The 55348-nt window shown below is 73.7% G+C and carries 53 protein-coding genes, 1 tRNA gene and 1 pseudogene (2 of these 55 running past the window's edge); 27 read left to right on the top strand and 28 right to left on the bottom strand.

Going from position 1 to position 55348, the window contains the following annotated elements:
• Positions 1 to 1093 carry the 5' portion of a type 2 lanthipeptide synthetase LanM family protein gene (locus ABH931_RS12865; protein WP_370112548.1) on the bottom strand. It extends 1739 nt beyond the left edge of the window, so only the first 1093 of its 2832 coding nucleotides appear in the window; its start codon is at positions 1091 to 1093; its stop codon lies beyond the left edge, outside the window.
• A 95-nt stretch (positions 1094 to 1188) separates the two neighbouring features.
• A complete protein-coding gene (locus ABH931_RS12860; protein ID WP_370112546.1) occupies positions 1189 to 1392 on the bottom strand; it encodes a DUF6229 family protein in 204 nt (67 codons plus the stop codon).
• A gap of 309 nt (positions 1393 to 1701) precedes the next feature.
• Here ABH931_RS12860 and ABH931_RS12855 point away from each other — a divergent pair, with 309 nt between their 5' ends.
• On the top strand, positions 1702 to 2910 hold the full coding sequence (locus ABH931_RS12855; protein ID WP_370112544.1) for a peptidase S8: 1209 nt from the start codon (positions 1702 to 1704) through the stop codon (positions 2908 to 2910).
• 69 nt (positions 2911 to 2979) lie between these two features.
• Here ABH931_RS12855 and ABH931_RS12850 read toward each other — a convergent pair whose 3' ends face one another.
• From ABH931_RS12850 to ABH931_RS12840, 3 genes are all read right to left on the bottom strand, one after another.
• Positions 2980 to 4683 carry a hypothetical protein gene (locus tag ABH931_RS12850; protein WP_370112542.1) on the bottom strand — a complete coding sequence of 568 codons (1704 nt, stop codon included), beginning with the start codon at positions 4681 to 4683 and terminating at the stop codon, positions 2980 to 2982.
• 174 nt (positions 4684 to 4857) lie between these two features.
• The gene (locus tag ABH931_RS12845) at positions 4858 to 5103 is read right to left on the bottom strand and encodes a hypothetical protein (RefSeq protein WP_370112540.1); all 246 of its coding nucleotides are present in this window, start codon (positions 5101 to 5103) and stop codon (positions 4858 to 4860) included.
• 291 nt (positions 5104 to 5394) lie between these two features.
• Positions 5395 to 5826: an SsgA family sporulation/cell division regulator gene (locus tag ABH931_RS12840; RefSeq protein WP_370112538.1), complete on the bottom strand. Its 432-nt coding sequence runs from the start codon at positions 5824 to 5826 to the stop codon at positions 5395 to 5397.
• A gap of 108 nt (positions 5827 to 5934) precedes the next feature.
• On the opposite strand from ABH931_RS12840, the gene ABH931_RS12835 reads away from it, so the two are divergent.
• Together ABH931_RS12835 and ABH931_RS12830 are read left to right on the top strand one after the other, a co-directional pair.
• Positions 5935 to 6387, top strand: a complete 453-nt coding sequence (locus tag ABH931_RS12835) for a DUF2804 family protein (protein ID WP_370112536.1) — start codon at positions 5935 to 5937, stop codon at positions 6385 to 6387.
• Positions 6388 to 6502: 115 nt separating this feature from the next.
• On the top strand, positions 6503 to 7195 hold the full coding sequence (locus ABH931_RS12830) for a DUF998 domain-containing protein (protein ID WP_370112534.1): 693 nt from the start codon (positions 6503 to 6505) through the stop codon (positions 7193 to 7195).
• A gap of 143 nt (positions 7196 to 7338) precedes the next feature.
• Here the strand turns inward: ABH931_RS12830 and ABH931_RS12825 are convergent, their stop codons facing one another.
• The 3 genes from ABH931_RS12825 to ABH931_RS12815 form a co-directional block, all read right to left on the bottom strand.
• Positions 7339 to 8322: a threonine/serine dehydratase gene (locus tag ABH931_RS12825; protein WP_370112532.1), complete on the bottom strand. Its 984-nt coding sequence runs from the start codon at positions 8320 to 8322 to the stop codon at positions 7339 to 7341.
• Positions 8323 to 8385: 63 nt separating this feature from the next.
• Entirely contained in the window at positions 8386 to 9576 is a 1191-nt protein-coding gene (locus ABH931_RS12820) for a hypothetical protein (protein ID WP_370112530.1), read from the bottom strand.
• Between the two features lie 123 nt (positions 9577 to 9699).
• Complete coding sequence (locus tag ABH931_RS12815) at positions 9700 to 10335, bottom strand: TetR/AcrR family transcriptional regulator (protein WP_370112528.1); 636 nt, start codon at positions 10333 to 10335, stop codon at positions 9700 to 9702.
• An 88-nt stretch (positions 10336 to 10423) separates the two neighbouring features.
• On the opposite strand from ABH931_RS12815, the gene ABH931_RS12810 reads away from it, so the two are divergent.
• Positions 10424 to 11254, top strand: coding sequence for a trans-aconitate 2-methyltransferase (locus tag ABH931_RS12810; protein ID WP_370112526.1), 831 nt, complete (start codon positions 10424 to 10426; stop codon positions 11252 to 11254).
• Between the two features lie 7 nt (positions 11255 to 11261).
• Here ABH931_RS12810 and ABH931_RS12805 read toward each other — a convergent pair whose 3' ends face one another.
• A complete protein-coding gene (locus tag ABH931_RS12805) occupies positions 11262 to 12068 on the bottom strand; it encodes an exodeoxyribonuclease III (protein ID WP_370112608.1) in 807 nt (268 codons plus the stop codon).
• Positions 12069 to 12207: 139 nt separating this feature from the next.
• Between ABH931_RS12805 and ABH931_RS12800 the strand changes: the two genes are divergently transcribed.
• Together ABH931_RS12800 and ABH931_RS12795 are read left to right on the top strand one after the other, a co-directional pair.
• Positions 12208 to 12399 (top strand): hypothetical protein, encoded by a 192-nt coding sequence (locus tag ABH931_RS12800; protein ID WP_370112524.1) that lies wholly within the window; start codon positions 12208 to 12210, stop codon positions 12397 to 12399.
• A gap of 243 nt (positions 12400 to 12642) precedes the next feature.
• Positions 12643 to 13302 (top strand): hypothetical protein, encoded by a 660-nt coding sequence (locus ABH931_RS12795; protein WP_370112522.1) that lies wholly within the window; start codon positions 12643 to 12645, stop codon positions 13300 to 13302.
• On the opposite strand, the gene ABH931_RS12790 is transcribed toward ABH931_RS12795, so the two are convergent.
• Complete coding sequence (locus tag ABH931_RS12790; RefSeq protein WP_370112520.1) at positions 13286 to 14074, bottom strand: thioesterase family protein; 789 nt, start codon at positions 14072 to 14074, stop codon at positions 13286 to 13288. The two genes, ABH931_RS12795 and ABH931_RS12790, sit on opposite strands and share 17 nt — an antisense overlap.
• A gap of 200 nt (positions 14075 to 14274) precedes the next feature.
• Here ABH931_RS12790 and ABH931_RS12785 point away from each other — a divergent pair, with 200 nt between their 5' ends.
• Positions 14275 to 14553, top strand: a complete 279-nt coding sequence (locus ABH931_RS12785; RefSeq protein WP_370112518.1) for an isoamylase early set domain-containing protein — start codon at positions 14275 to 14277, stop codon at positions 14551 to 14553.
• A 229-nt stretch (positions 14554 to 14782) separates the two neighbouring features.
• On the opposite strand, the gene ABH931_RS12780 is transcribed toward ABH931_RS12785, so the two are convergent.
• Positions 14783 to 16462 (bottom strand): MFS transporter, encoded by a 1680-nt coding sequence (locus ABH931_RS12780; RefSeq protein WP_370112516.1) that lies wholly within the window; start codon positions 16460 to 16462, stop codon positions 14783 to 14785.
• Positions 16463 to 16735: 273 nt separating this feature from the next.
• Here ABH931_RS12780 and ABH931_RS12775 point away from each other — a divergent pair, with 273 nt between their 5' ends.
• The gene (locus ABH931_RS12775; RefSeq protein ID WP_370112514.1) at positions 16736 to 17308 is read left to right on the top strand and encodes a winged helix-turn-helix domain-containing protein; all 573 of its coding nucleotides are present in this window, start codon (positions 16736 to 16738) and stop codon (positions 17306 to 17308) included.
• A gap of 21 nt (positions 17309 to 17329) precedes the next feature.
• Here ABH931_RS12775 and ABH931_RS12770 read toward each other — a convergent pair whose 3' ends face one another.
• From ABH931_RS12770 to ABH931_RS12760, 3 genes are all read right to left on the bottom strand, one after another.
• Positions 17330 to 18967: an ABC-F family ATP-binding cassette domain-containing protein gene (locus tag ABH931_RS12770; RefSeq protein ID WP_370112512.1), complete on the bottom strand. Its 1638-nt coding sequence runs from the start codon at positions 18965 to 18967 to the stop codon at positions 17330 to 17332.
• Positions 18968 to 18994: 27 nt separating this feature from the next.
• A complete protein-coding gene (locus ABH931_RS12765; protein WP_370112511.1) occupies positions 18995 to 19585 on the bottom strand; it encodes a Uma2 family endonuclease in 591 nt (196 codons plus the stop codon).
• 98 nt (positions 19586 to 19683) lie between these two features.
• The gene (locus ABH931_RS12760; RefSeq protein ID WP_370112510.1) at positions 19684 to 22062 is read right to left on the bottom strand and encodes a pyruvate dehydrogenase; all 2379 of its coding nucleotides are present in this window, start codon (positions 22060 to 22062) and stop codon (positions 19684 to 19686) included.
• 221 nt (positions 22063 to 22283) lie between these two features.
• Here ABH931_RS12760 and ABH931_RS12755 point away from each other — a divergent pair, with 221 nt between their 5' ends.
• Positions 22284 to 23405, top strand: coding sequence for an MBL fold metallo-hydrolase (locus ABH931_RS12755; protein WP_370112509.1), 1122 nt, complete (start codon positions 22284 to 22286; stop codon positions 23403 to 23405).
• Positions 23406 to 23464: 59 nt separating this feature from the next.
• Here ABH931_RS12755 and ABH931_RS12750 read toward each other — a convergent pair whose 3' ends face one another.
• Positions 23465 to 23986 carry an ATP-binding protein gene (locus tag ABH931_RS12750; RefSeq protein WP_370112508.1) on the bottom strand — a complete coding sequence of 174 codons (522 nt, stop codon included), beginning with the start codon at positions 23984 to 23986 and terminating at the stop codon, positions 23465 to 23467.
• Positions 23987 to 24210: 224 nt separating this feature from the next.
• Between ABH931_RS12750 and ABH931_RS12745 the strand changes: the two genes are divergently transcribed.
• Positions 24211 to 24293: transfer RNA gene (locus ABH931_RS12745), tRNA-Leu, on the top strand.
• 60 nt (positions 24294 to 24353) lie between these two features.
• On the opposite strand, the gene ABH931_RS12740 is transcribed toward ABH931_RS12745, so the two are convergent.
• The 3 genes from ABH931_RS12740 to ABH931_RS12730 form a co-directional block, all read right to left on the bottom strand.
• Complete coding sequence (locus ABH931_RS12740) at positions 24354 to 24695, bottom strand: hypothetical protein (protein ID WP_370112507.1); 342 nt, start codon at positions 24693 to 24695, stop codon at positions 24354 to 24356.
• A 108-nt stretch (positions 24696 to 24803) separates the two neighbouring features.
• Positions 24804 to 25064: a hypothetical protein gene (locus ABH931_RS12735; RefSeq protein ID WP_370112506.1), complete on the bottom strand. Its 261-nt coding sequence runs from the start codon at positions 25062 to 25064 to the stop codon at positions 24804 to 24806.
• Positions 25065 to 25249: 185 nt separating this feature from the next.
• A complete protein-coding gene (locus ABH931_RS12730) occupies positions 25250 to 25666 on the bottom strand; it encodes a helix-turn-helix domain-containing protein (protein ID WP_370112505.1) in 417 nt (138 codons plus the stop codon).
• A 263-nt stretch (positions 25667 to 25929) separates the two neighbouring features.
• On the opposite strand from ABH931_RS12730, the gene ABH931_RS12725 reads away from it, so the two are divergent.
• The 4 genes from ABH931_RS12725 (at position 25930) to ABH931_RS12710 (ending at position 29167) form a co-directional block, all read left to right on the top strand.
• A complete protein-coding gene (locus ABH931_RS12725; protein ID WP_370112504.1) occupies positions 25930 to 26148 on the top strand; it encodes a hypothetical protein in 219 nt (72 codons plus the stop codon).
• Positions 26149 to 26200: 52 nt separating this feature from the next.
• Positions 26201 to 26419 carry a hypothetical protein gene (locus ABH931_RS12720; RefSeq protein ID WP_370112503.1) on the top strand — a complete coding sequence of 73 codons (219 nt, stop codon included), beginning with the start codon at positions 26201 to 26203 and terminating at the stop codon, positions 26417 to 26419.
• Positions 26420 to 26550: 131 nt separating this feature from the next.
• Positions 26551 to 28398, top strand: coding sequence for a hypothetical protein (locus tag ABH931_RS12715; RefSeq protein ID WP_370112502.1), 1848 nt, complete (start codon positions 26551 to 26553; stop codon positions 28396 to 28398).
• 70 nt (positions 28399 to 28468) lie between these two features.
• A complete protein-coding gene (locus ABH931_RS12710) occupies positions 28469 to 29167 on the top strand; it encodes a hypothetical protein (protein ID WP_370112501.1) in 699 nt (232 codons plus the stop codon).
• Between the two features lie 11 nt (positions 29168 to 29178).
• On the opposite strand, the gene ABH931_RS12705 is transcribed toward ABH931_RS12710, so the two are convergent.
• From ABH931_RS12705 to ABH931_RS12695, 3 genes are read right to left on the bottom strand one after another with little or no spacing between them, the layout of a single operon-like run.
• Entirely contained in the window at positions 29179 to 30156 is a 978-nt protein-coding gene (locus ABH931_RS12705; protein WP_370112500.1) for an ABC transporter ATP-binding protein, read from the bottom strand.
• The gene (locus tag ABH931_RS12700; protein ID WP_370112499.1) at positions 30153 to 32852 is read right to left on the bottom strand and encodes a hypothetical protein; all 2700 of its coding nucleotides are present in this window, start codon (positions 32850 to 32852) and stop codon (positions 30153 to 30155) included. Before ABH931_RS12700 ends, ABH931_RS12705 begins: the two co-directional genes overlap by 4 nt.
• Positions 32849 to 36148, bottom strand: a complete 3300-nt coding sequence (locus tag ABH931_RS12695) for an FtsX-like permease family protein (RefSeq protein ID WP_370112498.1) — start codon at positions 36146 to 36148, stop codon at positions 32849 to 32851. Before ABH931_RS12695 ends, ABH931_RS12700 begins: the two co-directional genes overlap by 4 nt.
• A gap of 167 nt (positions 36149 to 36315) precedes the next feature.
• Here ABH931_RS12695 and ABH931_RS12690 point away from each other — a divergent pair, with 167 nt between their 5' ends.
• Positions 36316 to 37020 carry an ABC transporter ATP-binding protein gene (locus ABH931_RS12690; RefSeq protein ID WP_370112497.1) on the top strand — a complete coding sequence of 235 codons (705 nt, stop codon included), beginning with the start codon at positions 36316 to 36318 and terminating at the stop codon, positions 37018 to 37020.
• A gap of 114 nt (positions 37021 to 37134) precedes the next feature.
• Here ABH931_RS12690 and ABH931_RS12685 read toward each other — a convergent pair whose 3' ends face one another.
• The gene (locus ABH931_RS12685; protein ID WP_370112496.1) at positions 37135 to 38373 is read right to left on the bottom strand and encodes a styrene monooxygenase/indole monooxygenase family protein; all 1239 of its coding nucleotides are present in this window, start codon (positions 38371 to 38373) and stop codon (positions 37135 to 37137) included.
• 101 nt (positions 38374 to 38474) lie between these two features.
• On the opposite strand from ABH931_RS12685, the gene ABH931_RS12680 reads away from it, so the two are divergent.
• The 7 genes from ABH931_RS12680 to ABH931_RS12650 all read left to right on the top strand — a co-directional run bounded on the left by ABH931_RS12680 (position 38475) and on the right by ABH931_RS12650 (position 44362).
• Complete coding sequence (locus ABH931_RS12680) at positions 38475 to 38912, top strand: hypothetical protein (protein ID WP_370112495.1); 438 nt, start codon at positions 38475 to 38477, stop codon at positions 38910 to 38912.
• A 32-nt stretch (positions 38913 to 38944) separates the two neighbouring features.
• Positions 38945 to 39181 carry a hypothetical protein gene (locus tag ABH931_RS12675; protein WP_042451548.1) on the top strand — a complete coding sequence of 79 codons (237 nt, stop codon included), beginning with the start codon at positions 38945 to 38947 and terminating at the stop codon, positions 39179 to 39181.
• A gap of 1 nt (position 39182) precedes the next feature.
• Positions 39183 to 39749, top strand: a complete 567-nt coding sequence (locus ABH931_RS12670) for a Clp protease N-terminal domain-containing protein (RefSeq protein ID WP_370112494.1) — start codon at positions 39183 to 39185, stop codon at positions 39747 to 39749.
• Between the two features lie 271 nt (positions 39750 to 40020).
• Positions 40021 to 41448, top strand: a complete 1428-nt coding sequence (locus ABH931_RS12665) for an acyclic terpene utilization AtuA family protein (RefSeq protein ID WP_370112493.1) — start codon at positions 40021 to 40023, stop codon at positions 41446 to 41448.
• Positions 41445 to 41813, top strand: a complete 369-nt coding sequence (locus ABH931_RS12660) for a DUF4387 domain-containing protein (RefSeq protein WP_370112492.1) — start codon at positions 41445 to 41447, stop codon at positions 41811 to 41813. The genes ABH931_RS12665 and ABH931_RS12660 overlap by 4 nt, the downstream gene beginning before the upstream one ends.
• 55 nt (positions 41814 to 41868) lie before the next feature.
• Positions 41869 to 42804 carry an SGNH/GDSL hydrolase family protein gene (locus ABH931_RS12655; RefSeq protein WP_370112491.1) on the top strand — a complete coding sequence of 312 codons (936 nt, stop codon included), beginning with the start codon at positions 41869 to 41871 and terminating at the stop codon, positions 42802 to 42804.
• A gap of 298 nt (positions 42805 to 43102) precedes the next feature.
• Positions 43103 to 44362 (top strand): peptidase S8, encoded by a 1260-nt coding sequence (locus ABH931_RS12650; RefSeq protein ID WP_370112490.1) that lies wholly within the window; start codon positions 43103 to 43105, stop codon positions 44360 to 44362.
• A gap of 74 nt (positions 44363 to 44436) precedes the next feature.
• On the opposite strand, the gene ABH931_RS12645 is transcribed toward ABH931_RS12650, so the two are convergent.
• Positions 44437 to 45429 carry an ArsR/SmtB family transcription factor gene (locus ABH931_RS12645; protein ID WP_370112489.1) on the bottom strand — a complete coding sequence of 331 codons (993 nt, stop codon included), beginning with the start codon at positions 45427 to 45429 and terminating at the stop codon, positions 44437 to 44439.
• Positions 45430 to 45544: 115 nt separating this feature from the next.
• Between ABH931_RS12645 and ABH931_RS12640 the strand changes: the two genes are divergently transcribed.
• Genes ABH931_RS12640 through ABH931_RS12630 form a run of 3 tightly spaced genes read left to right on the top strand, consistent with a single transcriptional unit; the run spans position 45545 to position 47323 of the window.
• Entirely contained in the window at positions 45545 to 46336 is a 792-nt protein-coding gene (locus tag ABH931_RS12640) for an alpha/beta hydrolase (RefSeq protein WP_370112488.1), read from the top strand.
• On the top strand, positions 46333 to 47124 hold the full coding sequence (locus tag ABH931_RS12635; RefSeq protein WP_370112487.1) for a hypothetical protein: 792 nt from the start codon (positions 46333 to 46335) through the stop codon (positions 47122 to 47124). Before ABH931_RS12640 ends, ABH931_RS12635 begins: the two co-directional genes overlap by 4 nt.
• Before the next feature lies 1 nt (position 47125).
• A complete protein-coding gene (locus ABH931_RS12630; protein WP_370112486.1) occupies positions 47126 to 47323 on the top strand; it encodes a hypothetical protein in 198 nt (65 codons plus the stop codon).
• Between the two features lie 13 nt (positions 47324 to 47336).
• Here ABH931_RS12630 and ABH931_RS12625 read toward each other — a convergent pair whose 3' ends face one another.
• Positions 47337 to 48323: a DUF5937 family protein gene (locus tag ABH931_RS12625; protein WP_370112485.1), complete on the bottom strand. Its 987-nt coding sequence runs from the start codon at positions 48321 to 48323 to the stop codon at positions 47337 to 47339.
• Positions 48324 to 48454: 131 nt separating this feature from the next.
• Here ABH931_RS12625 and ABH931_RS12620 point away from each other — a divergent pair, with 131 nt between their 5' ends.
• A complete protein-coding gene (locus ABH931_RS12620; protein ID WP_370112484.1) occupies positions 48455 to 49738 on the top strand; it encodes an MFS transporter in 1284 nt (427 codons plus the stop codon).
• A gap of 32 nt (positions 49739 to 49770) precedes the next feature.
• Positions 49771 to 50337: a hypothetical protein gene (locus ABH931_RS12615; protein ID WP_370112483.1), complete on the top strand. Its 567-nt coding sequence runs from the start codon at positions 49771 to 49773 to the stop codon at positions 50335 to 50337.
• On the opposite strand, the gene ABH931_RS12610 is transcribed toward ABH931_RS12615, so the two are convergent.
• From ABH931_RS12610 to ABH931_RS12595, 4 genes and pseudogenes are all read right to left on the bottom strand, one after another.
• Positions 50324 to 52111, bottom strand: a complete 1788-nt coding sequence (locus tag ABH931_RS12610) for an IucA/IucC family siderophore biosynthesis protein (RefSeq protein ID WP_370112606.1) — start codon at positions 52109 to 52111, stop codon at positions 50324 to 50326. The genes ABH931_RS12615 and ABH931_RS12610 overlap by 14 nt on opposite strands.
• Before the next feature lie 36 nt (positions 52112 to 52147).
• A pseudogene (locus ABH931_RS12605) lies at positions 52148 to 52606 on the bottom strand (GNAT family N-acetyltransferase); the annotation flags it as partial.
• Positions 52603 to 53883, bottom strand: a complete 1281-nt coding sequence (locus ABH931_RS12600; RefSeq protein ID WP_370112482.1) for a lysine N(6)-hydroxylase/L-ornithine N(5)-oxygenase family protein — start codon at positions 53881 to 53883, stop codon at positions 52603 to 52605. The gene ABH931_RS12600 and the pseudogene ABH931_RS12605, both read right to left, overlap by 4 nt.
• 20 nt (positions 53884 to 53903) lie before the next feature.
• A protein-coding gene (locus ABH931_RS12595; protein ID WP_370112481.1) for an aspartate aminotransferase family protein crosses the window boundary here: on the bottom strand, positions 53904 to 55348 show its 3' portion. Its footprint extends 19 nt past the window's final position; only the last 1445 of its 1464 coding nucleotides appear in the window; the start codon falls outside the window, past its right edge; its stop codon occupies positions 53904 to 53906.

Below are 55348 nucleotides of genomic sequence, written 5' to 3'. Positions count from 1 at the left end.
CGGGGTCCGGGCTCGGGTGGTTGCCGGTGCGCGGCAGGTCGACGACGTCCACCGCGAGGCGTGCGGCGTCCGTTCCGGCGTCGGCGATGACGGGGACGCGGATGCGTGGGTTCTGGCCGGGCAGGGAGCCGGCGGCGGAGATGTCCACCCCGGCGAGCGTGTAGCCGTCGGCGCGCAGCGGCAGGATGCCGGTGCGCAGCACCGTCCCGCGGATCAGCCGGTAGGCCAGGTCGACGGCCTCGCCGCGTCCGCTCGGGTCGGTCGGCGGGTCCGGAGTGAACAGCGTCTCGGCGTCGACGACGACCGGTTCGGGGCCGCAGGCGATCAGGTTCTCGGCGTGCAGGTCGGTGCCGCCGAGCAGCCGCATCACCGCCAGCCAGCCGCCCAGGGATCGGTAGAAGGAGGCGAGTTCGGCGTCGCCCTGGCAGTAGCGGTGGGCGACGAAGGCGGCCCAGCCGTAACCGTCGCGCACGAGGGTCCGCGGCACGCGCAGCGCCGGGCCGGCCTCGTGCGGGCCGCACTCCCGCAAGAAGCCTGCGAGCGCGGCGTCGACCTCGGTCGGGCGCGGCTTGTAGACGATCCGGCCGTGCGCGAAGTCCAGCAGCGCGACCGCGTGCCCGCCCCGGTGAGGGTCCCCGGCGCCGAGGCTCAGCCCCCGCAGGGCCCCGGGGTCCCGGCTCTCCAGGAGGTCGGCGAGCGCGGGCCGGTCGGCCGTGAGGCGGCCGGCCAGGTCCAGGACGGCGTCGAGGTGGCGGGCGGCGACGGCGTCCGTACGCTCGTGCAGGACCGGATAGCGGCCGGCCAGTTCGGCCAGGTAGGCGGGCGTGCGCGCGAGTTCCAGATACGCCTGCCAGCGCTCGCGCGGGTCGCCGGCGCCGAGACGTCCCTCCATCGAGGCGGCCTGCAGCTCCAGCAGGAACACCCGGTTGAGCTTCACCTGGAGCAGCGCGAGCACCGAGCGCTCGGCCGCTTCGCGCACGACCGCCAGTTCCGGCGCGTCGTGCCCCGCGACGGCGTCGAGCTCCATCGCGAAGCGGTCCAGCAGCGGTGCGGCCAGGGCCGCCACCGGCGCGGCGAACCAGTCCTCCTCCATGGGTCCTCTCCCGGGGCTGTCCAACGTGGTTCCGGTGCGGAGCGGTCGTCCACCTGCGGGGGCCGCGCGCCCGAGGACGCGCGGCCGGAGCCGGCTCAGCAGCAGTAGCTGTGGAACGAGCCGGTGGGGCTGGAACAGAACGCCATCAGGGCGTCGGTGCTGTCGGTCAACGCGGCCTCGGCCGCGCCCCCGCCCACGAAGAGCGGGCCGGCCGGGTTGTCCTTGCCGAACGCGGACTCCGCGCCCGCGAGCCAGGCGTCGACGATCCGGCCCGGGTGGGCGGCGGCGGCACTGGGCATGAGCAACCTCCTTGTGAGGGAAAGGTGTTGGACTGGCTCAGCATCCCCGCAACTGGAGCGCCCGGCGCAGGCGCGAACCGGCCATGTTCCCCTCAAGTGCGACATGCCGCCCCGGGGGTGGTACCCGGCCGTCCTGTTGCGCGCGAGTAAACGTCGGTTTCATCTCCTGCACATCCCTTGTCAGTCCGCCGACACCGCCGCTACGGTTCTCGCCGTTGACACCACTTCAGAGGGTGTTCAGAAGTTCCACCGCTCTTCTCTGCTTTCCTCCGCTACGTCAAGGCCCGACTCCCCACAGGAGGCAGTACGTTGCGCACCTCGTCGATATCCGCCGTTGCCACCGCCGTCGCACTCGGCGTCTCGGCCCTCGTGGCCGCCGCGCCGGCCCAGGCCGCGTCCCCCCACGGCGCGTCCTGGGCCCGGTCGTGCGCCGTGGATCTGACACCCGGTCACGTCTTCTGTAACGCCCTGCACGTCACCAGCATCGCCGAGCACGTCCACGCCACCGGTATCACCCCGAACGCGACCCCCTCCGGCTACGGCCCCTCGGACCTGCGCTCGGCGTACAGCATTCCGGCGAACGGCGGCGCGGGCCAGACCGTCGCCATCGTCGACGCCTACAACGACCCCAACGCCGCGTCCGACCTGGCGGTCTACCGCTCCCAGTACGGCCTGCCCGCCTGCACCACCGCGAGCGGCTGCCTCACCATCGTCGGCCAGACCGGCACGAGCAAGCTGCCGCGCTCCAACTCCGGCTGGGCCGGGGAGATCTCCCTCGACCTGGACATGGTGTCCGCGATCGCGCCCAACGCGAAGATCATCCTGGTGGAGGCGACCAGCGCCTCGATGACCAACCTGGGCGCCTCCGTCAACACCGCGGTCAAGCTGGGCGCGACCGAGGTCTCCAACAGCTACGGCGGCTCGGAGTCCTCCGCCGACACCTCCTACGACAGCACCTACTTCAACCACCCCGGCGTCGCCATCACCGTCTCCTCCGGTGACTCGGGCTACGGCGTGGAGTACCCGGCGGCGTCCCCGTACGTCACCGCCGTCGGTGGCACCTCGCTCAGCAAGGCGTCCAACACCCGTGGCTGGAGCGAGAGCGTCTGGTCCACCTCCAGCAGCGAGGGCGCCGGCTCCGGCTGCTCGGCCTACGAGCCCAAGCCGAGCTGGCAGACGGACAGCGGCTGCTCGCACCGGACCGTCGCCGACGTCTCGGCCGTCGCCGACCCGGCCACCGGTGTCGCGGTCTACCAGACCTACGGCGCCTCGGGCTGGTCCGTCTACGGTGGCACCTCGGTCGCGGCCCCGCTGATCGCCGGCGTCTACGCCGACGCGGGCTCGCACAGCAGCAGCGTCCCGGCGGCGAACCTCTACAGCCACACCTCGGCGCTGAACGACGTCACCACCGGCTCGACCGCGTCCTGCTCGCCGGCCTACCTCTGCACCGCGGAGACCGGCTACGACGGCCCGACCGGCCTCGGCACCCCGAACGGGCTGACCGCCTTCACCGGCTGACGCCACCCGCTCCACCCGCTCCTGACGGCCCCGGCCGGCGCTCCCCGCCGACCGGGGCCGTCGGGCTCCCTACCCCGCCTCGGCGGTTTCCAGCGCGCGCCGGTGGCTCCGCCGGAGCAGCGCCTGGCGTTCACCGTCCGGGATCGCCATCGACTCGGCGAGCACCGCGGCGAGCGCGTCCACGCCGGCGGTGTCGACGTCGGAGTGGAAGAACCACCGGACGTTCTCGTCGCGCGTGATGAGATCGACGGCCGGGCGCCCGCCCTTGTCCCTGTCCGGTGGGGTCGTCGCCCGGACGTAGCGGACCTGGTCGAGCGGGAGGTCCTGGCGGATCTCGCCCTCGTCGAGGAAGGCGCCCGCCCGGGCCGTCACGACGCGCCGGTCGGTGACCGCGACCATGGTCTTCGTCGCGGCCGTCCGGTCCCTGGCCGACGCCAGCAGCTCCTTGGCCCCGCCGAGCATCGCGGAGAACGGGTCGCCGGCGTCCGGCTGCTCGGGGAAGGCGAGGACCCGCAGGGTCTCGTCCTCCTCCAGGAACCAGCGCAGCACGCGCAGGTACGGCTCGGGGTCGAACGACGGCGGCGCGCAGACGACGTCGGGCGCCTCCAGCGGCGGGGCGGGCGGACGCAGCGCGTCGGCCAGCGGCTCGATCGCCTCCAGCAGCCCGGCGGAGACCCGGCGCGCCGCGAGCGCGTCACCGCGCCGGCCCAGCAGCGGAAGCGAGTCGCGACCGGGGAGATGGGCGATGACGCGCAGCTCCCGCCGCAGCGAGTCCAGCAGCCGCGTCGTCTCGGCGAGGGCGACGTCGAGCTCCTTGCCGGTGCGCTCGGCGATGTCCTCGACCAGCCGCGCCTCTCCCGCGTCCTCCGCGGCGGCGGCCCGCGCCCGGGCGGCGTGCAGGGACTGGTATCCGATCCACGCCTTGAGGGTGGACAGCAGGGCGTGCGCGTCGAAGGCGATGGCCTCGGCGTTCCCCTGGAGGTAGGCGCGGCGTCGCCGCGGGTCGTCGGCTCCGTCGATCTGGGCGATGTGGTCGCGGACGTTCTGCCGGTACAGCGGGAGCTGCTTCAGCAGCAGCGCCTCGTGGCCGGCGACCTTCTGCCACAGGGAGAGCGGCACCGCCCCCGCGGTTCGCGCCTGGTCGACGGTGCGGTCGACGGAGTCGACGAGCCCGGTCAGTTCGTGCCACTGGTCCTTGCGGATGGTGGCGAGGACCTGGCTCGTCAGCGCGATGTTCGTCCGGACCAGGCCGGTGACCTCGTTGAGCTGCATCTGCAGGGCGAGCGTGGCCAGCGCCGGCCCGATCGTCGCCACCGTCTGCGCCACGCTCACGGCGTTCGCCGGCACCCAGCGGGCCTGCGCGATGATGCGGCCCTGGAACATCACCGCCCCGAGGTTCGCACCGTCCTTGACGGCCAGCGTCGCGCCCGCGTTCAGCAGGGACTGGGTGGCGCCGCTGACCCGGTACAGCCCCTGCGCTCCGGTGAGCGCGGGCCCGAGGGCGCGGGCCACGGTCGCCGAGTTCCCGATCGAGGCGAGCACGCCGGCTATCCGCGTCCGGTCGGCGGCGGGCACGAGCCCGACGTCGAGCAGATACGGTTTGAGCTCAGCGGGCACCTCCCCGAAGACGGCGGCCACCCCCGGGACGACCTCCGCGAGCACCGTCGACGCCCGTGTCGCCTCGAACCCCGCACCGTCCTCCGCGGCGCCCTCCGCGCCGTCGGGCCCAGCCTCAGGCTCGGGGCTCTCCACCGAGTCCGAAGGGTCCTGCATACGATCTCCTCCCGCGATGGCAGCGCTCGAAGGCCGAAGTCTACGGCGCGCGGAGCCCACTCCCGGGCGCGGGAGCGTGAGTGGATGCGGTTGCTGAAGCTGCGTCACGGGGTGCGCGCGCCCGGCGTGGACGAGGAGCAGCGGGTGCTGCCTGGGCCCGCTCGGGGGCGCCGTTCAGGACATCTGCTCCCACACGTCGGGGCCGCCGCCGATCCACTGGACCAGGTCGTAGGCCTCGAAGTCGAGCGTGTCCAGGCCCGCCCGCCGGCAGAACTCCGTCACGTCCTGCAGGGTGTACGCCTTCCCTACCTGGGTGCCGAGGATGTCCACCCGCCGGAACTGCCGGCCGACGCCGTCGGAGGTGACGGGGTGGACGACGACGTGGGCGTGGTGGTGCTCGGTGGGCGACGGTTCGGTCATGCGCCCCAGCCTGCGACCCGCCCACAGTGATCGCATCCGTGTTCGCTCATCCGCTACCCGAACGAATGACAACGCCCCGTGCACAAGCCGCTGCACGGGGGGCTTCTGCTGCCCGCACGACCGTCACAGCCCGGCGGGGCCACCGGCCGTTCGGACCCCTTGGGTCAGCGGTGGACGCTCAGGAGGCGGTCCGGGCCGTTGGCCCATCCCAGCCTTGGCGCGGCCGTCCCGTTCGGGCCGATGATGCCGTTCGCGTCCCTCGATCCGGCTGCCGCGCGCGGCCGCCACCGGCTACGGTGTGGAACTCGTTGACGAGCCGGCCCGCGCGTCCCTGCCCGGCCACGAGATCGGCTGGGGCGGGCTCGGTGGGTTGGGGTCGCGGGGGGTGAGGCGGAGGGAGTGGAGGGCGAAGGCGCCGAGCTCCGCGGCCGGGGCCTCGATCAAGGCGATGCCGTCCTCGCCGGTCAGGAGGAGGGAGACGAGGTGACGGCGGTCGTGGCCGCCCGGTTGGATGCGGATGTCGGCGGAGGCGGTGGGACGGCCGAGGCCGTCCAGGAGCAGGGAGCGGGGGAAGGTCCAGGTGACCGGGTCGCGGCGGTCGGTGTGGAAGACCATCCGCAGCTCGAGCGGGTGGTCCGCGTCGTACTCGAGCCGGGTCGCCACCGCGCGGCTGCGCCGGTCCGAGAGGACCTGGTAGGCGATCAGGTCGTGCGTGATGCGCATGGTCGTCCGTCCCTTCCGGGCCGCCGCCGCAGCGGCCCAGCAGGAGAGAGTGGGTCGGCCGCGTGCTCTTACGGCGTTTCGGGGAACTTCTTCGCGGATGTCGCCCGAATGTCCGATGTGGCTTCCGCGCACGCCGTTGACCTGCGGGCAGGCCCTGGGCAAGCTACCGGCCATGCCCGCCACACGGCCCCCGTCGTACCCGCTCCGCACCGCCTCGTCGAGGGCGGAGCCCGGCACTTCGGTCGTTTCGCCGCCCGGCTCGTCGAGGCCAACCCGCTGGACGCGTACACGGGCCGCACCCGCCGGCTGAAGGCCCTGCGCCTCACGCCCGAGTCGGCGTCGCTCTGCGCCCCCTGGCGGATCGCCTCCGCCGACGGTCGCCTCGACGTGGTCTTCGAGCCGGAGGGACGCAAGGCTGTCGAACACCAGCTGGGCGTCCTCGCGATCGACTACTTCCAGCTCTTCGGCCGCTACCGCTGCAGACTGCGCGACGCGGACGGCCGCACGCACGAGATCGCGGAGGCGCACGGGGTCTGCGAGAGCATGAAGGCGCGCCTGTGAAGGTCGGCCCGGTGCAGCCGGTTGACACCGGTCGCGCCCCGCGCGTATCACCGGAGGACGGTGTCACGTTTCGCCAGGTGACGCCATCTGCGGTAGTCGGTTCCGGGGAGCGCGCATGACGAATGTTCAGATGGTTCGGGCGGTTCCGACGGACCAGGACGCCACCACCGTCAAGCGGCTGCGGGTCGGCGTCGGAGTCGTCGGTCTCGCGTTGCCGATCGTGCTCCCGGTGGGCAACAGCATCATCTCCGCGCACCTGGGCCTGCTGGACTCCCTCAGCGGTTCCTACTACACGCACATGCGCAACGTCTTCGTCGGCGGCCTGTGCGCCATCGGCGTGATCCTGCTCTGCTACCGCCACAACCGCCGTGAGGACCTGTGGAGTTCGGTGGCCGGGTTCTTCGCCGTGGTGGTGGCGATGTGCCCGATGGAGCCGCCGGCGTCTGTCGTGGCCGTCGCCTCGACGACGCAGAAGGTGCTGGGGGGCGTCCACACCTTCTCCGCCGCCCTGGTCTTCACCGCGCTCGCCGTCTTCTGCCTGCGGCTCTTCCGGGACCCGGCCGAGCCGGACGGTCCTCTGCGGCAGCGCGTCTACCTGGTCTGTGGCGTCGTGATCCTGGCCTGCATCGTCGGCATCATCGTCACCGGGCTCGTCCACTTCGCCGGTGCGGGCGGGGTGACCCCGGTCTTCGCGGGCGAGTCCGTCGCGGTGTTCGCCTTCGGCGCGGCGTGGTTCGTCAAGAGCGACGCGATCGCCGACCTGGCCCGGGCAGCGGGCAGCGAGGCTGTCGCCACGGCCTGGCGCTGACCGCCCGGCAGGACCGCCCGGCGCGGGCGGCCCGGCACGGATAGCCCGGCGCGGGCGGCCCGGAAAGGCCCCGCCCGGCACCGTCAGCCCGGCACCGGTGAGGTGCCGGCCGGCGAACTGTGCGCTGGGTGCGCTCCGTGCCGTCAGGTCAGATCCGACGGGTCGGTGTTGGCCCCGCACAGCACCACCGCGACATGCTCGCCCTCGGCCGGGACGTACGCGCCGCAGCGCAGCGCGGCCAGCGCCGTGGCCGCGCCCGACTCGACGGCGATGCGCCGTTCCTGCCACAGGGCCCGGCGGGCGGCGGTGATCTCCTGGTCCGGCACCAGGACGCTCGTCACCAGGGGGCCGCGGGCCAGCTCGAACGCGGTGCGCGAGGTGCGGCGCGCGCCGAGCGCGTCGGCGGCGACCGAGTCCACGTCGACGTCCACCGGCTCGCCCGCCTCCAGCGCCGCGTTCAGCGCGCGGCAGTGCTCCGGCTCGACGGCGACCACCCGGACGCCGCGTGCGGTCAGCGCCGCCGCCGTCCCGGCGAAGAGCCCACCGCCGCCGACGGAGACCACGACGGTGTCCACGTCCGGGGCGTGGCCCAGCAGTTCGAGGGCCAGGGTGCCGGCGCCGGCGGCGACGTAGGGGTTGTCGTAGGCGTGGGAGAGGAGCGCGCCCGTCTTCTGCGCGAACTCGACGGAGGCCTCCAACGCGTGGGCGTACTCCGTGCCGACGAGCCGGACGTCCGCGTGGTACCCACGCAGCTTGGCCACCTTGACCGCGGGCGCGGTGGCGGGCAGGAAGACCGTCGCCCGCGTCCCGGTGGCCTGCGCGGCCCAGGCGCAGGCGAGACCGGCGTTGCCGCCGGAGGCGATGGTGACGCCGGCCTCCGGCATGTCGCCCCCGGCGAGGTGCACGGCCGCGAGGTTGGCCGCGCCGCGTGCCTTGAACGAGCCGGTGTGCTGCAGGAACTCGAGCGCGAGGCTCAGCCGGACCGAGCCGGGCCGCGTCGCCCCACCGGCCGGTGGCATGACGGACTCGGCGGACTCGGCGGGCGTGACCAGCAGCGGCCTCACCCTGCCCTCGATCCGCCGTGCGGCCGCCTCGACGTCGGCGGGTCCGATCAGGTGCGTGGGCATCGGGTGATCGGCTCCTCGGCGCTCGAAGGCAACGGCTGATCGTCATTCAACCAGGCGTCACCGTCAGGCGCAGGTGACGGAGGCGATCTTCATCGTCCGCAGGTCCAGGGTGACGACGGGGTGGCCGAGCGCGTGCTCGCCGGGCGTGAGCGCGTGCGCGGTGGGATTGGCCGTCAGCTTGACGACCGCCGTCGTGCCGTTGACCTGGACGGCGTCGGAGTCGACGCTGGCCGCCGCCCTCGCCGCGCACTCCAGCGGTTGCGCGCCGGTCGACGCGACGGCGGTGCGGTAGGCGGCGGGTGAGGCGAAGTAGCCGGCGATCGCGGACGTGTCGGCGCCGTAGGGCTTGAGTTCCTGGAGGTAGGCGTAGGCGTCGAGCAGACCGCCGACGTAGGACTGCACCTGGTCGTCGGAGTACGGGGCCGGCGGCAGTTGGGGCGTCAGCTGGCCGACGCAGTAGACCCAGTCGACCCGCGGCGCGGTCCGGTCCACCGCCACGGACATGATGACCTGACCGCTCCCGCCGCCGGGCCAGAAGTACCACTGCGCTCCGGTGCCGGTCCGGCCCGGCGCGTAGACGGCGTGCCAGTACGGGAGGGAACCGTCCTCGGCGCAGGTCGTCTGGTCACCGTCCAGCTCGGGGCGGGTGAAGGAGGCGAAGGCGGGGGCGAGGTACTGCTGCCGCAGCCGGGCCAGCGCGGCGTCCGAGCCTGAGGTGCCGAACGCGGCGGTCGCGCCGCCGTAGTAGCCGACGACCGTCGCGCTGCCGGGCACGCCGGGGTCGGTGGCCGGTCCGCAGGAGAAGTCGGTGATCCGCCCGGTCGCGTCGGTGTCCAGGGTCAGTCGCGCGGCGGACCGGGTGCCGGTGTAGAGGCTGACCGGCACGGCGAGCCCGTCGCCGTGTGGCGCGGGGGTGCCCACGATCGCTCCGTCGACGACGGTGTGCCCGGACGCGGCGCCGCAGCCGAGCGGCGCGCCGATCCCGCCGCTGCCCTGGAGCCGCGCCGCGACCTGGGCGTTCGCGAGGTAGGCCGTGAGCCCGGCCGGGTCCGCCTTCTTGGGCTGCCCGGTCTTGACCGCGGCGCCGGAGCGCTCGTAGTCGTCGACCACCGCCAGTGCGGACGTCTGTGCGGCGCCCACGTGGGGTGCGGGCGCGGCCTTGGCTACCGGCTTCGGGGCACTGGAGCACCCGGTGGCGGCCAGGGCGGTGAGGGCCAGTACGGCGAGCGTGCCGATCCGTCGTCCTGCGTGCATGCTGTGCCTCCGCCTGCCTGGTCCGCCCCCCTGTGCGGAGATTGCGCACACTCTATGAGCTGCACCTGCCATGCCACCACGGGTTGGAGTGGCGAATGTGCCCACGAGCGGTGGTGGCGTTGCTCACAGCGATCCGGGGTGTTCCCCGGGGGCAGGCCTGTTCCCTGGGGGGCAGGCCAGGGACGCGCCCACCACGCCGGCGACGACCCGTCGCAGCGCCTCGGCGTCCGGCGCGGTGCCGGTGCGGTCGGCGAGGAGGAGGTGGCCGGCGCCGATGAGAGTGGGAGCCAGGGCGTCGACGTCGGCGGCGGGGGAGAGGCGGCCGAGCTCGCGCTCGGCGGCGAGGTAGCAGGCGAGGACCTCGGTCGCGTCGCTGAGCAGCGGGACGCCGGTCGGTCGGGTCTCCCGCAGCAGCGCGCGCAGGCCGTCGCGGGAGACGGTCAGACCGACGACCGCCACGGCCACGGGGCCGAGGATCTCGGTGAGCGCCTCGGTGAGGTTGCCGACGACGGTGCCCTGTCCGACCGCGGCGAGCAGACCGGCCGAGGTCGTGTCGAGCCGCGCGACGCGGTCCAGCACCAGGGCGGCCAGGAACGCGTCGAAGTCCGGGAAGTGCCGGTGCAGCACGCCCTTCGCGCAGTCGGCCTCGGTGGTGACGGCGCGGCTGGTCAGCGCGCTGGGGCCGTCGCGCAGCAGGACGCGCTCCGCGGCCTCGAACAGCTGACGGCGCGGATCGCGGAGTGCCACTCCTGTTGGCACGGCGGATCTCCTCGGTGATGGTGATGGTGATGGTGACGGGGGCGGTGACTGGTTGACGAGTGGGCATGTGCCCACCCATAGTGGGCACATGCCCATCCTACCTTCGGAGGGGACGGCTCCCCCCTCGCAGCCACCGCACCGGGCACGGGAGATCGCCGAGTCGTTCGGCGTCGATCCGGAGCGGTACGCCCGCGCGCGCCCGCGCTACCCCGACGCCCTCGTCGCCGCCGTCCTCGACGCGAGCCCCGGGCGATCCGTCCTCGACGTCGGCATCGGCACCGGCATCGTGGCCCGCCAGTTCCGTGCGGCCGGCTGCGCGGTGCTGGGCGTCGAGGCCGACGCCCGGATGGCCGCCTTCGCCCGCGAGCGCGACGGTTTCGACGTCGAGGTCGCGCGGTTCGAGAACTGGGATCCGGCGGGCCGCGTCTTCGACGCGGTGGTCTCCGGGCAGACCTGGCACTGGATCGACCCCGTTCCGGGTGCGGAGCGTGCGGCGCTGACGCTGCGGCCGGGTGGCCGCCTCGCCGCCTTCTGGAACGTCGACCGGCCCTCGCCCGAGCTCGCCGAGGCCTTCGGCGCCGTCTACCGGCGGGTGCTGCCCGGCTCGTTGGCCGCGGGCCAGTGGTCCGCTACGGGAGAGGCCCGCTACGGGGCCCTCACCACCCGTGCCGCCGACGGCATCCGCGCGAGCGGCGCTTTCGGCGCGCCCGAGGAGTGGCACTTCGACTGGGAGCGCACCTGGACCCGGGACGACTGGCTCGACCAGCTCCCCACCACCGGCGGCCACACCCGCCTTCCGGCCGACCGGCTGGAGCAGGTCCTCGCGGGGGTGGCGGAGGCCGTGGACGCGATGGGCGGCGCTTTCACGATGCGCTACACCGCCGTGGCGGTCACGGCGGTGCGCGCGTCCCGGTGCTGATCCGGCGTCAGGAGACCGGCGGGTTCCATTCGAAGGTGACGGTGACCGGCGCGTGGTCGCTCCAGCGCTCCGGGTGCGAGTTCGCCCGCTCGACCACACCGGAGGTCGCCCGCCCGGCCAGGCCCGGAGTGGTGACCAGGTAGTCGATGCGCCAGCCGCTGTCCTGGTCGAACGCGCGGCCCCGGTAGGACCACCACGAGTACGGCCCGGCCACGTCCGGGTGCAGGCTGCGGACGGTGTCGACGTAGCCGAGCTCGTCGAAGACCCGGGAGAGCCAGGCGCGTTCCTCGGGCAGGAAGCCCGCGTTCTTCTGGTTGGCCTTCCAGTTCTTCAGGTCGGCCTCCTGGTGCGCGATGTTCCAGTCGCCGCAGACGACGACCTCGCGACCCTGCCCGGCCGCGCGCTCGCGCAGCTGCTTCAGGTGGTCGAGGAACTCCGCCATGAACCGTTCCTTCTCGTCCTGGCGGGGCGTGCCGACCTCGCCGGAGGGGAGGTACAGGCTCGCGACGGTCAGGCCCGGCAGGTCGATCTCGGCATAGCGGCCGGAGCCGTCGAACTCGTCCGAGCCGAAGCCGATCTTCATCCGCTCCGGCTCCGCCCGCGACAGCACCGCCACGCCCGCCCGGCCCTTCGCCGTCGTGGACGGCGCCCACAGCACGTGCCACCCGGCCGGCTCCGCGACCTCCGCCGCGAGCTGCTTCGTCTCGGCGCGCACCTCCTGCAGGCAGACCACGTCCGCCTCGGTGTTCGCGAGCCACTCGACGTAGCCCTTGCCCGAGGCGGCGCGCAGGCCGTTGACGTTCACGGTGGTGATGATCACCTGGGAGCTCATTCCTCACGGAGTCGGTTCGCGGGCGCCGTCGTCCGCCGTCGTCCCTTCGCGCGGCGACGCGCCCGTCACACCTTACGACGACTCCCGCGCGGGCCCGGGACGTACCCGCTACGCTCCGGACATGACCACGAGCCCCGACGACTACGACAGTACGAACTGTGTGTGGTGCGGGGCCGCGGTCCAGCTGGGGCCCGAGGGCGGCTACGTGTGCGGGCAGTGCGCCTACACCGTCACCCCTCCCGGCTACGAGAAGCTGGCCGCGGCCGGGCGTACCGAGATCCGCCTGCGCCGTCAGGCGAAGCGTCATCGCTGAGCTCCGGCTCGGCTGCGCCGGCCCTCAGCGGTGCCGCTGGTCGGCCCGCGGTTCGAAGTCGCCGTAGCTGTTGTCGGCGGGGTTGACCGTCACTCCGGGAGCCGTGATCTCGTCGACGCCGGGTGCCACCGGGGCCCCGAGCCGTGGCTGTCACCCTGCAGGCCTGCGGCCCGCCGTCCCCGAAGCCTGACGCTTTCCCCGTCGTTCGCCGCCTGGCCGCCTCGGCTGGCTACGCTCTGCGCCGTGACAAGATCAGCAAGCGTCATCGACCAGTGCAGAGCCTCACTCGGAGCGGCGCCTCGCAGCTTCTCCTGGGGGGAGAAGCTCGATCTGCGCATCTTCAGGCCGTTCTGGATGGGGCGCAACGATCTGCTGGCACAGATCCTCAAGGCCCAGGACGTGCTGCTGGCGGAGGGCCGCCTGGTCTGGGGCGCGCTCGTGCAGGCCAACAGCCTGCTGTTCGCTCCCGGGCGGCAGGACCACCCGGCCGTCGTGATCTACAGCCCCGACGCCGCGGCCTTCGACGACAGCCCCGGTCTTCTCCTCGACCTCGCGCGGCAGCTGTACCGCTTGAAGGGGACCGAACAGGAGGACCCGGAACTCGCCGCGTTCTCGCGCATGCTCGCCAACGAACTGGACCGGGAGGTGCAGTGGGAGGTGCCCCGCCGTCTCACCGGCGGAGCCACCGTCCACTGCACCGTCATCATCGCCGCCCGCAAACATCTCCCCGGCAGGGTGCTGAGAGGGTCGACCTTCCCGCTGCTCATCGCTCCGGACCGGACGGCCATGACCATGATGCTGCCGAGACGCTTCCGGACCCCGCAGCAGGGCGACACCGCCCGCGGGCGGCTGGTCGACGATTCCGCCGGGGCAGAGACCATGGGCCTCAGCGGGGGGCTATGAACAGGCTTTGCGCCGAGCGCCCGATGACGCCCTTGGCGTCGAGCAGTTGCGCGTCCGCGACGCCGATGCCCGCCTCGTCGACGGCGGTGCGCGCGTCCAGGCCGACCCACTCGCCGACCGGGGGACGGCGCAGGTGCACCGTGAGGTCGGGGTTGACGTAGACGTGGCGGCGGATGTCGAGCTCGCCGGAGACGCCGTTGCCGGAGTCGGCCGCGACCAGCACCCGGACCAACCCGGACGGCTCCTCGTCCGCGACGAGCGGCAGGCGCATCCGGAACCACGCGCAGGCGGGGCCGGGCTCGGTGGCGGAGCCGTGGGCGAAGCGCATCTCCACCGAGGTGTGGTAACCCTCGTCCCACGGCAGGGGGAAGGTCATGGCAGGGGAGTCCTCCGGCCCCGGCACGGTCACCGGCTGCTCGATGCTCGGCGCGGTGCCCGGCTCCCCGACACGGATCCGCAGCGCACCGGCCCGCATCGCCACCCGGCCGTCCGCTCCGCGGAGCTCGGCCTCCACCCGCTCCACACTGCGCCCGGCCTCCGCCTCGCGGACCGCGACGGTGACCTCGCCCAGCGGCACCGGACGCAGGATCTCGAACGTCATCCGCACCACCCGGAACCCCTCCCGCGCCCCGGGCCGCTGCTCGACGGCGCGGCCCAGCAGCGCGGCGGGCGGACCGGCGTGCTGGGAGTCGGGCGACCAGGGCCCCCGGGTCGCGGCGGTGGCGGCGTAGCGGTTCTCGCCGAGCGGGAGGTAGAAGGCTTCAGCGGTCATTACCGAAGGGTAACCAGAATCGCCCGGGAACGGGAGGTGCGGTGACGACCGGGGTGATGACCGGTGAGTAACCAGGTGGCGGGGCGTCCGGGAGGCCACAGGCCGCCTTTCACGTGGACGCCGGTTCGGCCATGCTGGTGCCCGACGCACGGACGAGCGACCGAAGGTCTCGTGCGGCGAACCGGGAGGGAGGCGTCGCGATGCTTTCGCGGACGCGGTTGTTCGGCGGCAAAACCCGTGTGACGTTCCGCCTGCCGGCGGCGGAGCCGGCGGGGATCGTCAGCGTGGTGGGCGACTTCAACGGCTGGCAGCCGGGCGCGGCGGAGCTGGTCCGGCGCCGGGACGGCACCCGCACGGTGAGCGTCTCCTTCCCGCCCGGAGAGCACCGATTCCGCTACCTGGCGTCGGGCGGCGTCTGGTTCGACGACGCTGGCGCCGACCGGATCGACCCCCAGGGCGGCCTGATCCGCGTCGAGTGAGGGGGACGGCCGGCGCCGCGTCGTCGGTCGGTCCGGACGACCCGGAATTGCGTGGAGGAGGCCGAGGCAGAGTTTTTCCTCTACCCCGGCGACTCGCACCTTCTTACGGACTCTTCGTGTTCTTACGGACTCCTCGTGGCCGGCCTACGACGCCTACGACGCCGACGCGGTCGCGCAGTTGCTCGACCACCTCAGCGCCCCTCCCGGTCGGGTCGGTGAGCCGGGGCCGTCAGACCGCCGTGCGCTGGGCGGGTACGCCCTGGTCGGTGGCCTCGCCGCCGGTCGCGGGGCTGCGGCCGTGCCGCATCAGCAGGGCCACGATCAGCCCGACCACGCCGCATCCGGCGGCTACCAGCAGGCCCTGCTGGTAGCCGGAGAACGCGTACAGCTGCGGGATGGGGTGGAAGCCCCCGCCGGTCGCGGATTCCGGCAGGCCCTGGATCTGGACCTCCATCTTCAGCGGGTGCCCGGAGAGGAACGCCGTCAGCACGCCGGTGCCGACGGCGGTCGCCAGGCTGTTGACGACGCCCAGCATGCCCGCGCTGATGCCCTGCTGACGGGCCGGTACCGCCTCGATCATCAGGTTCGGGCAGGCCGCGTAGAACGCGCCGAAGCCGATCCCGAAGACCGCCGCGAAGAGCCCGTACTGCCACTTGGAGTGCGGGAAGTAGGCGTACAGCACCGTGGAGAGGGTGAACATCGCCATCGCGATGACCAGGGGCAGCCGCGGTCCGGTCTTGCGGGCGAGCTCGCCCGACGCCGCGCCGGACAGCATGCCGACGCCGCCCGAGTAGACGGCGGAGTAGTAGCCGTAGGCCAGCAACGTCGCGCCGAGGCCGAAGGCGAGCGTGGAGTTGAAGATGGTGTGGAACAACGGGGCCATCGCCGGTGGCAGTGTCTGACCACCGCTGCCCGAGAGCGCGACGCCGAGGATCTGCGCGTGCAACTGCGACTGGGTCGGCGTCTGCAGCATGTAAGGGATGCTGTAGCCCTGGATCCCGATGACCATGCTGCCGAGCGTGGCCGCGCCGAGGATGACCAGCACGCGCGGGGAGAAGAGCAGCTTCGGGTCCATGATGGGCTCGGCGACGACGCGTTCGACGAGCAGGAACGCGACCAGCGCCGCGAGGCCGCCCAGCAGGTAGGCGAGCGAGTCCAGCCGCCCCCAGCCCCAGCTGTTGCCGTTGGAGAGGTAGACCAGGACCAGTCCCACCCCGCCGCCCAGCAACAGCGCGCCGCCGATGTCCAGCCGCTGACGGGTGCGCAGCGAGGACTCCGGTACCACGATCCACATCAGCGGCATCATGACGCAGACGAAGATGAGCAGGAACCAGAAGAGCCAGCGCCAGCCGTAGGCGTCCATCAGCGCGCCGCCGATGAGCGGAGCGGCGAGCGCCGACATGCCGAGGCCGGTGGCGATGACGCCGATGGCGGCGGGGATGTAACGGCGCGGCAGGATGTCGCGGAACAGGCCGTAGGCGACGGTCGGTGCCGAGATGGCGACGGCCTCCAGCCCTCGGCCGACCAGGAAGACCCACCAGGTGTGGGTGAGTGCGCAGACGAGCGTGCCGAGGGCGAAGGACACGCCCGTCATCAGCATGGTGCGGCGCTTGCCCCACAGGTCGGAGAGCTTGCCGAGGATCGGTGTGGTGGCGCCGCCCACCAGGCCGAAGATGATGACCATCCAGCTGATGTTGGCGCCCACGCTCGGGAAGCTCGGTGCGATCTGGCGCGCGGCGGACGCGACCATCGTGTACTGCAGCGCGGCGATCTCGGCGAAGAGCACGACGACGAGGATGACCCCGAAGATGCGCAGGCGCGAGGCGCCGTCGAGGCGGTTGGTGGCTTCGGGTTCCCCGGTGGGCTCGGGTCTCGGTGCTGAGTCGACGTTCTCGGGTGCGGATGACACGCGGCGGCTCCTCCGTGCAGGTGGCGGCTCCTTCCGGCTGTATCTAACAGTCCGTCAGAAAGAAGGGAAGAGCGTTCGCGGCCACGATCTGGTTCAATGTCCGCATGGACATCGTCCTCGAACCGTTCTGGCCCTCGCGCCAGCAGTTCCACTTCGACCAGACCTGTCGCCGCTCGACCGGCGCGCAGGCCTGAGTCCACGTCTTTTTCCTCTTCTCAGGCCCCTTGGCGCGCAGACGCCCACCCGTCCGTCCTGCGCGAATCGAGTCCTGTCATGTCTGTTTCCACTCTCAGCCCCGCCGCCCTGCCGACCGTCCCGCGCCTGCGTGCGGTCCGGCCCGACGAGACCGCCCAGCCCGGTGTCTACCGGCTCCCGCCGCACCTGGTCGGTGAGCTCCCGCTCGGCGCGGCCGACGGCACCCCGCTCGTCGGTTACCTGCTCCTGGTTCCGGAGGGTGTCGCCCCCGCGCTGGCGGGCCTCGCCGCACCCACCGCGGCCACGACCGCGACCACGGCCCCGGCTCCGGTGGCTCCGCCCGCTTCGCAGCCGGACGGCCTGGCGGTCGACCCGGAGCGGCGGATCGCCCACCTCGACGGCGCACCGCTGGAACTCACCTACCTGGAGTTCGAGCTCCTCGCCCACCTCACCGCCTACCCGCACCGCGTGCACACCCGCGAACGGCTCGTCGAGGCGGTCTGGGGCTACGGTCACATCGGCGACGGCCGCACCGTCGACGTGCACGTGGCCCGACTCCGCCGCAAGCTCGGCGAGGCTTACCGCGCACGGATCGTGACGGTCCGTCGGGTCGGCTACAAGTACGTGCCGGGCCCGGCCTCCGCCCGCTAGCAGCCGCCCGCGTCGGGCGGGTCAGCTCTCGCTGATCCGCCCGTCCGCCACATGGATGCGGCGGTTGGTCTCCACCGCGTCCAGCATCCGCCGGTCGTGGGTGACCAGCAGCAGCGTGCCGTTGTACGAGGCGAGCGCGGACTCCAACTGCTCGATGGCGGCCAGGTCCAGATGGTTCGTCGGCTCGTCCAGCACCAGCAGGTTCACGCCCCGGCCCTGCAGCAGCGCGAGGGCCGCGCGGGTGCGCTCGCCCGGGGAGAGCGTCGCCGCCGGTCGCAGCACGTGGGTCACCTTGAGGCCGAACTTGGCCAGCAGGGTGCGCACGTCGCCGGGGGAGAGCTCGGGCACCGCCGCACTGAAGGCCTCCACGAGCGGCAGGTCACCGAGGAAGAGCCCACGGGCCTGGTCCACCTCGCCCACCACGACGCCCGGGCCGAGCGCGGCGTGGCCCTCGTCCAGGGGGAGCCGGCCCAGCAGGGCCGCCAGCAGCGTGGACTTGCCCGCACCGTTCGGGCCGGTGACCGCGATCCGGTCACCCCAGTCCACCTGGAGGTCCACCGGGCCGAAGGCGAAGGCGCCGCGCTTGACGCGCGCCCCACGGGCCGTCGCCACGACCGCGCCCGCGCGCGGCGCCGCGGCGATCTCCATCCGCAGCTCCCACTCCTTGCGCGGCTCCTCGACCACGTCCAGCCGCTCGATCATGCGCTGCGTCTGGCGGGCCTTGGCGGCCTGCTTCTCGGTGGACTCGCTGCGGAAGGCCCGGCCCTGCTTGTCGTTGTCGTTGTTCTTTCGCCGGGCGTTCTTGACGCCCTTCTCCATCCAGGAGCGCTGCATCCGCGCCCGCGCCTCCAGCCCGGAGACCGTGTCGGAGTACTCCTCGTACTCGTCGCGCGCGTGCCGGCGGGCGCGGTCGCGCTCCTCCAGGTAGGAGGCGTAGCCGCCGCCGTAGTGGTTGACCTGCTGCTGGTGCAGGTCCAGCTCCAGCACCGAGGTGACGGTGCGGGTGAGGAACTCGCGGTCGTGGCTGATCACGACGGTGCCGGCGCGCAGGCTCTGGACGAACGACTCCAGGCGCTCCAGGCCGTCCAGATCCAGGTCGTTGGTGGGCTCGTCGAGCAGGAACACGTCGTAGCGGGAGAGGAGGAGGGAGGCGAGCCCGGCGCGGGCGGCCTGGCCGCCGGAGAGGGACGCCATCTCCTGGTCGAGGCCGACGGCGAGACCCAGCTCGTCGGCGACGGCCTCGGCGCGTTCCTCCAGATCCGCGCCGCCCAGGTCCAGCCACCGGTCCAGGGCGACCGCGTACGCGTCGTCGGCGCCCGGCGTCCCGTCGACGAGCCCCTGCGTCGCCTCGTCCAGCGCGACCTGCGCGTCGGCGACCCCGGTCCGGCGGGCCAGGAACTGCCCGACCGTCTCACCGGGCCTGCGGTCCGGCTCCTGCGGCAGGTAGCCGACGGTGGCGGTGGGCGGGCTGAGCGCGATGCTCCCGCCCTCCGGGGTGTCGACCCCGGCGAGGAGCTTCAGCAGCGAGGACTTCCCCGCGCCGTTCACCCCCACCAACCCGACCACGTCGCCGGGGGCGACGACCAGGTCCAGTCCGGAGAACAGCACGCGCTCACCGTGTCCGGCGGCAAGATCTTTGGCGACGAGAGTGGCAGTCATCAGGCCCGTAAGCCTACCGGGCGTCGGTCAGCCGAACTGCGCGGTGTCGACGTCGAACGAGAGCGGGGCCGGTAGCGACAACGGCTGGCCGAAGGGAACGCGTGCGACGGGCTCGTCATAGGCCCGGGTACCGTCATCGGGAAGCCGGTGGAGCAGGCAGATCCGCTGCTGGCGGTCGACGATCAGGTAGTACGGGATGCCCGCCTCGGCGTAGATCTGACGCTTACGGCGGTAGTCCTGGTCACGGGTGCTCGTGGAGGTCACCTCCACCACGAGGTGGATCGGCTCCCCGGCCACGGGGTTGTACTCGCTCCTGGCGCCGCTGAACGCGTCCGTGTCGGTGATGATCAGATCGGGTCGCACGCCGCTGCCGGACTCGGTGAGCAGACCACTCCCGCCGGCCCAGAAGGTGAACTCACCCTTCGCATCATGGCGCACGACCTCAGTGGCGAGGCGCGTGATGATGCGCTCGTGGTCCGGAACGGGGGGAGGGGACAAGAAGATCACCCCATCGAGGAGTTCGGCACGGAATCCCGCCAGGGCAGGGTCGTGCTCGACGTGCGCGAGTGCCGCCCAGACGTCGTCCAGGGGGGAGTCGTCAACGGGCAGTGCGCTCATCTCTCCTCCATGTGGCATCAGGGCGTGACGTGTGTCACTCGCAGGCTAGCGCCTCCCCGTGACCGGGGGCGGACCATCGTCCACCCCCGGAACAGGAACTACTCCGCGAGGCTGAGCGCCGCCAGTGCCGCGTTGACGATCGAGCCCGAGTCGAGGCTGTTGATCTCGTACAGGTCGCCGACCGTGCCCGACTGGCCGAAGGCGTCGACGCCCAGCGGCACCGTCGGGACGCCCAGCGCCCCGCCGAGCCAGGCCATCGAGTGGGAGGCCGCGTCGTGGACGGTGACCAGCGGCGCGCGGCCGGAGCCGAAGGCCGCGCGCAGGGCGCCGGGGGAGTCCGGGGTGCGGGCTGTGCGGTAGCCGGAGCGCAGGGTCCGCTGCCACTCGGCGTAGAGCAGGTCCTGTGAGGTCACGTCGATGACGTGGGCCGCGATGCCCTCCTCCGCGAGCTCGGCGGCCGCCGCGAGGACCTCCGGCAGGACCGCGCCCGAGGCCGCCAGCCGGACCACCGGGGCGTCGCCGGACACCGGAGCGTCCACCAGCCGGTAGGCACCCGCCAGCACCTGCCGGCGCAGCACCTTCTCGCCCAGGCGGGCCTTCGCCGCGTCGAACGGGGACTGCTCCAGCGGACGCGTGGTGAGGCGGAAGTAGTGCGCGCCGCCCTCCCCGCGCGCCACCTGGCCGACCGCGTCGCACAGCAGCCAGTCCAGCGCGCCCGCGTAGGCCGGCTCCAGGGTGACGCTGTTCGGCAGCTCCAGGCCCACCGACGGCGTGATCGTCGACTGGTGCGCGCCGCCCTCGGGGGCCAGCGTCACACCGGACGGCGTGCCCGCGACGATGAAGCGCGAGCCCGAGTAGACCGCGTAGATGAACGCGTCCAGGCCGCGCAGCACGAACGGGTCGTAGACCGTGCCGACCGGCACCAGCGGCTGGCCGGACAGGTCCCAGGACAGGCCCAGCTGGCCCAGCAGCAGGAACAGGTTCATCTCGCTGATGCCCAGCTCGATGTGCTGCCCGGTCGGGCCCTCCGCCCAGCGCAGCACCGGGTCGCTGTTCCAGGCGCGGCGCTCGACCGGCGCGAAGACACCGGTGCGGTTGATGAAGCCCGCCAGGTTGGTGGAGGTGGCGACGTCCGGCGCGGTCGTCACCAGCAGCGGCGCGAGCTCCGGCTGCCGCGACAGCTCCGCCAGCACCCGGCCGAAGGCCTCCTGCGTGGAGAGCGGCTTGCCGGTGCGCACCCCGCTCGACTCCGGGACGGCGGGCGCGGGGAATGCCGGAGCGGCCGGGCGCGTGAACAAGCGTGACCGCTCGGCCGCCAGGCGGCCGGCCGGGGTCGCCGGGTCGAGCGCGTCCCACTCCGTGGCGGGGGTGAGCCCGTGGGCGGTGCGCAGCTCGTCGACCTGAGCGGTCGTCAGCAGCGCCGAGTGGTTGCGCGGGTTGCCGGCCGTCGGCAGGCCCCAGCCCTTGACGGTGTAGGCGAAGACGACGCTCGGCCGGTCGGTCACCGCGTCGCACTCCGCGAAGGCCTCCAGCAGCGAGCCCAGGTCGTGACCGCCCAGGTCGGTCACCAGCGAGGCCAGCTCCGCGTCCGGGATCACCGCGCAGAAGTCGGCGACCGCCTGCGGCGCACCGTCCAGGAACTGCTTGCGCACGTCCTGCTCCGGCAGGCCGAACAGCGACTGGTAGTGCTCGTTCGGCATGTTGTCGATCCAGGCGCGCAAGGCCTCCCCGCCCGGGCGCGCGAACGCGGCGCGCAGACGCCGCCCGTACTTGACCTCCACCACGTGCCAGCCCGCGGCGGCGAACTGCGCCATCCACTGCGCGCTCCGCACCCCCGGCACGACCCGGTCCAGCGACTGCCGGTTGAAGTCGACGATCCACATGGCCTTGCCCAGGCCCTGCGTCGCGTCGTCGGCGATCGCCTCCCAGATGTTGCCCTCGTCCAGCTCCGCGTCGCCCATCAGCGCGACGAAGCGCGAGGCCGGACGCGCGCCGAAGTGCGCGTCGACGTAGCGGCGGGTCGCGGCGGCGAACAGCGGGGCGGCCGGGCCGAGGCCGACGGAGCCGGTGGAGAAGTCGACCGGGTCCGGGTCCTTGGTGCGGCTCGGGTAGGACTGCAGGCCGCCACGGGCGCGCAGGGTGGTCAGGTAGGAGCGGTCCAGGTTGCCGAGCAGGTACTGGATGGCGTGGAAGACCGGCGACGCGTGCGGCTTCACGCTGACCTTGTCGGCGCCGTCCAGGTGGGCGAACCAGAGTGCGGTCATCGTGCTGACCAGGCTCGCGCTGGACGCCTGGTGCCCGCCGACCTTCACGCCGTCGCCGGTGGCGCGGTCGTGGTTGGCGGAGTCGACGATGCGGGTGGCGAGCCAGAGCACACGCTGCTGGATCTCGTCGAGCAGCTCCAGGTCCGCCGTGGTCGGGGTCGCCGACACGGGGGCCGTGGAACCACCGTCGAGGGGATGAGGGTGGTGATCCATGGCAGCAGAGTGCCCGAAGCGCCCCGGCCTGTCACGCGTGGGGATGGTCACGCCACCGGTTTCCGGTTCGTTCCCCGGGCGGGTGGGTAGCGGTGCAGGTCACAGTGGTGATCACGAAATCGGGCGGCGGCCGGGGAACAGCGGCTTCCGGTGGACCGTTGCCGCAGTGCGGGGCGGCTACGCCGGTCCGCCGGAACAGGGAGCAAGGAGAGGGTCGGGGCATGGGACTCAACCGGGCGGGCAGGATCGCCGCAGGGGTCGGCGCGGCGGGCGCGGCAGCGGTGGCCTGGGCGGCACGCGAGGTGCCGGTCGCCTTCGGCGGCGACCCGACGTCGGGCAGCCGTGGCGAGCGCCTCAAGGCGTCCCCGCAGTACCGGGAGGGCACCTTCCACAACCCGCCCGGCCCGGAGCGCACGGGCGAGTTCTCCCGTCCGGACAGTGGCGGCGTCGCCCGCGAGCTGCTCTTCGGCAAGCAGCAGCGCAAACCGTCCCGCCCGATCCCGCTGGTGCGCGACGTCGCGCAGCAGGCCAGCGAGGACCTGGCCGTCACCTGGTTCGGCCACTCCAGCGCCCTGGTCGAGATCGAGGGCCACCGCATCCTGCTCGACCCGGTCTGGTCCGAGCGCTGCTCGCCGTCCCAGTCCGTCGGCCCGCGCCGTCTGCACAACCCGCCGATCGAGCTGGAGCGGCTGCCGGAGATCGACGCGGTCCTGATCTCGCACGACCACTACGACCACCTCGACATGCACACCGTCCGGGCCCTGTCCCGGCTGCAGACCATGCCGTTCGTCGTCCCGCTGGGCGTCGGCGCGCACCTGGAGCGCTGGGGTGTGGAGCGTTCGCGGATCATCGAGCTGGACTGGGAGGAGACGGTCGAGGTCGGCGCGCTGCGTCTGGTGTGCGCGGCGGCGTACCACTTCTCCGGGCGCGGCTTCAGCAACAACGGCACGCTGTGGAGCTCCTGGGCCATCCTCGGCGAGGAGCGCCGGGTCTTCTACAGCGGCGACTCGGGCTACTTCGACGGCTTCCGGGCGACGGGGGAGCGGTTCGGCCCGTTCGACCTGACGCTGGTGCAGATCGGCGCGTACAGCGAGCACTGGCCCGACATCCACATGACGCCGGAGGAGGGCCTGCGGACGCATCTGGACGTGCGGGGCGAGCTGCTCGTCCCGGTCCACTGGTGCACGTTCGTGCTCGGCCTCCACGACTGGTCCGAGCCAGTGGAGCGGCTCTGCGAGGCGGCCGACGCGGCGGGGGTGCGGCTGGCGGTGCCGCGTCCGGGGGAACGGCTCGAGGTCGCCTCCCCGCCCAAGCTCGACCACTGGTGGCGCTCGGTCGTCTGAGCCGACGGCCGTGCGAGCCGCGGCAGCTCGATCCGCACCGCGCGGTCAGCACCGTGCGGTCAGCGGCCGCGCTGGAGCGGCAGCTCGACCCAGACCACCTTGCCGCCACCGTTGGTGCGTTCGACGTCGCAGCTGCCGCCCGCCTCGGCGGTGATCGCCTTGACCAGGAGCAGCCCCCGGCCCCCCAGCCGGTTGAAGTCCTCGGAGAGGGCCTTGGGCCGGTACGGGTGGCTGTCCTCCACGGAGAGCCGGACCCAGCCGGAGGAGAGCACGACCTCGACCACCAGCTCGGGGGAGAGCAGCGCGGCATGGCGCACGCTGTTGGTCACCAGCTCGGAGACGATCAGCAGCACCCCGTCCAGCAGCTCCTGGTAGCCGGGGCCGGTGATCCCCTGGGCCACCAGCAGGTCCCGGACGGCGTGCCGCGCGTGCGAGACGGTGACGTCGACGGCGGGGGCGGCGAAGCGCCACACGCCCTCGACACCGGGAGGCGTCACATCCGGCCCTCCTTGGACTGTTCCGGTCGCGCGCGGCGGTTCGCAGGGCTGGTCTCCGCGGACATGCATGGTTCGTTCCGCCATCCTCGGGTTGCAGTGGTCGGCGCTCCTGGGCAGAGAAGTCGTCCTATCACAGCCTTGTCCTGCCCACCGGGCGGCGTCAGCGCACAAAGTGACCGAAGAAGCACGTTCTGTCACCCTAATTGATTGGCTGCGACTGGTTTCGATCGGTGGTCGGGGTGGTCGGGAGCAGTCTGTTTTCTTGGTATTGTTGTGCACGTCAGCGCGGGTCACCGCGCAGGCCACCAGCGCGGGTGGCGGAATGGCAGACGCGCTAGCTTGAGGTGCTAGTGCCCTTCGGGGCGTGGGGGTTCAAGTCCCCCCTCGCGCACAGTATGAACGAGTTGGCCCCCTGGTCCCCGACCAGGGGGCCAACTCCGTCTCAAGCGGGTCAACCCGCTCTCGCCCAGGTGACCTTGCCGTCGTCGAGGTGGACCTGCACGCGTCTGGTGCTGATGTCGAGATCCATCGCCGCCTGGCAGGTGCCGTCCCGGCCGATGATGTCGAGCAGCTTCTGCCGGCCGACAGCCTGTGCAGGGGCCTGAGACTCGGTCAGCCCCAGGTAGTCGGTCGCCTGCGAGTCCTGGGAATCCGGTCGCGAGCAGGCCACGGTCGACGGCTCGTCCGTCGGGCCGTTGCCCGCGGAGCAGGACGTGAGCAGGCCGACGAGCACCGCGCACACGAGGACCCCGGCGGCGCGGTGCGGACGGTTGCGCGTCGACGTGGGCTTCACCCGGGCCTCTCGGGTCAGGCGGTGGCATCGAGGTGGATGTGCCGCCGTGATGCCGGGGTCAACCGTTCGGTTGACCCCGTGCGCGTCCGCGTCGCGGCGGAGGGGTGATCAGTCCTGCCAGACCGTCAGGACCGCACCGTCGATCTCGATGCGGCGGCTGCGGCTGATGTCGCCCCGGCGCAGGGCGTCGAGGCAGCGGCGGAAGAGCAGTATCTCCTCGTGGTCGAGGACGGCGGCGGCCATGTCGAGGACGCGGCCGAGGGCGTCCTCGGTCAGTTCGGAGGGTAGTTCCCCGGAGAGCAGCACCACGGATTCCCCGGTGCGGCCCCGGACCACCGCGGTGGTGGGGCTTCCTTGCACGACCAGCACGTGACCCCCCTGGCCTTGTTGCCATCGAGCGGCAGGAGGCCACCGGTGGTTCGGAGGCCCCTGTTGGCGATGAACCTAGCCGGGCGGACGGGGCCTCGCCCCTGGCAATCGCCGAATTCGCTCATTCCGGTCGAACCCGGACGTAGGCGGAACCGTTTCGGCCTGCCGGTCGTCAATATCCGACCTCAGTCCGAACCTTCACCCTCCGGGTGACGGCTCCGCTCGAGCAGGGACTCGACCAGGGCGGCGACATGGCGCCGGTTCTCCGGCGAGAGCTGCTGGACGCTCGCGATCAGCACGTCCACCTCGGGGTCCGGGGCCGCCTCGTAGAGGTGGATGCCGCACGCCTCGGCCGCCGCGCGGCGGATGGTGTCCAGGGGCAGCTCGAGTCCGCGGGACAGGCCCTCGAGGGTGGCGGGCTGCGGCATCCGCACCAGGCGCTCGGTGGTGGCCAGGTGGTGCACCGTGGACCGGGGGATCTCGCCACGGCGCGCCACGTCGCCGTAGGACCAGCCCTGCCGGTCCAGTCGCTCGCGCATGAGCGCCTGCAGCGCGTTGGACACATTGGACGCGCTGGACGCGTTGGACGCCGCGTTGGACACCCTGCTCCCTCCCTCGTGCTCCGCCCGAACCGGGCGGGCCGGCGGTCCTGCGGCCCCGATTCTAGGGCGATCACGCCTCTTTGAGCGCCTGCATGGCCGCCCACCTGCACATTTCTCTCTGTTACGAGTCTGTGACAGAGCGTTGCCATCGAAACCCTTGCGAGGGCGCTTCCGGGGCGACTAGTGTCCAATCTCGTTGGACAAGGCGTCCGATCGAGTTGGACGATCGGACGCCACCCGTCACCGCACCCTGAGGGGGAACCATGAGCATGGACATGCACGAGCTCGACGCCGAGTCCGGTGAGCTGCTGCCCGGCCGCGAGGCGCTGGGCCGTCTGAAGTTCAACTTCACCAAGACGGTCAACGTGACCAAGCACGTCGTCCACGTCAACGCGCACAACACGTCGACCGCGACGAACGTCGCCTCGAACGGCGCGACCGCCGCGTCCGACGCCTCGCAGTCGATCAGCATCCACCAGTAGTCCCCGCTCACCATCCACCACCCACCGCACGACGAGAACCAAGGAGATCACCATGAGCATGGACATGCACGAGCTCGACGCCGAGTCCGCCGAGCTGCTCCCGGGCCGCGAGGCGCTGGGCCGGCTGAAGTTCAACTTCACCAAGACGGTCAACGTGACCAAGCACGTCGCCACCGTCAACGCCCACAACCACTCCACCGCGCTGAACGTCGGCTCCCACGCGGCCACGGCGGAGTCCGAGGCCAGCCAGTCGATCGTCATCTCGCAGTAGTCGAGCGGCACCGCACCACCCAGCAGTTCACGCAGTAGTCCGCACCGCACCGCACCGCAGCACACACGACCGCGGCGCGGGTCGGCTCGGGGGAGGAGCCGGCCCGCGCCCACGGGGGAGGAAACACCCAGATGACAGTCACTGTGGAGACCGAGGTCGCGGTCGTCCCCGGTCCAGGTGGCTTCGCCACGTCCGTGCAGCCGCCGCGCCTGCCAGGTCCGGTGTTCCCCGTACCCCGGCTCTCGGCCGGGCTGCGGCTGCACGGCGAGTACCAGGGCTCGGGCTTCACCGAGCCGCGGTACATCGCGCGCCGTGGGGACGGTCAGGTGGTGCAGTTGTCCCGGCTGCTTCACCTGGTCGCCGGCGCGATCGACGGGGAGCGCGACACCGAGCGGATCTCGCACCGCGTCAGCGGCCTGTACGGACGCGAGGTCAGCGAGGAGAACGTCGCCTACCTGATCGACAACAAGCTCATCCCGCTGGGCGTCAGCGTCCCGTACGACCAGGAGCACGACGAGGTCGACGCGCCCCGCTCGGACCTGCTGCTCGCCCTCAAGGGTCACCGGGTGCTCTTCAACGAGCGCCGCGTGGCCCGCATCGGCCGTTCCCTGGCCTGGCTGCACCGGCCCGCCGTGGTCGCGGCCGTGCTGCTGGGAGCGGTCGCGATGGACGTGTGGCTGTTCGGCTACTACGGCGCCATGACGCCGGTGCTGCACGTGCTGGACCAGCCCGTGCTGCTGCTGGTGGTCTTCGCCCTCACCGTCGGCTCGCTGGTCTTCCACGAGTTCGGGCACGCCTCCGCCTGCCGCTACGGCGGCGCGAGACCCGGCTGCATCGGCTGCGGCCTGTTCCTGATCTGGCCCTCGATGTACACCGACGTCACCGACGTGTACCGGATCGGCCGGGCCGGCCGGATCCGCACCGACCTCGGCGGCGTCTACTTCAACGTCGTCTTCATGCTCGCCCTGACCGGCTGCTTCTTCCTCACCGGGCAGCCGTTCTTTCTCAGCGCCGTCTACCTCGGCCACTTCGAGGTGCTGGAACAGCTGATGCCCGCCGTCCGCCTCGACGGCTACTACATCCTCGGCGACCTGGCCGGCATCCCCGACCTCTACGGCAAGATCCGTCCGATCCTGCTCAGCATGGTCCCGGGCCGTCCCACCCCGCCCGAGGTCACCGACCTCAAGCGCTCCGCCCGCGTCATCGTCACCACCTGGGTCTGCACCATGGTGCCGCTGTTGCTGGGCGACCTCGGCTACGCGCTGTGGAACCTGCCCCGGATACTCGCCACCGGCATCCGCTCGCTGACCGAACAACTCTCCGGCACCGCGGACGCGTTCACGCACGGGCAGTTCGCCACCGGCGCCGTCGGCCTGCTCGGCTGCCTGATGCTGGTCTGCCCGCTGGCCGGCATGGCCTACCTCTCCGTGCGGCTGGCCGGCCGCCTGTTGCGCGCGGCCCGCCGCGCCACCGCCGGGCGGCCCCGGCTTCGGGCCGGGCTGTGCGCCGTTGGCCTGGTCGCGGCGGGCGGGCTGTGCTGCGCGTGGGTCGTCGGCCTGACGCCCAAGCCGCTGCCGCCGCAGCCACCGATCGTCCCGGTGCTGCAGCCCGGCGTGCCGACCGTCGTCCCGAGCGCGCCCCCCACCCACCGGCACCACCCGAGCGGCACCGGCGGCGGAGCCACGCCCAGCCCCGGCTCCAGCTCCGGGCACGCCCGCGGCGGCGGACTGCCGCTGCCCAGCGGCTCCGCCTCGCCGACGGCGCAGCCGTCCACCACCCCGACGTCCGCGCCGACCACCGCCCGTCCCACGACGGCCAAGCCCACCCCGACCGCGAAGCCCACCGGTTCCACCCCCACCGCACAGCCCACCACCGGTCCCACCACGACCGCCACCGCCGCCCCGTCCACCGCGGCACCCTCCACGTCCGCCACGGCGACTCCCCCGCCCACGACGGCCGCGACGGGCGCCACCCACTAGCACCCACTAGAGGGCCGGCGCTCCGGTAGATCCACCAACCCGCAGCCCGTTTTCAGCGAGGAGCACTCCCATGGAGCTCAACCAGCACCGCAAGACCCGGATCAGGGCCGGGGCTGCGCGCCGCGCCCTGCGCGTCGGCCTGCTCGCCACCGCCGGTCTCGGCGTCATCGGCGCCACCGCCGGCGCGGCCCAGGCCGCCGGCAGCGCCAACGAGGGCGTCGCCGTGGCCAACGACGGCGCCCACACCCTGGCCAACCGCGCTCACGAGACCCGCTTCCAGGACTCCTTCACGGTCCACCAGTACGGCGCGCTGTACGCCGCGAGCGCCCGCAACCAGGCGATGGCGGTCTCCGCCTACTGCTCGGCAGGCGACCCGTGCCGCTCGGTCGCGCTCTCCTTCCAGATCGTCACGATGGCGGGGACGAACATCCACCTCAACGCCGTCAACCTCAGCCGCGCCGAGAACATCCACTGCGACGGCTGCCAGACCCTCGCCGGGGCGTACCAGTTCGTGGTCTCCACGCCGCGCCCGTTCACCCTCAGTGCCGCCGCCGAGCGCCAACTCGCGGTGATCCACCGCAAGCTGGACGCACTCGGCAAGTCCACGGCGCCCATCTCGCAGATCAAGAGCCAGGTCGACGCGCTGGCCGCGCAGGTGACGGCCATCCTCAAGGCCGCCGCCGCGACCGCCCCCAAGGGCCCCGGCGTCGACGCGCTGGCCCAGATGGAGCCCGAGGTGAGGGTCCACCGGGTCTTCGACGAGCACTGACCCGCCGCGCGTCAGTCCTCTGGCTCCTCCGGCCGGTCGTCCACGTGGTCGTCCGGCCGGACGGCGATGTGGTCCGACTCCAGATCGACGGCGACCCGGTGCTCCATGCCCAGCGCCTTGAGGAACGAGGCCGGGAGCTGGACCCGGCCGGTCCGGTCGAGCATGACGTACTCGCGCTCGCTCACCGACTCCGTGCCGTCCTCCTCGACCACGGTGCGGCGCAGCACCTCGCTGCTGGTGCGGCCGTCGCGGACGGCGACCGTGCGCCGGACCTCCCCGGCCACCATCGGGTCGTGGGTGACGATGACGACGGTCGCGCCCAGCTCCCGGTTGACGGTGCGGAAGGCCTCGAAGATGCCGCCCGCCGTCTCGGAGTCCAGCTCGCCGGTCGGTTCGTCGGCCAGCAGCACGGCAGGCCGGTTGGCCATGGCCACCGCGATGGCGACCCGCTGCTGCTGGCCACCGGAGAGCTCGGCCGGACGGCGGTGCGCCAGGTCGCCGATGTCGAGGGCGTCCAGCAGCTCGTGCACGCGCGGCAGGTGGCGCTTCGCGCGGCGCCCGTGCGCGAGCTGCAGCGGCAGGGCGATGTTCTGCGCGGCGGTGAGGAACGGCAGCAGGTTGCGGGCGGTCTGCTGCCAGACGAAACCGACCACCTCGCGCCGGTAGCGCAGGCGCTCCTTCGCCGTCATGGTGAGCAGGTCGCGCCCGGCGACGGTGGCGCCGCCCGCGGAGGGCAGGTCGAGTCCGGCGAGGATGTTCAGCAGTGTGGACTTGCCGCTGCCGGACGCGCCGACCAGCGCGACCAGGTCACCCTGGTCGACGACCAGGTCCAGCCCCTGCAGGGCCTGCACCTCGATGCGTTCCGCCCGGAAGATGCGGACCAGGCGGTCGCAGGCGATCGCCGCACCCGCGCCGTAGTTGTCCGGCCGGGCCGCGGCCAGGGCCCGGTCGCGCAGTTCGTCCAGGGTCGGGGGCTGGGTGTTGCTCAACGGCCGTCTCCTGCTCTCAGTTCGATGGTGATCTGCCGCCTGCCGTGGACGGCCGCCTCCGCGAGGACGGCCAGGGCCGCCAGGCCCGCGACGATCAGCGACTGGGTGAGGATCGGTGGCGCGGTCAGCGCCAGGCCCGTCGGCACCGCCGTGCCGATCAGCGGGGACAGGTCGATGCTGGGCCCCAGCAGCAGGACCGCGGCGGCCGCGGCCAGCGCACCGCCGAGGGCCGCGGCCAGCGTCTGCGGCAGCGCCTCGGCCAGGATCAGCCGCAGCCCCTGACGCGGCCGCAGCCCCATCGTGCGCAGCCGTGCCAGCAGGGCCGCCCGGTCCTCGGCCGCCCGTACCAGCGCGAGCAGCACCGCCAGGATCGCGAAGCACCAGGTCGCGACGGTGCAGTCCCAGAACATCCGGGTGGCCGCGGCCTGCAGCGGATCGGCTGCGAGCGCCGCGGCGTGGGCGGCGCTGGTGTCCACCAGGTCGTCGGCCGGCGCGAGGGTCCGCACCCGGGCGCCGTCGATCGTGCCCAGTCCCAACCACCAGTTCGGGTGGCCGATCCGGGGCAGTCGCGCGGCCGCGGGTCCGGCCGGGACGACGACGAGCGAGTTGTTCGCGGCCACCGCCGGGCTGCCGTTCACCACCCCGGCCTCGGTCAGCGGCAGCGCGCTCAGGTCGTCCAGGGTCAGCCGGACGGCGCCCGCCGACCTGGCGAACTGCGCGAGATCCGGGCTGACCAGGGCCGGCAGGGGCGCGTCGGCCGCGGTCGGCGGGTCGGTGAGCGTCCCGGGGTCGAACGTTCCACTGCCGATGGACCGGGCCAGTTGCGCGTAGGACCGCGGATCCACCGCGAGGACGGTGACCTGCTTCGGATCCGCGTCGCCGGCCTGGAGGTAGACGTGGTCCTGCTCCCACAGCGCGGTGCCCAGACGCAGGCCCGGCAGCCCGTCCAGGGCCCGCAGCAGGGCGGGCGGGAGCGTCCCTCCGGGCGGGGCGACCACCGAGGCGTCGCCGCCGACCGCGAGCCTGGCAGCCGAGGTCCGGGAGTCGGCGACGGTCCGCAAGGTCGTGGCGCCGAAACCGGCCGTGGTCACCGCGAGCGTGAGTGCGAGGAGCGGCAGCACCGAGGCGCGGCGTCGTTCGCCGCTCCCACCGGCGGCCCGGGTCAGGCCCAGAAAGGCGACGGCTCCCCGGCCCCTGGCCGCGGCCCGGGCCAGGGCGCCGACGACCAGCGGCTGGGACCGCGCCAGCAGTACGGCGCCGACGGCGGCGATCAGCAGCGGGGCCGCGATCAGCAAGGGGTCGAGCCCGGCGACACCGCGTCGGCGCACCTCCAGCACCGCCCCCACGGCCGCCGCCAGCAGGGCGAGTTCGGCCACTGTCCGGCGCCCCCTCGGGCTCCGCGCGGGGCGCAGCGACAGCGCGTCGCGGGCCAGCACCCGCACCGGCACGGCGAGCAGGGCCACCAGCGCCGCGCCGAGCGCCGCCGTCACGGCCGCCGACCAGCGCGGGGTGGGCAGCAGGACGAGGGCGAGGACGGTGGCGAGCACCGCTGCGGGCGCCACCGTGCTGAGGGCCTCGCCCAGCAGGCGCGTCAGCAGGCCCCAGCGTGAGCCGCCCCGGGCCCGCAGCAGCAGGAGCTCCGACTCGCGTCTGCCGGCGGTCAGTCCGGCGGCCAGGGCGAGCACGACCGCGACGACCCCGGCCAGCCCGGCCGGGCCCACGGCGGTCAGCGGCCGGACCGCGGCCTGACGGGCGGTGAAGGAGTCGAAGAGGTCACCGAGCCCGGTGGTGACGCTCAGGTCGGCGCGTCCGGTGGCCTCGGCGGCAGCCGCCACGAGCGGGCCGCTCAGCCACGCGTCGAGCTGCGTGCGGCTGTCCGCGAGCCGGTCCGCGCGCAGCGTCCCGATGTCCATCGGCAGGAACCAGAAGTCGACGGGCAGCAGGTTGCCCCACGCCCCGACGGCGTCCAGCGCCTGCGGGGCGACCAGCGCGGAGGCCTGCCAGTAGCGGAGCGGGTCCGGTTGGCCGGGCGTGGTCCTCAGACAGGCCTGCGCGACGCAGGACAGGCCGGCCCAGTAGCGGTCCCCGGGGGCGTCGGCCGTGTAGAGGCCCACCACCCGGACCCGCAGGCTGAAGCCGCCCTGCGCGTCCGAGTCCAGCAGCTGGCCCAGGCGCACACCGAGAGTCCTGGCGGTGGAGCTCGCCAGGGCGATGGGTACGACGCCGGCGGTGACGCCGCCGCTCGGCCAGGCGCCGCTCACCAGCCGTACGTGGGCGTCGGCATGGGCCAGGTAGAGCAGGTCGAGCCGCGGGGGCAGGCCGTCGGGCCTGGCCAGGCCCCGACCGGTGAGCGTGCGCGGGTTCCGGGACCTTTCGCCGTACGCCGCGTTCGGGGCGTCGAGGGGGAGGTCGGGGGTGAGCTGTCCGCGCAGTACGGTGAAGGTCGAGTCCAGGTCCTGGGCGCGCCCGAGTCCGTCCTGCACCTCGGGCCTGGCGTAGGCCTGCAGTTGGGTCTGCGTCGGGTCGACGGCCAGCAGGGTCGCGCGCAGCGCCTGGTCGGCCGAGCGGTCGAGCGCCCGGGGCAGGGCCGCCGCCAGGAACACGGCGGCGAACGCGAGCACGGCGGCGAGCAGCGACGACAGTGGGGAGGTGCGCAGGCGGGTGCGGACCCACGGCGACCTGACGGGCGCGGTCACAGCTCCTCCAGGGGGCGGGTGCGGGTGGCCGCGCTGCGGCGCCCGCTCAGGAAGGCGGTGAGCACCGGCACCACCGTGATGGCTGCGACCAGTGCGGCGGTCTGCCCGAACGGCAGCGAGACCTGAACCGGTGGTACCGGCCGCTGCGCCGTCGGGGTCAGCACCACCAACGGGACGACCAGGCGCACGATCAGGGCACCGACGGCCAGCCCGACCGCCGTCCCGAGCGCGATCAGCACGGCCGGTTCGGCCGCTGCGGCGCGGGCCAGTGCCTTGCGCGAGCAGCCGAGGGCGTGCAGCACGGCGTGCTCCCTGGCCCGTTCGGAGGCCGCCGCGGCCGTCGCGGCCGCGAAGCCGATCGCGGCGAGGATCGCCGCCACCACCGCCAGCACCAGCAGGGTCACCTGCGGTCCTGCGCCCAGCGGGTCGTCGGTGAGCTGGGCGGTCGCCTCCTCGTGCAGCGCCAGGTTCTGCGTCCCCGGCGCGGACCGCAGCGCCGCGGCGGCCCTCGCGGGCCCTCGGTCCTGCGCCGAGGCGGCGGGCAGCCACCACTCCGTCGGCTCCGGCGGGAGCGTGCCGACCTGGGCCAACCGCCGGTCGAGGGAGGCGAGATCGACGACCAGGGCGGCGTCCGGAGCCGTGGGCACGGCCTGCGGCTCGCCGGTGATCCGCAGGGGCACGGTGGTGCCGCCGAAGGCGAACGGCACGACATCCCCGACCTTGGCGCCGACCGCGCTGAGGTAGCCGGGCGTCGCCAGGGCCGCCAACGGCGGTGCCTGGTCGCTGCTCTGGCCGTCCGTCGGCGCGGTGGTGGCACCCACCGGGGTGAGCGTCGCGTTCACCGGCTCGTCGGCGGTGCTGTACTGGGCCTGGACCAGCCCGGGGCCGGGCTGGAGCGCGAGCGGCGGGTACTTCGGTGGCTCGGGCAGGCCCGGGTCGACGGCGTTGTACGGCGACCAGGCGAACCCGGTCGGTACGGCGACGGCCGTGGCCGTACCGCTCCCGGTCGCGGCCACCGCGACACGGTTGAGAGCCAGTTCGCCCGAGACGGAGACGCCGGGGATCGGCGTGAGCTGGATCTGGATGCCGCTCAGCGTGAGCGGCCAGGCGATGGAACCCATCGGGGCACCCGCCAGCCCGCTCAGATCCGCGGTCAGGGTCGCGTCGCCCTGCAACGGCGGGTAAGACAGTGGCACCACGTGCACCGCGCCGAACCGGTCGCGCAGTTGCAGCAGCACCGCGGGTCCCGGCTGCTCGGCGGCGCTCACCGCGACCCCTCCGTAGGGCTGCGGGTCGTCCGTGAAGGTGGCCAGGTTCAGGTGCACCCGCACGTCGATCCGCGCCGGCCGGCCCGGCAGTGGAATGCCCGCCGACGCACCGTGCGGCACCGGTGCGGTGAGCGGCGCGAACAGGGCCTGCTCGCTCTGCCCGGACAGCAGATCGCTGCGGATCCGCAGGCGCGCCGACACCCCGGCGGCGTCGACGGCGAGCAGTTCGCCCTCGCCCCCGCCGGGCAGCGTCACCTGGGTGCGGGTGACCGGGAGGATCCGGTCCCCGTCCGGGAGCGCGCCGAACCGGCCACCCTGGCCGAGGGCGGGCAGGGTGGAACCCCAGATCCGCAGGCCGTCGGCGGTGGCGAAGGAGGCCTGGTCGGACTGCGAGAGGTTCCAGGAGGCGTGCTGACCGAGCGCCAGCACTCCGGTGGAGACGGCGAGGACGAGCAGCAGCGTCGGTCCGGTGGTCCGGCCGGGGCGCCGGGACAGCTGCCAGCCGACCAGGGCGGCCGGCAGGCCGCTGCCGCGTGCGGCGAGCAGACCGCCCAGGCGCGCCGCGTGGGGGAGCAGGCGCAGCACGACGACGGTCCCGGCGCACAGCACCAGGGTGGGCGCGGCCACCGCGACCGGGTCGATGCCGAGGCCGCTGCCGGCTCCGGTCCCGTGCTGGTCGAGCTCCTGGTAGGCGAGCACGGCCAGGGCGATCAGCGCCAGGTCGGCGCCGGACCGGGCGGCACCGCCCACCAGTGCCTGCCGCGCTCCGGCGCGCCGGAGCAGGCCCGAGGTCGCGCCGCGCAGCAGCGCCGGTGCCGCGGTGAGCACCACGCAGGCGGCCGCGCACACCCCGGCGACCAGCCAGGAGCGCCAGGTCAGCGAGGAGTCCACCCGCACCTGGGCCAGCGGGCCGTAGCTCCGGTTCAGCAGGCGCAGCAGTGGCGGCGTCAGCGGCGGGGCCAGCAGCGCGGCCGGGAGCGCCAGCAGCAGTGCCTGACCGGCCGTGAGCAGCCCGAGCCTGCGCCGGGTCGCGCCGCGTGCGGCCAGCAGCGCGTCCTCCGGGGCCTGTCGGGCGTTGACCAGCTGGACCACGAGCAGCAGCGCCACCACGGCCAGCAGCGCGAGCTGGAGCAGGCCGATCAGTTCGTCGGCCCAGGCCGACTGGGCTCCGGCCGACAGGTCCTCGAGCTCGGTCCCGAGGTCGGTCTGCACGGTGAGGGACGTGCCGCGCTGGAGGTCCGTGGAGGCCGTGTCGACGCGGGCGGCGAGGGTCTGCAGGTCGGTCGCTCCGGCCGTCGACAGGCCGGGGTCGAGCAGCCAGCTGCGTCCGTCCTCCGGCACGGCGCGGGTGGTGAACACGGTGTCGTCCACCAGCATCGGGCCGAAGTTGGCGAAGCCGTTGAGCTCCATCTCGCGTCCGCCGAACGGATCGAGCCCCCAGTAGGGCGCCGCGGAGTCGACGGCACGGTAGACGCCGGTGACGGTCACCGTGAGCGGGGCGCCGCCGTAGCGGTCGGCCAGCCGGACCCGGGCGGGCAGGGCCTTCACGTCCAGGCGCAGCCGGGTCGCCTCGGCACGGGGCACGGCCACCTCGATCACCGCGCCGGGCCCGGACACGGGCTTCGGCAGGCGGCCGTCGAGCAGCTTGACCCGGTCGGGCGCGAGCGCGGCCAGCCGGGTCAGGTCCGCGTCGCTGCCGGCCGAGCTGGGCGCCCCCGGCAGTCCGTACGAGCGGCTGCGGGCGACGGTCTCGACGCTCACCGGGAAGCGTCCGAAGAGGGTGTGTGCGAAGGCGGCGACGGCCGCGTCCTCACCGGCCCGCTGGCCGATCCCCTGGTCGCCGGAGACCAGGACGGTGGTGCGGTCGTGTCCGGGACCCGCGAGCGCGCGGCGCACCGCCGCGTCGCCGACGGACCTGCCGAAGGCCTGGAGCGAGGTCAGCACCGTGGTGGTGATCAGCACCGTCAGCAGCATGGCGACCGTGAGCGGCAACCGCCCGCGGAGCCGGCGCCCCACGAAGCCCAGCATCGCACTCCTCCCCGTCGTGCCGGCACGCCTCCGTTCGGCGCCCCCGTGCGGCACAGCCGGTGATCCTGACAGAGTGGGGTCCGTACACGGAAGAGGGGGCTTGCGCGGGACGGCCAACCGATGCGCAAATGTGAGCACTCACAGGGGTGGCAGGGGAGGGAGCCCGGATGACAGGGCAGGCGGCCGTGGTGGTGGAGGATCTGCACCGCAGCTTCGGCGGCGGGGCACAGGCGGTGCACGCGTTGCGGGGTGTCTCGTTCGTCGCTGCGAAGGGGGAACTGACCGCGCTCAAGGGCCGGTCCGGCTCCGGCAAGACCACGCTGCTGAACCTCGTCGGCGGGCTGGACGTGCCGACCTCGGGTCGCGTGGAGCTGGACGGTACGGACCTGGCGGCTCTCGACGAGGAGGGCCGGCTCGCCCTGCGCCGCGACCGGATCGGCTTCGTCTTCCAGTCCTTCGGGCTGATCCCGGTGCTGTCGGCGGCCGAGAACGTGGGCGTGCCGATGCGGCTGCGCCGGATGCCGGCCAAGGAGCGTGAGGAACGCGCCAGGATGCTGCTGGCGATGGTGGGGCTGGCCGACCATGTCGACCAGCGTCCCGGCGAGCTCTCCGGTGGCCAGCAGCAGCGCGTGGCCATCGCGCGGGCGCTGGCCAACGAGCCGAGCCTGATCATCGCCGACGAGCCGACCGGTCAGCTGGACTCGGAGACCGGTCGGCAGGTGATGGAGCTGCTGCGCGCCGTCGTGCGCAGCGAGGGCGTCACCGTCCTGGTCGCCACCCACGACCCGAACCTGATGGAACTGGCGGACCGGGTCCTGGAGTTGAGCGACGGCCGGCTGGTGGCGGAGACGGCAGCCGTCCGGGCGGGGTGAGCGGGCCGCCGCGGCGTGTGCGGCGTGCGGTTCTCCCGGGCCTCTGCTCGCCCGCGCGGCGCACGCGGGAGACCTGGGCGCTGGTCGCCGCGGCGCTCCCGCCGGGCGAGCGGCTCACAGTGTGGCGAGATACGCCGCCGTCGCCTCCGGGGTGCCGAGCCAGCGGGAGAAGTCGGCCGGGTCGGCGTACGTCTGCGCCAGCCGCGTCGCCACCCGCGGGTCCGCGGCGGCCTGGGCGAAGGCCAGTTGGACGTGGTCGGGCAGCGGGCCGAGCATGGTCGTGGTGAAGTCCACCGTGTGGCGCCCCACCTGGTCCCAGTACCCGGCGAACAGCGCCCGCATCCACGGCTCGTCGAAGGGCCGGTCACCGTGCTCGCGCACCGCGGCCGCGTACTGGGCGGCGCAGCGCGCGGCGTTGTTGGCGCCCTGGGCGGTGATCGGGTCGTTGGTCACCAGGGTGTCGGACATGCCGAGCACCGGCCGGGCCTCGGCGCCGCCCGGCCGCGCGACCGGGTGCCGCACCACCGGCGTCACCGCCCCGGCCAGTGACCCGCCCGCGTCGGTCGGCTCGGCGTCGGCCAGCGCCTGGTACTCCCACGGCACATGGAGCCGGACCAGCTCCCGGGTGCGGGCCAGCGTCTCCGCCGGTCCGGGGTCGTCGCCGAAGACGTCCAGCGGTCCGCCCGGCACCGCCTCCCAGAGCAGGATCAGGCACGGGCCGGACAGGGTCAGACCCGGCTGGAGCACGAGCTCGCCGGCCCCGGCCACGACGTGGATGCGCGCCGGGTCACCCGCGGTGTCGGCCAGGTCCTCCGGCGTGCCGACGCCGTGCAGGTAGACGCAGGCGAGGCGCCGCTGCGGCTCCTCGAAGCGGCTGCGCGCCGCGTCTTTGGCGAACACGGAGGCGAGCGGGCCCCGTCCGGCGGCGACCAGGGTCAGCTCGTTGCCCGCGGCGAGGGCGGCGAGGTCCTCCGGCGCGGCCGGCCGGTACTCGACGCGGCCGCCGCGCTCCTCGAAGAGTTCCAGCCAGGCGGCGGTCTTCAGGCGCTGGTCCACCGACTGGGCGGGAGCGGCGACCGCGGCGTCGAAGGACAGCATCGGCTTGCCCTCGGCCCCGACCACGACGTGCAGCCCCCGCGTGTCCGGCGCCTGACCGTCCCACAGGGCCAGCCCGGCGGCGCGCTCGAGCGCCCGCGCGGGACCGAACATCGCCTGCGTCGACAGCACCCGGCCCGCCCGGACCTGCTCCGGCGTCCGCTCGGCGACGACGGTCACCCGCTGCCCCGCCGCCTGTAGCTCCAACGCCAGCTGCAGACCGGCCTGCCCGGCTCCGACGATCGCGACGTCCCGCATGAATGGCCCCCTCTGATCGAACGTCAGGCTCTCATCCTCACGCGGTCGATGCCCGCCCGACAAGGTCGCGTCCGGCGGCCCCGCGCGACGTCCTCGGCCCGGTGTCCCGGACCGACCGCCGCGCGGTGGTGGGCGTCGCGCTGCTGGCGCTGGTGCCGTACGGGCTGATGCTCGTCGTGCACGACCCGGAGGTCATGGCGGTGCTCGCCGCGTTCGTCCGGGTGTTGCCGATCGTCGCGGAGGTGGCCATGACCCGTCGCGCGGGCACCGGCGTGCCGGCGCTCGGTCTGGCCTCGGTCGGCGGGTTGCTGTCGTTCGGCATCCCGATGCCGGTCGTGTCCTTCTCGCCCTGGTCGGTCGTCGCGGGCGGCGCGGTGCTGTCGGCGCTGTGGGCGGTCCGGCGCGGCTGGGGCCGGCGGACGGCGGAACGCCGCGCGGTGGGCTCCTGGCGGGCCGCACCCCCGGTCGCACAGGTGGCGACGCGGGGCCTCTGGTCGAGACGACCGGTGGCCCCGCAGTCTGTCGTCAACCATAGTTGACAGGCATCCGGTGTCAACCTACATTGACAGACATGAGCGAGACGAGAACGCTCGCGGACGCCGCGAGCAGCCGCGATCCCGCGGTGGGGCTGAAGGCCGTGCGCGCCCTGCGCGAGCTGGCCGAACGACTGGAGGACCTGCAGGTCGGCAACGCCCGGGCGCAGGGATGGACCTGGCAGATGATCGCCGACTGCCTCGGCGTCAGCCGCCAGGCGGTCCACAAGAAGCACGGCGGCGGCAGCCGATTCGGCCGCAGGAAGGAAGACTGAGATGTTCGAGCGGTTCACCGCCGACTGCCGGCGCACCGTGGTCCTCGCCCAGGAGGAGGCACGGATGCTCTTCAGCCGGACGACCGGCTCCGAGCACCTGCTGCTGGGTCTGCTCGGGCTCCCCGGCGGCACCGTCGCCACCGTGCTCGCGCAGGGCGGGCTCGACCTGACGGCCGCCCGCGCCGCCGTCGGATCCCCTCACAGCCCGCAGGCCGCCGAGTTGGACGCCGAGGCCCTGGACACCATCGGCATCGACCTCGACGCGGTGCGGGAGAAGGTGGAGACGGTCTTCGGGGCCGGCGCCCTCTCCGGCGCCGCCGGAGCGGCCGACCGGCGCCGTCAGGGTGCCCGCGTCAGCGGGGGGCACCTGCCCTTCACCGCCGACGCCAAGAAGGTCCTGGAGCTCTCGCTGCGCGAGGCCCTCGCGGCCAGGAGCCGCGAGATCCGCCCGGAGCACCTCTTCCTCGGCCTGCTGCGCACCGAGACGAGCCCCGCGGCCGTGCTGTTGCGGGCACAGGGTTTCGACCTCGACGACCTGCGTGCCCAGGTCCTCGCCGCGCTCGCCTGACGGCGATCGGGGCGGCTGATCCGGCCGCGGGCCGGGCACGTCCACCACGCCTGTGGGCCCGCGCCCGTGCCGGACCTTCCCGTCGGCGTCCGGCGTCGACGCCGCCCCGCAGCGCGGGCACGCCCGCACCGTGGCCGTGCCGTCCTCCCCGTTCGCGTGCCCGTCCGGGCATCCGCGACGCGCCGCCTCCCCACCTCCCACCGAGGCACCCGCCTATGCTGGCCGCACGACGGGCGGCAGACGGCGCCCGGGAGGACGGAGGCGGCAGCGCGTGGACCAGGGACCGACGCGGGCGGACGCGGCTGGCGGCGCGGACGGCCCGGAGGAGATCCGGATCCTCGCCGCGACGGCGATCCTCGGCTACGGCTTCCCCGACGCCTCCTTCGCGGCGGGCCTCGCCCGGCGCCCGCACGTCATCGCGGCCGACGCCGGATCCACCGACCCCGGGCCCTACTACCTGGGCGCCGGTGAGTCGTTCACCGACCGCACCGCTGTCCGGCGCGACCTGGAACGGATGCTGACGGCGGCCCGGAGCCTCGGCATCCCCGTGGTCGTCGGCTCCGCCGGCGGCGCCGGAGCCGCGCCGCACCTGGCGTGGCTGCGGGAGATCGCCGACGAGATCGCCGCCGAGCGGGGACTGCGGCTGCGCACCGCCGTCATCGCGTCCGACGTGGAGCAGGACGCCGTCCTGGACGCCCTGCGCGCGGAGCGGATCGGCGCCGTGCCGTTCGGCCCGGAGCTGACCGAGGACGACGTGCGCGCCAGTACCCACATCGTGGCCCAGCTGGGCGCCGAGCCCCTGGTCGAGGCGCTGCGCGACGGCGCCGACCTGGTGCTGGCCGGACGCGCCTACGATCCCGCCGTCTTCGCCGCGCTGCCGCTGCTGCACGGCTTCGACGAGGGCCTCGCCCTGCACCTCGGCAAGATCCTCGAATGCGCCGCGATCGCCGCCGTGCCCGGCAGCGGCAGCGACTGCATGCTCGGCACCCTGCGCCGCGACCACTTCGTGGTCGAGCCGCTCTCGCCGGACCGCCGCTGCACCCCCACCTCGGTCGCCGCGCACACCCTCTACGAGAAGAGCGACCCCTGCCACCTGCCCGGCCCCGGCGGCCATCTCGACCTGACCGACTGCGCGTTCAGCCCCGAGGGCGAGCGCGGCGTCCGGGTGACCGGCTCCCGTCACGTGCCGGCCCCCTACACGCTCAAACTCGAGGGCGCCCGGCTGCGCGGCTTCCGCACCGTCTCCCTGGCCGGCGCGCGCGACCCGGTCTTCATCCGCGAGCTTGAGACCGTCGTCGCGGGCGTGCGGGAGCGCGTCGCGGACAACTTCCCCGACCTGAAGCCGGAGGAGTACCAGCTGCTGGTGCGTGTCTACGGCCGCGACGGCTGCATGGGCGCGCTGGAGCCGCACCCGGTCGTCGGTGGGCACGAGGTCGGCCTGGTGATCGAGGCCGTCGCCCGGACCCAGGCGCTGGCCGACACGCTGTGCGCCTTCGCCCGCTCCACGATGCTCCACTTCGGCTACCCGGGCCGGCTGTCGACGGCGGGCAACCTGGCCTTCCCGTACTCGCCCTCCGACTTCCACGCGGGCGCGGTGTACGAGTGGAGCATCTACCACCTGCTGCGGGTCGACGACGTCGCCGACCTGGCCCGCGCCTTCCCCGTCCACTGGACCGACCTGCCCGAGGGGGCGCCGTGACCTTGGAGCCGACCCGGACCGCGCCCCTCTCGGAGCTGGCCGACGTGGTCCGCAGCAAGAACGCGGGGCCGTTCGAGCTCACCCTCGACATCATCCTCACCACGCGCGCGCAGTACGAACTGGTCAAGCGGGAGCGCCTGATCGACCGCCAGGTCGTGGCGGACCTGTACGGCCTGCCGGTCGCGGACGTGGGCGAGCCGATCCACTACGACCCGGCCCGCGCGGTGAAGATCAACCTCCGGCGCCCGCTGCCCTCGGGCGCGGTCGGCGAGAGCGACGTCTACGGCGCCCAGCAGCACGGACCCCTGCTGGCGCTGCGCCTGCCCGTCGCGGAGCTCCCGGGGTTCCCGGAGCCGACGACGTAGGGTGGGTGCTCCGACCGCGGAGCAGCCGTGGCGGGGGAGCGGCGGAGGGTCACAGGTGCGGATACGACGGGCGGGTGCGGCCGTGGTGACGGCGGTACTGTGCGCCGCGCTCGGCGCGTGCGCGGGTTCCGGGCGTCCCGCCGCGGCCCCCACGGCGCCGCCGAAGCCCACGGCCACCGCCTCCCCGGCCCCCCTCGTCACCGGTCCCTACGTCGCGCTCGGCGACTCCTACACCGCAGGCCCCGGCATCCCTGAGCCGACCGGCACGCCCACCGGCTGCGCCCGGTCCAGCCAGTCCTACCCGGCCCTGCTCGCCGCGCGGCTGCGCCTCGCGCCGTCCGCCTTCCGGGACGTCAGTTGCAGCGGCGCGCAGGTCGCCGAGCTGACCCGGCGCCAGGTCACCGCGGACGGGGTGAACCCCGCCCAGCTCTCGGCGCTGACCCCGGCCACCCGGCTGGTCACCCTCGGCATCGGCGGCAACGACATCGGCTTCGCGGACCTGGTCGGCCGCTGTGTGACCGCCGGTCTGCTGCGGAAGACGCCCTGCCGCGAGCAGCTGACCGCCGGGGGCGAGGACAGCGTCGAGGCGCGGATCACGGCGGCGGGGGAGCACCTGGCCGGCGTCCTGGCCGAGATCCACCGGCGCGCCCCCCGTGCCCGGCTGCTGGTGGTCGGCTACCCGGACATCCTGCCCGCCGACGGTGCCTCCTGCGCCGCCTCGCTGGCCATCTCGGCCGGCGACGTGGCCTATCTGCGCACCAAGGAGCAGCACCTCAACGCGATGCTGCGGCAACGCTCCCGTGCGGCGGGGGCCGGCTTCGTCGACACCTGGACGCCCTCCCTGGGCCACGACGCCTGCGCGCCCGCCGCGACCCGCTGGATCGAGCCCCTCCTGCCGACCGCACCCGCCGGCTCCATGCACCCCAACGCCCGCGGCGAGGCCGGCATGGCGGCCGCGGTACTGGCGATCCTGGGAGAGCGGTCGTCCTGACCGGGCCGGCAGGAGCGTCCTTGACCGCTGTGGATCACACAGAAATTTCACAGGGAGCCCAGCGCCCGTGGTGACGGCCGCTCAGCAGCGGCTTTACGTGGGGGTAACCGGGGTGTGACGGCCTTCCTCTGAAAATCCTCAGAATGCTGGTTGACGCGTCAGATGACGCACTGCTTGTCTGGACCCGCAAGGCACACCCCACCTTGTGGTGACAAATCCACCCTCCCTGGTTCCGGCATGCCCGAGCTGTGCGCGCTTGTTTGGCATGCCCACGCCACGCGAAAGGATCCCAACCCCCATGCGTCAGGCCTCCATACCCCGCAAGCAGCTCGCGGCCGCCGGCTTCGCCGTCGCCGCGCTGGTCGGCGGGGGAATCACCATCGCCCCGTCGGCGTCCGCGAGTTCCGTGGCGCCGCAGGCCGCCGCCCGGCACCACGTGCACACCAGGCACCTGTGCGCCGCCCCCAAGCACGTGCGGCAGATGTCCTGCCTCGCCGAGGTACGCACCGACGTGGCGCAGCCGCACGCCTTCGCCGCGCACGCCGTGACCGCCGCCGCCACCCCCTCCGGCTACGGTCCGGGCGACCTGCTCAGCGCCTACAACCTGCCCGCGAACGGCGGCGCCGGAGCCACGATCGCCATCGTGGACGCGCAGGACGACCCGAACGCCGAGTCCGACCTGGCCACCTACCGTGCCCAGTACGGTCTTCCGGCCTGCACCACGGACAACGGCTGCTTCCAGAAGGCCGACCAGGGCGGCGGCACCAACTATCCCAGCGCGGACTCGGGCTGGGCCGGCGAGATCTCCCTCGACCTCGACATGGTCTCGGCGGTCGCGCCGAACGCGCACATCATCCTGGTGGAGGCGAACTCGGCGAACATGAGCGACCTCGGTACCGCCGTCAACGAGGCCGTCTCGCTCGGCGCCACCGAGGTCTCCAACAGCTACGGCGGCTCCGAGGACTCCAGCGACCTGTCCGCCGACGACAGCTACTTCAACCACCCGGGCGTGGCCATCACCGTCTCCGCCGGTGACTCGGCCTACGGCGCGGAGTACCCGGCCGCCTCGCAGTACGTGACCTCGGTCGGCGGCACCTCGCTGACCAGGGACTCCAGCAGCCGTGGCTGGAGCGAGAGCGTCTGGTCCACCTCCAGCACCGAGGGCACGGGCTCCGGCTGCTCGGCCTACGACCCCAAGCCGAGCTGGCAGACCGACACCGGCTGCGCCAAGCGCACCATCGCCGACGTCTCCGCCGTCGCCGACCCGGCCACCGGCGTCGCGGTCTACGACAGCTACGGTGCCTCGGGCTGGCAGGTCTACGGCGGCACCAGCGCCGCGTCCCCGATCATCGCGGCGGTCTACGCCGACGCGGGCGCCCCGGGCAGCGGCGACTACCCCGCCCAGTACCCCTACCTGCACACCGACGCCCTCAACGACGTCACCTCCGGCAGCAACGGCAGCTGCGACCCGTCCTACCTCTGCACCGCCGGTACCGGCTACGACGGCCCCACGGGCCTCGGCACCCCGAACGGCCTGACGGCCTTCACCGCGGGCTGACCCCCCTCGGTCCTCGGTGAACCCCGGGGCGGACGACCGCGGCCCCACCCGCGGCCGTCCGCCCCGACGGCATGTCAGCGCCCTGGCCGCTCGTCCCGCGGCTCGATCAGGTGCGGCGGGCCGGCCAGCAGCGTGCCGAGCGGCGTGCGGGCGTGCAGCACCTCGCGGCCGTCGCGGACCGAGCTCACCAGCCCGGCCGCGCGCAGGGCGGTGGCGTGCACCGAGGCCGAACCGATGCTGATGCCGAGGCCGCGGGCCACCGCGCTGGTGCTGAGCGGCTCCCCGAGCAGGCGCAGGGCCCGGGCGCGGGTCGCGCCCAGCACCGGGGCGAGGGTGTCCCCGTCCGGCGTCGCCGGGACGACGGGGATCCCGGGGCCCGCCGGGTGGACGAACAGGACCGGCCGCCCGGGGAGGTCCGCGACCAGCGGTACGGCGGTCCAGTGGAAGGTCGGCAGCAGGATCACGCCCCGGCCCTCGGCGCGCACCTCCCGGTGGTAGGTGGCCGGGCACTCCCACACCCCGTCCTGGAACCGTGATCCCGGCACGAGCGTGAGCAGCGCGGCGGCGACGCCGTGTTCCGCCGCGGTGAGCGCGTAGCGGGCGAACTCGGCGCGGTGGCGGGCGGTGGTCGTCGACCAGCCGGACGCGAGGACCGTCCGGTAGGCGTCGTCCAAGGCCCGGCAGAGCAGGCGCCAGGCCCGCTCGTCCCCGTCGACGAGCCCGCGCACCCACGGCGCGGGCGTGCCCCCGCGATCCGCGTGGACCCGCTCCACGCCGGACCGGACGAGGTCCGGCGGCGTGGCCCGCAGCTCCGCCAGCCCCTCGTCCAGCCCGGTGCTGACCGGATCCAGGAACGGCGGGCCGAGGTCGCCGGAGACGAGGTCCCACAGCGGACGGGTGGTCACGGGCAGGTCCCGCCGCAGGGCACGCCGCCACCGTCCGAACAGGGCGTCACCGTCGTTCCGCCGCAGCATCATCAGCGAGAGCTTCAGTTCGACCAGGGGCGCGGGCTGCGGCGCGAAGCGCACCCGGGCCAGGTCGTCCGCGGTCAGATGGAGTCTCAGCACCGCCCGCCACCGTTCGCTCGGTCCGGCTCGCCCGCTTGGTCCGGTTCGTTCGGCTCCGTTTCGGCGCCGTCCAAAACTATCGCCGCCCGGGCGGCGGCCGCGCCAGTCTCGGGACATGCCCACCAAGCCGTGCTCTCTTGCCTGTTGCGCGCTCGCGCTGTGCGCACTGCTGCTGTGCGGGTGCGCCGGGAGGACCGCGGGCCCCGCGCCCGGGGTCGCCAGGCCGCTGCCCTGCGGCGCGGTACCGTCGGGCGCCGCGACGGTGCGAGCGCTCACCGTGCGGACGGCCGACGGGGTGCGGCTCGCGGCGCTGGAGGCCGGGACCGGCCGGCGAGGCGTGCTGCTGGTCCCGGAGTCGGGTGGCCGGGGCAAGTGCGGCTGGCTCCAGTACGCCGAGGTGCTGGCGGCGTCGGGTTACCGGGTGCTGTTCTTCGACGACCGGTGCCAGGGCGGGAGCGACTGTCCGGCCTCGTCCGGCGCCGTCGACCCCGACGCCGACCCCGACGCCGACACGGCCGCCGCGCTGACGGCGCTGCGGCGCGACGGCGCCACCCGGGAGGTGCTGCTCGGGGCGTCCGCAGGCGGCGCCGAGGCCCTCGCCTTCGCCGCGCGTCCCTTCCCGGGGCTGCGGGCCGTCGCCGCGCTCTCCCCGGACGAGTTGGACCGCCCCCTGCGCGTCGCCGCCGCTGTTCGCCTGCCCGTCCTGCTGGCCGTGGCCCAGGACGACCCCTACGTCACCGTCCCCGCCCTGCGGCACCTGCTCGCGGTGCTCGGCACCCCGGCCCGGCTCCGCTCGCTGACGGTCCTGCCGCCCGGCTCCGGCCACGGCTGGGACCTCCTCGCCGACCCGGCACCGTCCTCGTTGCGAACTGCGCTCGCCGCCTTCCTCACCAGGAGCCTCGGATGACTCGTCGTGCACGTGCCCGTTCGGTCGTCGCCTCCGCCCTGCTTCTCGCCCTCTGCGCCGCGTGCGCCGCGGGCGGCGCGTCGCCAGGAGCCGGTTCCGCGCCCACAGTGACCGTCCTGTCCGCTCCTGCCACGGCAGCCGCGCTCGACGGATGCGTCACGGCCGACGCGTTCGGGCCGGGGGTGCCGATCGCGACGCTCGTCGTGCACGGCCCGTCGGCCGCCCTGCCCGTGGCGGTGCTCGGACGCGGGCGGCGCACCGTGGTGATGTCGAACCAGAGCGACCGTGTGCTGTGCGCGTGGCTGCCGTTGGCCCGGCGGCTGACGGGGGAGGGCTACCGGGTGCTGCTCTGGGACTACGCGGGGGCGCCGCCCGCCGACGAACTGCGGGCGGTGGTGGCGGCGGCCCGCGCCGGGGGCGCGGGTCCGGTGGTGCTGCTGGGCGCGTCCAAGGGGGCGAAGACGTCCATCGTCGCGGCGGCGGGAACCGGCCCGGCCGTCGCCGGGGTGGTCTCCCTCTCCGCCGAGGAGACGCTGCTGCCGGACGTCGCCGTGGCGCAGTACGTTCCCCGGCTGCCCTGTCCGTTGCTGCTGCTCACCGCGGCGGACGACGCCTACGGTTCGGCGGCGGCCGCCCAGCGGTTCGACGCCGTCGCGAGGCCCGGCACGGCGCGGGTGCTCACCTTGCCCGGGACCGCCCACGGCGTGGACCTGCTCACCGGTCCCACCGCCGCCGCCTCGCTGACGGCGGTGGACGGCTTCCTGCGGCGTACGCTCGGACCCGCTTGACGTGAACCTCGTCGCCACCCCGGTGGCCGCCGTCAACGGCGTCCTCGCCCACGCGCTGCGCGGCTCCGTCCCCGGCCTCGCGCGGGCCGGGCGGTGGCGCGACCTGCCGACGCGGCTGCTGTGGCGGGCCGGTGCGGCGGCCCTGGTGTCGCAGGCGGCCTGGTGGACCTCGATCCTCATCGGGACGCTGACGAGCTGACGAGCTGAGCGGATTAGCCCGCGTCGGCGTCCCCGAACAGCGACTCCGCCGCCGGGCTGCGCAGGTACAGCACGCTGCGGCCCACCCGGGTGGCCGTGGCCAGGCGCGCCGCCTGGAGGGCCTTGAGGTGATGGGAGACCGTCGGGGCCGGCATGCCCGTGCGCGCCGCCAGTTCCGTCGTCGAGTGCGGGGTGTCCAACGCGGCGAGCAGCGCCGCGCGGGAACGGCCGAAGACGCGGACCAGTCCGTCGGGCGCGGCGGGCGGCCCGGACTCCCACAGGCAGCCGACGCCGCGCGCCGGGTACGTCAGGCCCGGTTGCCGTGGCGGGTTGGTCTGGGAGAAGCACTCGGGCCAGACGAACACCGACGGGATCACCACCAGCCCGAGCCCGGCCTCCAGGCTGCGGTCGTGGTGGTAGGTGCGGTGCGCCACGTGCAGCCGCCCGTTCTCCCAGCTCACCATCGGGTGCAGGTCGGAGAAGAGGCCGGCGGCGCCGTCCGTCGCCATCAGCCGGGCACGGCGCAGGATCTCAGCGTCCAACAGCCGCCGCATCCGTGGCCAGTGCGGTGTGACGGCGACCTCCGCGTAGGCGCGGATCTCGTCGGCCAGCCGGGGCAGGCCGGACGCCGGCTCGCGGTGGAGCTCCTCGACCAGCGGCGGCAACGGGTGGCCGAGGCGGCCCAGATCGGTGCGCAACGCCGCGGGAGGCAGGGACCGCAGGGCGGCGAGTTCGTCCTCGAGGCTCGGGCTGCCCGTCTCCGGGACGGGGGTGAGGAAGTCGGGGATGTACGAGGACGGCACCCGGACCAGGGCCGAGAGCAGTTCGAAGCGGACCTGCCGCTCCGTCAGCAGCGCCTGGGTGCGCCGTGCCCACGGCAGGTGCACCGGCCGCGACCCCGGGTCCTTCAGGGCGCGCAGGCTCGACACGGTCTCGCCCAGCGGCGTGTAGGCGAACCGGACCCGGGCCAGGTCGCGGGCCGAGAAGTCGAGGGTGAGCACCGCGTCCCCCTCGCGAAGCCGGCGGCCGACCGGTGGTGGATTCGACCGGCATGGAATCTCTGGGCACGGACCCTAGCGGCCCGAAGACTCGTGGGCGAATCTGACCACGTCCGCCGAAAGGCCCTGCCAGCATGTCCACTCTGATCACCGGGAACACCGGCACCATCGGCTCGCTGCGCGACAGGCTCGGTCTGCCGTCGACGTCGGGCAACCGACGGCTCCTGGGCGCCGCCACCGTCGACAGCCTCGGCACCGGCCTCGTCCTCACCTTTGTGGTGGTGTACTTCGGTGCGACCACCACGCTCCCGCTCATCGCCGTCGGCGCGGCGCTGACGCTGGCTCGCCTGGTCGCCTCGCCCACGGCGGTCGTGGTCGGTCCGCTCGTCGACCGGTTCGGGCCGCGGCGGGTGGCGCTCGCCGGGAACGCGGTCTCCGCGGTCGCGTATGCGGGTTTCCTGGTCAGCGACCGGTTCTGGGAGATCGTGGTGGTCGCCTGGCTCGCCCAGATCGGGGCCGTCGGCTACTGGACCTCCAGCACCGGGCTCGTCGCCCTGGCCGCGCCGGCCGAGGAGCGGCCCCGCTGGTTCGCGCTGCTGCACACGCTGCGCAACGCCGGACTGGCGGCGGGCGGCGCGCTCGGCGCGTTCGCCGTGGGCACGGGCGGGGTGACCGGCCTGCGTGCGGTGGTGCTGGTCAACGCCGTCAGCTACGCCGTGGCCGCGCTGCTGCTCGCCTTCTGGCGGCCGGGCCTCGGAGGACCGGCCGAGGGCGCCCGCCCGTCGGCTCCGGCGCCGACCACGAACGGGAGCGCCGGCGGTGGCTACGGGACCGTGCTGCGGGACCGCCGGTACATGCTGCTGGTCCTGGTCAACCTCGCCTTCGTCTTCCCCTCCCTCGTCCTGCCGCTGCTGCTGGCCGTGTTCGTGACGCGGGGTCTGCACGGCCCGGCCTGGATCGCGGGGGTGCTGCTGGTCGCGAACGGGGCCCAGGTCGTGTTGACGCAGACGGCTGTCGCCGCGTGGCTGGGCCGGCTCCGGCCCACCCGCGTGGTGGGCTGGGGCGCGCTGCTCTACGGCGCGGCGTGCGGGGTCTTCGCCGTGCTGCCGTCCGTCCCCGGGTGGGCGGTGGTCGTGGGACTGGTGTGCGCGACCGGGCTCTACAACCTGGCCGAGACGGTGGCGACGCCGTTCCGGGAGGAGCTGAGCGTCGCACTCGCGCCCGCGCACCTGCGCGGTCGGTACCTGGCGGTGTACCAGCTGTCCTGGACGGCCGGCCAGACGGCGGCCCCGGCGCTTTTCACGCTGCTGCTGGCACAAGGAGTTTCGCTGCCGTGGCTGTTCCTGGTCCTGCTGTGCGGCCTGGCGGTCCTGCTGCTGGCCGTCCTCGATCGCGGGCTCTCGGCCAAGCGGAGTTGAACGCGTTCAAAAACAGGTCCATGATGGGGCGCATGAGCCAAGAGGAGCGCCTGCGGCGCGCACGGGTGTGGATCGTCCTGTTCATGGCCGGACTGGTGCTGGCCGGGCTGACCGCCTTTCCGCTCGTCAGCGAGTCGGGCTGGCTGGTGTGGTGGGCGAGCGACCGCGGCTCCCCGCTCGCGGGCCTCGCCGGCCACTTCCCGTCCGTCGTCGAGTGGGCCAGGAGCGTCCACGCGGGTCTGGTCGCCACCGGGCGCGACTACCCGTTCCTCGCCTACGGCACCGACTGGCTGGCCTTCGCCCACCTGGTCATCGCGGTGGCCTTCGTCGGACCGCTGCGCGAGCCCGTCCGCAACGTCTGGGTGCTGGAGTTCGGCCTGATCGCCTGCGCCGGGATCATCCCGCTCGCCGCGGTCTGCGGACCGCTGCGCGGGCTGCCGCTGTGGTGGCTGCCGATCGACATGTCCTTCGGCGTCCTGGGCGCCGTGCCGCTCTGGCTGGCACGGCGCCACATCAAGGCGGTCGAGCGGGAACAGCCGGCCCAGGGCGCCGCCGCCCCGGACGCGCCGGCGGACCCGGCCGTCGTCAGTGGCCTGTGAGGGGATTGGGCAGTGTCCCGGCGAACAGCAGGGCACCGGCCGGATCGGTCAGGTCCACCATCTGCCGGTTGTTCCGCAGTTGCAGCCGGTTCAGGCAGGAGAGCGCGAACCGCTCGGAGAAGAGATCCAGCGCGGCGAACCGGTCGGCCAGTTCGGGGTGGGCCGCCTCGTAGTCGCGCAGCACGCGGGCCACCACGGCCCAGAAGGCGTCCTGGTGCAGGATGCCGCCCGCGTGCAGCTCCGCCGAGAGAAAGCGGAGGAAGCAGTCGAAGACGTCGGTGTGCACGGAGAGCCCCCACAGCTCCGGGGGCACCTCCGCGCGGATCCGTGCCACCTGCGGCGGCAGCGCGGTGGCCGGGTCCAGCACGGCGATCTCCTCGGCTATGTCCTTGAAGAGGACGCGCAGCGGCGCGCCGTCCGCGTCCAGGACGAGGATGACGTTCTCGCCGTGCGGCATGAAGGTGAGCCCGTACGCGCACAGCCCGTGCACCACGGGCGTGAGGTAGGCGGTGAGGTAGCGGCGCACCCACTCCTCGGGGGCCAGCCCCGAGGAGGCGATCAGGGCCCCGGCGAGCGGGGCGCCGTCGCGGTCGGTGTGGAGCAGCGCCGCCATGGTCGCGACGCGCTCACCCTCGCCCAGCAGCGGCACGGGGCTCTCCCGCCACAGCGCGGCGAGCTGCTTCTGCTGCGCGCTGCCCTTGGGGTAGCGCGGGTGGCGGTAGCCCACGGCCGCGTGCTCGCGCAGGATCGCGAAGCCGCAGCCGGCCAGCGTGGCGTCGGCGGCCACGAGGTCGGCCAGCCAGTCGTTCACGGCCGGCGTGTGCTCCATGTAGTCGGCCGAGAGCCCGCGGGTGAAGCCCATGTTGAGGACGGACAGCGCTGTCTTCACGTACGGGCGGTCGGGCGCGGCGGAGTTGAAGAAGGTGCGGATCGACTGCTGCGCCAGGCGGCTGTCGCGGCCCTCGTCCTGCTCGTGGTCCAGCAGCACGATCCGGCCGCGGGCGATCTCGTCGGCGTAGGAGACTGCCAGCCGGTGCTGCCACTGCCACGGGTGGACGGGGATGGCGACGTAACCCGCGAGCGCGGCGGGCAGCTGCGGCGCGCCGAGCTCCTCGGGGTCCACGCCGCGCCCGAACGACCGCACGGCGTGGTCGGGATGGACGGCCACCCAGAGCAGCCGCACCGGGGCGCCCGCCTCCGGCGCGTAGCGCAGGTGGTCGACGGCGTCGAAGCCGAGCCGGCCGCTGTTGGCGACGAAACAGGGGTGGCCCTCGGTCATGGCCGCCTCGATCGACTGGAAGTCCGAGGCGGCCAGCTCCGCCGCGCCCTCAGCGGGCAGGGAGAGCTTGAACGCGGTGGCGGCGAGGGTGCCGGTGATCTCCTCCAGGTACAGCGGCAGTACCTCGTCCGAGATCCCGAGGCTGCGCCGCAGCTCCAGCACCAGCTCGGCCGCGTCCAACGGCAGTTCGACGCGGTCCGAGGCACGCAGGCGCAGGATGCTCCCGGCTTCGATCCGCCAGTGGTCCAGCGCCAGCACCTCGGCGCGGAACCGGTAGCCCACCGTGTCGTCGTCGCTGCCGACGCCGAACCAGCCGCCGCTCCCGGGCAGCGGCACGGGCGTGATCAGACGCTCGTGCGCGAACTCCGCCAGCGCCTTGCGGACCAGCTGGCGGTTGGCCCGCGCCCACAGCTCCGGCGTCAGATGGGCCAGCGGCTCCCGTTCCCGCTCCCCGCCGGCCGCCCGGAACTGCTCGCGGGTGCAGGTGCTGAGCAGCGCCCGCTTGCCGCTCGCGGGCAGTGTCACCGCGCGCACCGGCCGGAAGCCGACGGCGGCGTTGACCCGGTGCACCGCCCGGTTGCGCACGTCGGGCTCGACCACGACCCGCCGTGCGGCCGGGTCGGCGAAGAGGTGCCGCAGCACGGCCGCGAGCGCGGCGCGGGTGAATCCGGGGACGGGCCGGGCGGTCGGCGCGGTGAGGAAGTGCAGGCCGACGTCGCCGGCGAGGGCCCGGTGCACGGTGTTCAGCTCGGTGTCGGCGGGGTCGTAGCGCTCCATCAGCACGGCGGGCCGGCCGCGGTAGCAGCCGATCCAGGCGTCCAGTGGCGCGTAGGCGTCGCGGACGGCGGTGACGGTGGCGTCCTGCATCAGCCAGAACACCGCCTTGGGGTGGGTCACCCACCCGTGCAGCAGGGCGGCGTCGGCCTCCGGGTCGACGCGGCGGAAGGTGAAGTCGTCGGCGACGGCCGTGGTGGTGCTGGTGGTGCTCATGCGGCGGAGAACTCCTGGAAGGCGATGCGGCGCTCGATCGGGTAGACCTCGCGGCCGGTGAGGGTGCGAAGCAGCACGGAGTTGCGGTAGGCGCCCATGCCGAGGTCGGGGTCGGAGAGGCTGTGGGTGTGCAGCGCGGCGTTCTGCACGAGGATCTCGCCGCGCCCGGCCGCGTCCACGGACCAGTCGCGCCGTACCGCCAGCCGTCCCCGCTCGTCGCGGGCGATCCGGTCGCTGATCCCGGCCAGGAAGCCGGGCTCGCGGTAGCGGTAGCCGGTCGCCAGCACGAGCCCGTCCGTGCGCAGCGTGTGCGTCACGTCCTGCTCACGCTGGTGCAGGGTCAGTTCGTAGGCGCCTGCCGGGCCGTCGTAGCGGGCGGCGGTCAGCGCGGTGTTGGTCAGCAGCCGGGTCCGCACCGGACCCCGCAGGGACTTGACGTAGAGCAGCTCGTGGACGGCGTTCACGGTGTCCGCGCTGATGCCCTTGTAGAGGGCCTTCTGCGCCTCGCCGAGCCGGTCGCGGACGGGGGAGGGCAGCGCGTGGAAGTAGTCCACGTACTCCGGTGAGGTCAGCTCCAGCGTCAGCTTGGTGTACTCCAGCGGGTAGAAGCGCGGCGAGCGGGTGGCCCAGACCAGCTCGTAGTCGTAGCGGTCGATGTCGCCGAGCAGGTCGAGGTAGATCTCCGCGGCGCTCTGGCCGCTGCCGACGACGGTGATCCGCTCGCGCTTGCGCAGCTCCTCGGCGTGGTCCAGGTAGCGGGAGCTGTGCAGCGCCGGTCCGCCCACCCCGTCGAGGGCGGCGGGCAGGTGCGGGGGCGTCCCGGTGCCGAGGACGAGCCGCCGCGCGCGGTGGCTCTCGCCGTTGGCGCAGCGGACGAGGTAGCTGCCGTCGCCCGGGTCGTGCTCGACGGCGGTCACCTCCCGTCCGAACCGCACCGAGCCGAGACGGGACGCGGCCCAGCGGCAGTAGTCGACGTACTCGCTGCGCAGCGGGAAGAAGTTCTCGCGGATGTAGAAGGAGTAGAGCCGTCCCTGCTGCTTGAGGTAGTTCAGGAAGGAGAACGGCGAGGCCGGGTCGGCGAGGGTGACCAGGTCGGCCAGGAACGGCGTCTGAAGGCCGGCCTGCTCCAGCATCATGCCCGGGTGCCAGTCGAACTCCGGCTTGCGCTCCAGGAAGACGCCGTCGATGTCGGCCAGCGGCGCGCTGAGGCAGGCGAGGCCCAGGTTGAACGGGCCGAGGCCGATGGCGACGAAGTCGTGGGTCCTGCTGTCCGTCATGGGTGTGGTCCTCTTCCGGCTCAGGCGGCCTGATCGGCGGCGAGGTAGGCGGTGGCGTGGGCGTCCAGCAGATCCAGCACGGCGGCGAGGTCGTGGGTGGTGGTGGCCGGGTTGAGCAGGGTGAACTTCAGGTGGTGCCGCCCGTCCACGACGGTCCCGGCGACCACGGCGGCTCCGCTCGCCGCGAGGGCCTCGCGGGCGTGCAGGTTGGCGGCGTCGACCGAGGCGGCGTCGACGGAAGAGACGCCGAGGTCGGTGCGCGGGGTCCAGCGGAAGACGAGGGTGCTCAGCTCCGGCTCGGTCACGACGCGGAAGCGCGGGTCGCGGGCCAGCAGCGCGTACCCCTCGGCCGCCCGGTCCAGCACGCTGTCGAAGAGCGCGCCGACCCCGTCCGCGCCCATCACCCGCAGGGTGAGCCAGAGCTTCAGTGCGTCGAAGCGACGCGTGGTCTGGAGGCTCTTGTCGACCTGGTTGGGGATGCCGCGTTCGGCCATCCGCCGGGGGTTGAGGTAGTCGGCGTGGTGCCCGCCGTGCCGCAGGGCGCGTCCGTCGCGGACCAGGACGGCGCTGGAACTGACGGGCTGGAAGAAGGACTTGTGGAAGTCGACGGTCACCGAGTCGGCCCGCTCGACCCCGGCCAGCAGGTGGCGGCGGGTCGGCGAGGCCAGCAGGCCGCAGCCGTAGGCCGCGTCGACGTGCAGCCACACGCCGTGGCGGGCGCAGACCGCCGCGATCGCGGGCAGCGGATCGATGCTGCCGAAGTCGGTGGTCCCGGCCGTGGCGACCACGGCCATCGGCAGCTCGCCGGCCCGGCGGCACCGCTCCAGTGCGCGCTCCAGGGCCCGCGGGTCCATCCGGCGGCGCTCGTCGGTCGCGACGGGCCGTGCGGCCCGCGCGCCGAGCCCGAGCAGGTGCGCCGACTTCTCGACGCTGAAGTGTGCCGCCTCGGACGCGAGCACCCGCAGCCGCGGCAGGTCCCCCGCGAGCGCCTCGTCGCGCGCCAGCAGCAGCGCGTGCAGGTTCGACTGCGTGCCGCCGCTGGTGAAGACCCCGTCCGCCAGCGGGCCGAGACCGAGGCGGCCCGCCGTCCAGTCGATGAGCCGCCGTTCGACGAGCGTGCCGCCCGCGCTCTGGTCCCAGGTGTCGAGGGAGGAGTTGACGGCGCTCAGGATCGTCTCGCCGAGCAGGGCGGGCAGGACGACCGGGCAGTTGAGATGGGCGAGGTAGCGGGGGTGGTGGAACCAGACCGCGTCGCGGAGGTAGAGCCGCGCGAGCTCCTCCAGCGCGGCGTCGGCGTCCGCGAGCGGCCGGTCGAGATCGACGGCGTCGACCCGGGCGGCGAGTGCCTGCGGGGTGACACCGGTGAACGGGCCCGGGGCGGCGCGGACATGGCGGGCGACCAGGTCGGCGCCGCTGCTGACCAGGTGCCGGTAGGCGTCGGTGGAGCGGGAGTCGAAGAGCTGAG

Source organism: Streptacidiphilus sp. MAP12-33 (assembly GCF_041261265.1).
Classification (GTDB): Bacteria; Actinomycetota; Actinomycetes; order Streptomycetales; family Streptomycetaceae; genus Streptacidiphilus.
The sequence above is the reverse complement of the archived record's forward strand: the minus strand, read 5'-3'. Positions and strand labels throughout refer to the sequence as shown.

Excerpts from the sequence above, each read along its gene's own strand:
- ABH931_RS12860 (WP_370112546.1), bottom strand. The coding sequence starts at position 1,392 with ATGCCCAGTGCCGCCGCCGCCCACCCGGGCCGGATCGTCGACGCCTGG.
- ABH931_RS12850 (WP_370112542.1), bottom strand. The coding sequence starts at position 4,683 with ATGCAGGACCCTTCGGACTCGGTGGAGAGCCCCGAGCCTGAGGCTGGG.
- ABH931_RS12845 (WP_370112540.1), bottom strand. The coding sequence starts at position 5,103 with ATGACCGAACCGTCGCCCACCGAGCACCACCACGCCCACGTCGTCGTC.
- ABH931_RS12840 (WP_370112538.1), bottom strand. The coding sequence starts at position 5,826 with ATGCGCATCACGCACGACCTGATCGCCTACCAGGTCCTCTCGGACCGG.
- ABH931_RS12835 (WP_370112536.1), top strand. The coding sequence starts at position 5,935 with ATGTCCGATGTGGCTTCCGCGCACGCCGTTGACCTGCGGGCAGGCCCT.
- ABH931_RS12830 (WP_370112534.1), top strand. The coding sequence starts at position 6,503 with ATGACGAATGTTCAGATGGTTCGGGCGGTTCCGACGGACCAGGACGCC.
- ABH931_RS12825 (WP_370112532.1), bottom strand. The coding sequence starts at position 8,322 with ATGCCCACGCACCTGATCGGACCCGCCGACGTCGAGGCGGCCGCACGG.
- ABH931_RS12820 (WP_370112530.1), bottom strand. The coding sequence starts at position 9,576 with ATGCACGCAGGACGACGGATCGGCACGCTCGCCGTACTGGCCCTCACC.
- ABH931_RS12810 (WP_370112526.1), top strand. The coding sequence starts at position 10,424 with ATGCCCATCCTACCTTCGGAGGGGACGGCTCCCCCCTCGCAGCCACCG.
- ABH931_RS12800 (WP_370112524.1), top strand. The coding sequence starts at position 12,208 with ATGACCACGAGCCCCGACGACTACGACAGTACGAACTGTGTGTGGTGC.
- ABH931_RS12790 (WP_370112520.1), bottom strand. The coding sequence starts at position 14,074 with ATGACCGCTGAAGCCTTCTACCTCCCGCTCGGCGAGAACCGCTACGCC.
- ABH931_RS12785 (WP_370112518.1), top strand. The coding sequence starts at position 14,275 with ATGCTTTCGCGGACGCGGTTGTTCGGCGGCAAAACCCGTGTGACGTTC.
- ABH931_RS12775 (WP_370112514.1), top strand. The coding sequence starts at position 16,736 with ATGTCTGTTTCCACTCTCAGCCCCGCCGCCCTGCCGACCGTCCCGCGC.
- ABH931_RS12770 (WP_370112512.1), bottom strand. The coding sequence starts at position 18,967 with ATGACTGCCACTCTCGTCGCCAAAGATCTTGCCGCCGGACACGGTGAG.
- ABH931_RS12765 (WP_370112511.1), bottom strand. The coding sequence starts at position 19,585 with ATGAGCGCACTGCCCGTTGACGACTCCCCCCTGGACGACGTCTGGGCG.
- ABH931_RS12760 (WP_370112510.1), bottom strand. The coding sequence starts at position 22,062 with ATGGATCACCACCCTCATCCCCTCGACGGTGGTTCCACGGCCCCCGTG.
- ABH931_RS12755 (WP_370112509.1), top strand. The coding sequence starts at position 22,284 with ATGGGACTCAACCGGGCGGGCAGGATCGCCGCAGGGGTCGGCGCGGCG.
- ABH931_RS12750 (WP_370112508.1), bottom strand. The coding sequence starts at position 23,986 with ATGGCGGAACGAACCATGCATGTCCGCGGAGACCAGCCCTGCGAACCG.
- ABH931_RS12725 (WP_370112504.1), top strand. The coding sequence starts at position 25,930 with ATGAGCATGGACATGCACGAGCTCGACGCCGAGTCCGGTGAGCTGCTG.
- ABH931_RS12720 (WP_370112503.1), top strand. The coding sequence starts at position 26,201 with ATGAGCATGGACATGCACGAGCTCGACGCCGAGTCCGCCGAGCTGCTC.
- ABH931_RS12715 (WP_370112502.1), top strand. The coding sequence starts at position 26,551 with ATGACAGTCACTGTGGAGACCGAGGTCGCGGTCGTCCCCGGTCCAGGT.
- ABH931_RS12710 (WP_370112501.1), top strand. The coding sequence starts at position 28,469 with ATGGAGCTCAACCAGCACCGCAAGACCCGGATCAGGGCCGGGGCTGCG.
- ABH931_RS12695 (WP_370112498.1), bottom strand. The coding sequence starts at position 36,148 with ATGCTGGGCTTCGTGGGGCGCCGGCTCCGCGGGCGGTTGCCGCTCACG.
- ABH931_RS12690 (WP_370112497.1), top strand. The coding sequence starts at position 36,316 with ATGACAGGGCAGGCGGCCGTGGTGGTGGAGGATCTGCACCGCAGCTTC.
- ABH931_RS12685 (WP_370112496.1), bottom strand. The coding sequence starts at position 38,373 with ATGCGGGACGTCGCGATCGTCGGAGCCGGGCAGGCCGGTCTGCAGCTG.
- ABH931_RS12675 (WP_042451548.1), top strand. The coding sequence starts at position 38,945 with ATGAGCGAGACGAGAACGCTCGCGGACGCCGCGAGCAGCCGCGATCCC.
- ABH931_RS12670 (WP_370112494.1), top strand. The coding sequence starts at position 39,183 with ATGTTCGAGCGGTTCACCGCCGACTGCCGGCGCACCGTGGTCCTCGCC.
- ABH931_RS12650 (WP_370112490.1), top strand. The coding sequence starts at position 43,103 with ATGCGTCAGGCCTCCATACCCCGCAAGCAGCTCGCGGCCGCCGGCTTC.
- ABH931_RS12640 (WP_370112488.1), top strand. The coding sequence starts at position 45,545 with ATGCCCACCAAGCCGTGCTCTCTTGCCTGTTGCGCGCTCGCGCTGTGC.
- ABH931_RS12635 (WP_370112487.1), top strand. The coding sequence starts at position 46,333 with ATGACTCGTCGTGCACGTGCCCGTTCGGTCGTCGCCTCCGCCCTGCTT.
- ABH931_RS12620 (WP_370112484.1), top strand. The coding sequence starts at position 48,455 with ATGTCCACTCTGATCACCGGGAACACCGGCACCATCGGCTCGCTGCGC.
- ABH931_RS12615 (WP_370112483.1), top strand. The coding sequence starts at position 49,771 with ATGAGCCAAGAGGAGCGCCTGCGGCGCGCACGGGTGTGGATCGTCCTG.
- ABH931_RS12600 (WP_370112482.1), bottom strand. The coding sequence starts at position 53,883 with ATGACGGACAGCAGGACCCACGACTTCGTCGCCATCGGCCTCGGCCCG.